This is a genomic window from Shewanella sp. MBTL60-112-B2 (assembly GCF_019655055.1).
Taxonomy (GTDB): Bacteria; Pseudomonadota; Gammaproteobacteria; order Enterobacterales; family Shewanellaceae; genus Shewanella.
Genome location: NZ_BPFA01000003.1, coordinates 1 through 57,671, shown reverse-complemented (window position 1 = coordinate 57,671; position 57,671 = coordinate 1). Strand labels below are relative to the sequence as shown.

At 45.8% G+C, this 57,671-nt stretch carries 43 protein-coding genes and 2 riboswitches (1 of these 45 running past the window's edge); of the genes, 24 read left to right on the top strand and 19 right to left on the bottom strand.

Translation table 11 applies throughout. The features are described from left to right. Positions 1-572, bottom strand: the 5' portion of a protein-coding gene (sfsA, locus tag K5Q73_RS02650; protein WP_220759073.1) for a DNA/RNA nuclease SfsA. The gene continues 133 nt to the left of window position 1, outside the view; the window shows 572 of its 705 coding nt (coding positions 1-572); it begins with the start codon at positions 570-572; the stop codon falls past the left edge of the window. Between the two features lie 307 nt (positions 573-879). Here sfsA and pepB point away from each other — a divergent pair, with 307 nt between their 5' ends. Further along, the gene (gene pepB / locus K5Q73_RS02645; RefSeq protein WP_220759074.1) at positions 880-2,157 is read left to right on the top strand and encodes an aminopeptidase PepB; all 1,278 of its coding nucleotides are present in this window, start codon (positions 880-882) and stop codon (positions 2,155-2,157) included. A 305-nt stretch (positions 2,158-2,462) separates the two neighbouring features. Continuing rightward, a complete protein-coding gene (locus tag K5Q73_RS02640; protein ID WP_220759075.1) occupies positions 2,463-3,476 on the top strand; it encodes a winged helix-turn-helix domain-containing protein in 1,014 nt (337 codons plus the stop codon). Positions 3,477-3,762: 286 nt separating this feature from the next. On the opposite strand, the gene K5Q73_RS02635 is transcribed toward K5Q73_RS02640, so the two are convergent. Then, positions 3,763-4,074 carry a hypothetical protein gene (locus K5Q73_RS02635; protein ID WP_220759076.1) on the bottom strand — a complete coding sequence of 104 codons (312 nt, stop codon included), beginning with the start codon at positions 4,072-4,074 and terminating at the stop codon, positions 3,763-3,765. Positions 4,075-4,224: 150 nt separating this feature from the next. Continuing rightward, the gene (thpR, locus tag K5Q73_RS02630) at positions 4,225-4,746 is read right to left on the bottom strand and encodes an RNA 2',3'-cyclic phosphodiesterase (RefSeq protein ID WP_220759077.1); all 522 of its coding nucleotides are present in this window, start codon (positions 4,744-4,746) and stop codon (positions 4,225-4,227) included. 179 nt (positions 4,747-4,925) lie between these two features. Here thpR and hrpB point away from each other — a divergent pair, with 179 nt between their 5' ends. The 3 genes from hrpB to K5Q73_RS02615 all read left to right on the top strand — a co-directional run bounded on the left by hrpB (position 4,926) and on the right by K5Q73_RS02615 (position 10,484). Then, positions 4,926-7,466 carry an ATP-dependent helicase HrpB gene (gene hrpB, locus K5Q73_RS02625; RefSeq protein ID WP_220759078.1) on the top strand — a complete coding sequence of 847 codons (2,541 nt, stop codon included), beginning with the start codon at positions 4,926-4,928 and terminating at the stop codon, positions 7,464-7,466. A 24-nt stretch (positions 7,467-7,490) separates the two neighbouring features. Continuing rightward, positions 7,491-9,851, top strand: coding sequence for a penicillin-binding protein 1B (gene mrcB / locus K5Q73_RS02620; RefSeq protein ID WP_220759079.1), 2,361 nt, complete (start codon positions 7,491-7,493; stop codon positions 9,849-9,851). A 177-nt stretch (positions 9,852-10,028) separates the two neighbouring features. Next, entirely contained in the window at positions 10,029-10,484 is a 456-nt protein-coding gene (locus K5Q73_RS02615) for a hypothetical protein (RefSeq protein ID WP_220759080.1), read from the top strand. A 138-nt stretch (positions 10,485-10,622) separates the two neighbouring features. Here K5Q73_RS02615 and K5Q73_RS02610 read toward each other — a convergent pair whose 3' ends face one another. The 6 genes from K5Q73_RS02610 to K5Q73_RS02585 form a co-directional block, all read right to left on the bottom strand. Continuing rightward, entirely contained in the window at positions 10,623-11,819 is a 1,197-nt protein-coding gene (locus K5Q73_RS02610) for a sugar transporter (protein ID WP_259650684.1), read from the bottom strand. A 365-nt stretch (positions 11,820-12,184) separates the two neighbouring features. Next, entirely contained in the window at positions 12,185-12,613 is a 429-nt protein-coding gene (locus K5Q73_RS02605) for a GNAT family N-acetyltransferase (protein WP_220759081.1), read from the bottom strand. A gap of 369 nt (positions 12,614-12,982) precedes the next feature. Then, positions 12,983-13,756, bottom strand: a complete 774-nt coding sequence (locus tag K5Q73_RS02600) for a PepSY-associated TM helix domain-containing protein (protein WP_220759082.1) — start codon at positions 13,754-13,756, stop codon at positions 12,983-12,985. A gap of 493 nt (positions 13,757-14,249) precedes the next feature. After that, positions 14,250-15,005 carry a hypothetical protein gene (locus K5Q73_RS02595; protein WP_220759083.1) on the bottom strand — a complete coding sequence of 252 codons (756 nt, stop codon included), beginning with the start codon at positions 15,003-15,005 and terminating at the stop codon, positions 14,250-14,252. A gap of 237 nt (positions 15,006-15,242) precedes the next feature. Continuing rightward, complete coding sequence (locus K5Q73_RS02590) at positions 15,243-15,764, bottom strand: FMN-binding protein (RefSeq protein WP_220759084.1); 522 nt, start codon at positions 15,762-15,764, stop codon at positions 15,243-15,245. 207 nt (positions 15,765-15,971) lie between these two features. Next, on the bottom strand, positions 15,972-17,144 hold the full coding sequence (locus tag K5Q73_RS02585) for a porin (RefSeq protein ID WP_220759085.1): 1,173 nt from the start codon (positions 17,142-17,144) through the stop codon (positions 15,972-15,974). A gap of 340 nt (positions 17,145-17,484) precedes the next feature. On the opposite strand from K5Q73_RS02585, the gene K5Q73_RS02580 reads away from it, so the two are divergent. From K5Q73_RS02580 to K5Q73_RS02555, 6 genes are all read left to right on the top strand, one after another. Next, positions 17,485-18,189 (top strand): DUF3581 domain-containing protein, encoded by a 705-nt coding sequence (locus K5Q73_RS02580; RefSeq protein WP_220759086.1) that lies wholly within the window; start codon positions 17,485-17,487, stop codon positions 18,187-18,189. 408 nt (positions 18,190-18,597) lie between these two features. Then, positions 18,598-18,742: riboswitch (glycine riboswitch) on the top strand. A gap of 211 nt (positions 18,743-18,953) precedes the next feature. Further along, positions 18,954-20,324: a sodium:alanine symporter family protein gene (locus K5Q73_RS02575; protein WP_220759087.1), complete on the top strand. Its 1,371-nt coding sequence runs from the start codon at positions 18,954-18,956 to the stop codon at positions 20,322-20,324. A gap of 431 nt (positions 20,325-20,755) precedes the next feature. Further along, positions 20,756-24,430 carry an ATP-binding protein gene (locus K5Q73_RS02570; RefSeq protein ID WP_220759088.1) on the top strand — a complete coding sequence of 1,225 codons (3,675 nt, stop codon included), beginning with the start codon at positions 20,756-20,758 and terminating at the stop codon, positions 24,428-24,430. Then, a complete protein-coding gene (locus K5Q73_RS02565; RefSeq protein WP_220759089.1) occupies positions 24,430-25,083 on the top strand; it encodes a hypothetical protein in 654 nt (217 codons plus the stop codon). Before K5Q73_RS02570 ends, K5Q73_RS02565 begins: the two co-directional genes overlap by 1 nt. A gap of 1 nt (position 25,084) precedes the next feature. Beyond that, on the top strand, positions 25,085-26,305 hold the full coding sequence (locus K5Q73_RS02560; RefSeq protein WP_220759090.1) for a phosphoenolpyruvate carboxylase: 1,221 nt from the start codon (positions 25,085-25,087) through the stop codon (positions 26,303-26,305). Positions 26,306-27,045: 740 nt separating this feature from the next. Continuing rightward, positions 27,046-28,302, top strand: coding sequence for a dicarboxylate/amino acid:cation symporter (locus K5Q73_RS02555; RefSeq protein WP_220759091.1), 1,257 nt, complete (start codon positions 27,046-27,048; stop codon positions 28,300-28,302). 105 nt (positions 28,303-28,407) lie between these two features. On the opposite strand, the gene K5Q73_RS02550 is transcribed toward K5Q73_RS02555, so the two are convergent. Then, the gene (locus tag K5Q73_RS02550; RefSeq protein ID WP_220759092.1) at positions 28,408-29,790 is read right to left on the bottom strand and encodes a sigma-54 dependent transcriptional regulator; all 1,383 of its coding nucleotides are present in this window, start codon (positions 29,788-29,790) and stop codon (positions 28,408-28,410) included. Then, on the bottom strand, positions 29,790-31,817 hold the full coding sequence (locus tag K5Q73_RS02545) for an ATP-binding protein (protein WP_220759093.1): 2,028 nt from the start codon (positions 31,815-31,817) through the stop codon (positions 29,790-29,792). The genes K5Q73_RS02550 and K5Q73_RS02545 overlap by 1 nt, the downstream gene beginning before the upstream one ends. A gap of 404 nt (positions 31,818-32,221) precedes the next feature. On the opposite strand from K5Q73_RS02545, the gene K5Q73_RS02540 reads away from it, so the two are divergent. The 6 genes from K5Q73_RS02540 (at position 32,222) to K5Q73_RS02515 (ending at position 41,457) form a co-directional block, all read left to right on the top strand. Then, positions 32,222-34,012 (top strand): flavocytochrome c, encoded by a 1,791-nt coding sequence (locus K5Q73_RS02540; protein ID WP_220759094.1) that lies wholly within the window; start codon positions 32,222-32,224, stop codon positions 34,010-34,012. Between the two features lie 1,283 nt (positions 34,013-35,295). Then, complete coding sequence (locus K5Q73_RS02535; protein WP_220759095.1) at positions 35,296-36,300, top strand: BMP family protein; 1,005 nt, start codon at positions 35,296-35,298, stop codon at positions 36,298-36,300. 146 nt (positions 36,301-36,446) lie between these two features. After that, entirely contained in the window at positions 36,447-38,036 is a 1,590-nt protein-coding gene (locus K5Q73_RS02530; RefSeq protein WP_220759096.1) for an ABC transporter ATP-binding protein, read from the top strand. Continuing rightward, positions 38,033-39,163, top strand: a complete 1,131-nt coding sequence (locus K5Q73_RS02525; RefSeq protein WP_220759097.1) for an ABC transporter permease — start codon at positions 38,033-38,035, stop codon at positions 39,161-39,163. Before K5Q73_RS02530 ends, K5Q73_RS02525 begins: the two co-directional genes overlap by 4 nt. Positions 39,164-39,166: 3 nt before the next feature. Then, positions 39,167-40,132: an ABC transporter permease gene (locus K5Q73_RS02520; protein WP_220759098.1), complete on the top strand. Its 966-nt coding sequence runs from the start codon at positions 39,167-39,169 to the stop codon at positions 40,130-40,132. 563 nt (positions 40,133-40,695) lie between these two features. Continuing rightward, the gene (locus tag K5Q73_RS02515; protein WP_220759099.1) at positions 40,696-41,457 is read left to right on the top strand and encodes a hypothetical protein; all 762 of its coding nucleotides are present in this window, start codon (positions 40,696-40,698) and stop codon (positions 41,455-41,457) included. A gap of 522 nt (positions 41,458-41,979) precedes the next feature. Here the strand turns inward: K5Q73_RS02515 and K5Q73_RS02510 are convergent. Beyond that, entirely contained in the window at positions 41,980-42,969 is a 990-nt protein-coding gene (locus K5Q73_RS02510) for a class 1 fructose-bisphosphatase (protein WP_220759100.1), read from the bottom strand. A 275-nt stretch (positions 42,970-43,244) separates the two neighbouring features. Between K5Q73_RS02510 and K5Q73_RS02505 the strand changes: the two genes are divergently transcribed. Beyond that, a complete protein-coding gene (locus K5Q73_RS02505) occupies positions 43,245-45,491 on the top strand; it encodes a S9 family peptidase (protein ID WP_220759101.1) in 2,247 nt (748 codons plus the stop codon). Positions 45,492-45,926: 435 nt separating this feature from the next. Here the strand turns inward: K5Q73_RS02505 and arcA are convergent, their stop codons facing one another. Next, complete coding sequence (gene arcA, locus K5Q73_RS02500) at positions 45,927-46,643, bottom strand: two-component system response regulator ArcA (protein WP_220766125.1); 717 nt, start codon at positions 46,641-46,643, stop codon at positions 45,927-45,929. A 561-nt stretch (positions 46,644-47,204) separates the two neighbouring features. Between arcA and K5Q73_RS02495 the strand changes: the two genes are divergently transcribed. From K5Q73_RS02495 to K5Q73_RS02485, 3 genes are all read left to right on the top strand, one after another. Further along, complete coding sequence (locus tag K5Q73_RS02495) at positions 47,205-47,633, top strand: DUF3293 domain-containing protein (protein WP_220759103.1); 429 nt, start codon at positions 47,205-47,207, stop codon at positions 47,631-47,633. A 100-nt stretch (positions 47,634-47,733) separates the two neighbouring features. Beyond that, a riboswitch (Lysine riboswitch) is annotated at positions 47,734-47,915 on the top strand. 145 nt (positions 47,916-48,060) lie between these two features. Next, entirely contained in the window at positions 48,061-49,431 is a 1,371-nt protein-coding gene (lysC, locus tag K5Q73_RS02490; protein ID WP_220759104.1) for a lysine-sensitive aspartokinase 3, read from the top strand. A 35-nt stretch (positions 49,432-49,466) separates the two neighbouring features. After that, positions 49,467-50,573: a succinylglutamate desuccinylase/aspartoacylase family protein gene (locus K5Q73_RS02485; protein WP_220759105.1), complete on the top strand. Its 1,107-nt coding sequence runs from the start codon at positions 49,467-49,469 to the stop codon at positions 50,571-50,573. Positions 50,574-50,666: 93 nt separating this feature from the next. Here K5Q73_RS02485 and asnC read toward each other — a convergent pair whose 3' ends face one another. The 5 genes from asnC to K5Q73_RS02460 form a co-directional block, all read right to left on the bottom strand. Then, positions 50,667-51,128 carry a transcriptional regulator AsnC gene (gene asnC / locus K5Q73_RS02480; protein WP_012154000.1) on the bottom strand — a complete coding sequence of 154 codons (462 nt, stop codon included), beginning with the start codon at positions 51,126-51,128 and terminating at the stop codon, positions 50,667-50,669. 206 nt (positions 51,129-51,334) lie between these two features. Beyond that, complete coding sequence (gene rluA / locus K5Q73_RS02475; protein WP_220759106.1) at positions 51,335-52,012, bottom strand: bifunctional tRNA pseudouridine(32) synthase/23S rRNA pseudouridine(746) synthase RluA; 678 nt, start codon at positions 52,010-52,012, stop codon at positions 51,335-51,337. 107 nt (positions 52,013-52,119) lie between these two features. Next, on the bottom strand, positions 52,120-52,410 hold the full coding sequence (locus tag K5Q73_RS02470; RefSeq protein WP_220759107.1) for a hypothetical protein: 291 nt from the start codon (positions 52,408-52,410) through the stop codon (positions 52,120-52,122). Positions 52,411-52,454: 44 nt separating this feature from the next. Beyond that, the gene (locus tag K5Q73_RS02465; RefSeq protein ID WP_220759108.1) at positions 52,455-53,006 is read right to left on the bottom strand and encodes a methyltransferase domain-containing protein; all 552 of its coding nucleotides are present in this window, start codon (positions 53,004-53,006) and stop codon (positions 52,455-52,457) included. Continuing rightward, positions 52,966-53,376 carry a hypothetical protein gene (locus K5Q73_RS02460; protein ID WP_220759109.1) on the bottom strand — a complete coding sequence of 137 codons (411 nt, stop codon included), beginning with the start codon at positions 53,374-53,376 and terminating at the stop codon, positions 52,966-52,968. Before K5Q73_RS02460 ends, K5Q73_RS02465 begins: the two co-directional genes overlap by 41 nt. Positions 53,377-54,053: 677 nt before the next feature. Between K5Q73_RS02460 and K5Q73_RS02455 the strand changes: the two genes are divergently transcribed. Together K5Q73_RS02455 and K5Q73_RS02450 are read left to right on the top strand one after the other, a co-directional pair. Next, a complete protein-coding gene (locus K5Q73_RS02455; protein ID WP_220759110.1) occupies positions 54,054-55,043 on the top strand; it encodes a 2-hydroxyacid dehydrogenase in 990 nt (329 codons plus the stop codon). A gap of 70 nt (positions 55,044-55,113) precedes the next feature. Continuing rightward, complete coding sequence (locus K5Q73_RS02450) at positions 55,114-55,851, top strand: dienelactone hydrolase family protein (protein WP_220759194.1); 738 nt, start codon at positions 55,114-55,116, stop codon at positions 55,849-55,851. 75 nt (positions 55,852-55,926) lie between these two features. Here the strand turns inward: K5Q73_RS02450 and K5Q73_RS02445 are convergent, their stop codons facing one another. Beyond that, positions 55,927-56,451 (bottom strand): DUF3332 domain-containing protein, encoded by a 525-nt coding sequence (locus K5Q73_RS02445; RefSeq protein ID WP_220759111.1) that lies wholly within the window; start codon positions 56,449-56,451, stop codon positions 55,927-55,929. A gap of 305 nt (positions 56,452-56,756) precedes the next feature. Between K5Q73_RS02445 and K5Q73_RS02440 the strand changes: the two genes are divergently transcribed. Further along, the gene (locus tag K5Q73_RS02440) at positions 56,757-57,500 is read left to right on the top strand and encodes a spermidine synthase (RefSeq protein ID WP_220759112.1); all 744 of its coding nucleotides are present in this window, start codon (positions 56,757-56,759) and stop codon (positions 57,498-57,500) included. Positions 57,501-57,671 lie beyond the last annotated feature (171 nt).

Sequence of the window (57,671 nt, the reverse complement as noted above, 5' to 3'; positions counted from 1 at the left end):
GCAGCTTGAACACTGTTTATGCCCGAATGCTGAACAACAAATAGCAATACGGCGCGATGGCCTTGCTCTACCATTTCCATAAGTTCGCGAAGATGTTTTTGCCCTCGAGCTGTCACGGCGTCTGGGAAATAGCCTTGCCCTTCTTCTAATAAAGTACAACTTTTGACTTCTATATAGCAGTTAGGCTTTTTTGTATCCTCAAGCAATATATCGATACGACTGTTTTCACTGCCGTATTTCACTTCTCGGCGTAGAGAATCATAGCCTTGTAATTCGGTGATGACCCCTGCTTGAATGGCTTCTTCTGCCAGCGCATTGGCTCGACCGGTATTGATACCAACGATGTGGCCTTCAGGGGTTTGGGCTAACTCCCAGGTGCGGCTGTATTTACGTTTAGGATTATCAGAGGTAGAGAACCAGACTTTCTCACCGGGAAATAAGCAGTTTTTCATCGATCCAGTATTAGGGCAATGAATGGTGACCTGTTCGCCATTGTCTAAGGTGATATCAGTTAAAAAGCGTTTATAGCGTTGGATTAACACGCCAGTTTCGAAAGAGGGACTAAATTCCATATAAATGTCTGTGTTGACCTGCTTTGCGCCTAGGTTAGCAAAATTTGCCTCAGCTGTGGCAAGTGTTTGCTGCAGCTTTAATTAGCACAAGGCTGATGACATCGAGCAAAACAGAGCGATATCAAGGGGCGCTTAATTACCTGTCTCAAAATACTGCCACTATTATAGTCTTGCTGTTATGACTATCGTCTTTAGATATGGTCAGGGATCCAGTAGACTGCTTGCACTAAAAATAGGCTGGTTGTGGATAATAGCGGCGGTAAGCTGCGGTTATTGGCGACATCGATTTATATAATAAGGACCTAGCATGACGGATTTTATGAAAGTGACACTAACTAACGAACCTGCTGCAGCTCATTGGGGCAGAGCAGATGTGACCTTTCAAGGGGAGTTCGCCTCTATTCATATGATAGAGGGCGATGCTTTGCTGCATGTACAGCAAGCGGCACGTAAGTTAGAACTGCAAGGCGTGACTAAAGTAGCCCTTACTGGTGAGCTATGGAGCTTAGATCTGCAGTGGGCTTTTGCACAAGGGTTTGCCACAGCGCTTACCACACCAATTATTGAGTGGACTGGCGACGACGCAACTAAAGCGTTGTTAGCGAGCCGTCTTGAAAGCGCGACATTTGCCCGTCAGCTGATTAATGAAACCCCTGAAAACTTATCACCAGTAGCGCTTGCGACTCAAGCAGCTAAATGGCTTAGCGATATCGGCGGTGACAAGGTGAGCTATCGCATTATTGAAGGCGAAGCGCTATTAGCAGAGAAGTGGATTGGCATTCATGCTGTTGGCCGCGGCAGTGAGCGTCCACCTGCGCTGCTTGAGTTAGACTTTAACCCATTAGCGAGTGACGCCGATGTCTCTGTTGCCCTAGTAGGCAAAGGGATCACCTTTGACTCTGGCGGATATAGTATTAAAGGCTCAGAAGGCATGCTTGGGATGAAGTGTGACATGGGCGGCGCGGCTACAGTGACTGCGGCTTTAGGCCTTGCAATGAAGTCAGGCCTTAACAAGCGAGTTAAATTGTTCTTATGCTGTGCGGAAAACCTCATCAGTGGTCATGCTTACAAGCTTGGTGACATTCTGAAATATAAGAATGGCGTTACAGTAGAAGTGGTCAATACAGATGCCGAAGGTCGCTTGGTACTGGCCGATGGTTTACAAGCTGCCTCAGAAACAGGCGCGCCAGTGATTATCGACGCAGCGACCCTAACGGGCGCAGCAGTTATGGCTGTAGGTACTAACTACAACGCTATTTTCTCACCTAAGCCTGAGATGCTAGCGCTGGCGCAACAAAAAGCAATGGCAGTGGGTGAGCGTGTTTGGCCGCTACCACTGGATCCTTGGCATAAAGATAACTGCCCAAGTGCCTATGCCGATACGGCAAACAGTCGTCCGATGAAAGGCGGCGGAGCTGGCGGTGCATCTAATGCTGCAGGCTTCCTATGGCGTTTTGTTGCCCCACAGGCTAACTGGTTACATATTGATTTAGCCTCTGCGTTTTCAGATGCTGGAGATCATCTTTGGTCTCCAGGCGCGACGACTCACGGCGTATTAACTATCGCTGGTCTATTAGAAGACTAATAACAAGTGCTAATAACCAAGACTAAAGCCTGATATAAAAGCCTGAAATAGATGTTTAGTAAACAAAGCTAATACAAATGGCCAATATTTAAGTTTGGGCAAGCAGGCTAGAATAGTCTCAGTCCGCTTATAGCAATAAGCCTCGCGATAGCGGGGCTTTTTCTTGTCCACAGTTTGTCCCGTCCTGAGATAAGTTAAGGCGTGTATCGCTATCTAGACTGATTCGACCTCATCACTGTTTACTCAAAGGTGAGTTTTAATGCATTATACGTGCATGTTTCTTCGCCAATTAAGGGCTTGTGTACATGCAGCTAAGTTTTAGTGAATTCTCCATAGACAGTGAAACATTAGAACTGAACGTTGATGGGGATTGTCTTGCTATCGACGAGCGGAATATGACTCTGTTGGTTATGTTGGCAGAGCGCTACCCCGATCACTGCAGTAAACAAGAGTGTTTAGACCTCATCTGGCAAGACACGGTCGTATCTGATATGTCCTTATCTAAGCTAGTGTCTGATACACGTAAGCTTTTCTGTAAGGCAGGCTATCAAGGGCCGCTTATCCAGACCGTTCACGGTCGCGGTTATCGTTTAGAGCATCAACTTGGTAAGCAGCTTTTTGCTAAGACCGAAATAGAGCTAGAGCGACAAGCAAGCTCGGAACCTGAAAGCCATAGCCACAGTATTAGTAATGAAAGACGAAGTCAGGTTAGGCGTGAAACCGATAGAGATGTTATTGAGACGCTAAAAAATCAAGATTCGCATCAAGGCCTGGATACTTCACTAGACAAAAATGCCCCCAAAAAGCTCATTAGTCAGCCTACTGTTTGGGAGTTACTGGCTAAGGCGTTAATCGCATTGCTGCTGATATTGGGGTTATTTTTTCAGTTCTGGCTGGGAGAAGGCTCAAATTCAGAAGCCAAAAAACAATTGGCCTACAGTGAACCTCATAACGCAGTCGGTCGCGTATTGTGGGTCGATGATCACCCCGAAAATAATCTAGTCGAAAAAGCCTATTTAGAGCAGCAGAATATTGGCATCTATAACACGGTAACCTCAGAAGAGGCCTTAATGTTGTTGTCCATGTACCATTACCAAGCGGTGATCTCTGATATGGGGCGCCACGGGGACTCGTTAGCTGGATTAAAGTTATTACAGGCTATTCGCGCCAAGGGCAACAAGACGCCTTTTTACCTCTATACCTATGTGGAGTCGCCGGGACTCGTTGATGCTGTTTCTGAGAGTGGTGGCCAAGGCGTAGTGGTCGATTCAGAGTCTCTGTATCAATTGCTGTTAGCTGATATAGCCGCTGAGAATTAGTTAAATCATTAAAATTCAAAACTTTTCAAATAATTTCAAATTTTGTCTGTGGGTAATTGTGTGAGCTTGTGATACCAATAAGGTTCGCTGCTTAATTAACACTTTATCAGCTTAGTATTAGAAACTGGAGTCACTAGTTTGTCGCGACTCCAGTTGATCTCTATTAGCAACTCAGTCTGTAGATAAGTCGCAGTTTTCTGAATTGCTTAAACAGTTCTTCGATTAGCCACCTAGAGAGGTGGCCTTTTTTTGCCTGTTTTATGTTGATACTGATTGATATTAGGAGCTAATCACTAAAGCCATCTTGAATAAACAGATGCTTAGTTTGATTGAAGTTGCTTTCACTGCAGCTAACAAAATCAATTGCATACTGAGCATTATCGAGTCTGAACTTTTCAGTTTTGGCAATTTCATACTCATTCATCACGATATTCATGGCTTCTTGAGTCCATTCAGGCTCGCCGGTACCGATTTTAACTTCTGGTGGATCGTAATGGGTGACCATCCAGTTTTGCAGGGCTTCATTGTCAATTTCGCCTAGCTTCCAAGACGTCAGTAGGGTAAGCAGTTGTGCTTTGGTAATTTCGGTTGTTTCCATGGTTATCTCAAATAGCTAGAACTTAATGCTGCATAGGGTAGCTCAGATTTTATAAAGCACCTAGTTTCCACGAATGGAGTGTTGGTTATTCGACCCCAATGTAGCGATCTGGATAAGACTCGAACAGCTGCAATTGTGATGGCGCTAAACTTAAAGCAAATCCCATGAGTGAAGTGTTGGATATTCGACCCCATTAGGGCCGGGATAAGATTCAAATAGCTGTAACCGTTCAGGCTGCAGGAAAATGGCCTGATACTCAACGCCGCTTACTTCAGCTTTGGCCTTGCGCGACAAGGTGATGTGGGGATTATAGTCATGTTCACTGCAATGTAAGCCAAGTTCGCTTGCCAGACTTTGGCTATCGAGTGCGAGTTGGCGTAGGCGATTATCACAGGCAGCCCCTCTAAGGCAGAGAATTTTAGGTTTAGCCCAGTGGGCCAGCGTATCAAGAGTGACGCTAAATTTAGGTTTGTGTAGACGGTTAACCTTATCGATAAGTGCTGTAAGCTGAGCTGGAGTCGCAGCGCCTAAAAAGGCTAAGGTCATATGCAAATTGGCGCTAGGCACGAGGCGGACGTTTTTAGGAAGTTGCGCCTGAATCGCGGTTACCGCTTGAGTCTGGCTTTGATTCAGCGAAAAACCTAAGAAAACACGCTTGGTTTGAGTCGGCATATTAGGCTCCTGATGTTTGACGTAACGGCGTAAGCGCGAAGACTGCTTCAAGCAGTTTATACTGATTGGTATTAGTTTAGGCTCACTTTTAGAGTACACTAGTTGGCAATTGATTCACCTTTATTCATGCTTGCTTGAGCGTTTAATTGGGCGTAATTACCTCCCAAGGTTCTCAGCGCATGGCATGTTCGATAATAAGAGTAACAGACCCTCTCGTGACATCTTTACCTATACATGCACTGCTACAGCCGCTGCGTGACGCATTTACTTGTTGCCCGCAGGTGATCCTCGAAGCGCCGACCGGCGCGGGTAAGTCGACCGCTCTACCACTGGATATGCTTAACTGGCCTGAGATCAGCGGTAAAATCTTGATGCTAGAGCCTAGGCGAGTAGCTGCGCGTAACGTGGCGCAATATATTGCCAAACAGCGTGGTTGTGAGCTGGGCAGCGAGGTGGGTTACCGCGTTAAAGGCGACACCCGAGTCTCGGCGAATACTCGCTTAGAGATTGTTACCGAAGGGGTGTTAACCCGAATGATCCAGCAAGACCCAGAGTTGACGGGGATCGATATGGTGATTTTCGATGAAATTCATGAGCGTCATCTCACTACCGATCTCGGTCTGGCTCTAGCGCTTGAGATCCAAGCGAGCTTTCGTGAAGACTTAAAGATCCTCGCTATGTCGGCAACTCTGTCTGGTTTACCTCTGAGCGAGCTAATGCCGGAGGCTAAACTGCTTAAAAGTGAAGGCCGCAGCTTTCCTGTTGAACACGCTTATAGCGCGGTGCCCAATCAGAGTCATTGGTTAGAGCATATGGCGAAGGTGATTGTGGCGAGCCTGAGTGAGCATAGCCAAGGCTCCTTGCTGGCCTTTTTGCCAGGACAGGGCGAGATTAATAAGCTGCACGGCATACTCAGCTCACGCCTCGATTCCAATGCTTATGTTATTTGCCCGTTATATGGCAGCCTCAGTGCTAGGGCGCAAGATCTTGCGATAGCCCCCGCGGCCAAAGGAATGCGTAAGGTGGTACTTGCCACGAACGTCGCCGAGTCGAGTTTAACCATAGATGGCATCACTCAAGTTATCGATTCTGGTTATAAACGTCAGGCCAGATTCAATCCCAAAACCGGTGTGACCCGTTTATCGCTTAAACGAATTAGTCAGGCGTCGGCGGCGCAGCGTGCGGGTCGTGCAGGGCGCTTGATGGCAGGCTTTTGTACTCGACTATGGAGTCAAGAGGAGCATGGACGTTTACTCAAAGCCGATGAGCCAGAAATAGTCCATAGCGAGCTACTATCTATGGTGCTAGATGCCGCCTTTTGGGGCGTTAAATCACTCAATGAGCTACCTATGCTCACCGCGCCATCAGCAGCTAATGAGAATGTAAGTTGGCACTTACTTCAAGTTATGGGCATGGTTAATGAATCGCGCTTAATTACTCATCATGGCCGCGAGGCGCACAAGTTAGGTTGCAACCCTAGACTTGCGCATATGCTATTGATGGCGAAAAAAAGTGCTGAGGATAATCAAGATCTTAATCTTGGACTGTTAGCCTGTATCTTAGCGGGAACCCTTGAGGCTCGAAGTCGTAGCCGTCAGGGAGCTGATATCAGCCGATACCTGAACGAAGCGCTGCAGGGGGAGTCGCAAAAGCAGATCCGCAACTGGGTTAATACCTTAGGATTATCGGCTCTAGGGCAGCTTGATTTAAGCCAAGTGGCTCGCAATGCCGCTAGTGATGATATTGCCATGCTACTGGCACTTGCTTACCCAGACCGCATTGCTAAAGCCCGCGGAGTGAGTGGTTATCAACTGGCAAACGGTAGCGGCGTGGAACTGGCCAATGACGACGCATTAGCGGGTTCAGCTTGGCTAGTGGTTGCAGACCTGCAAGAAACTGAGGGGCGTAGCCAAGGTAAAGTGTATTTAGCTGCGCAGCTAAACCCACAGTTATTTGATTCTGAGTTGACGTCTTTGGTCATTAGCCAAGATTATGCTGGCTGGGATGAAGTAAAGGGGCGATTCTTCGCCGAGAAACAGCACAAAATAGGTGAGATCTTACTCACTAAGACTGCTATCAATAACCTAGATAAGCGGCTTATCAAGCAGGCACTCCTTGAGCAAATCAGGCTTAAAGGCTTGGCAATAATGAACTTTAATGAGGCTTGTCAGCAGCTGCAGCAGCGAGTGGCATTAGCCAGACAATATTGCCCAGAATACGGCTGGCCTGCACTCGATAATGACAGCTTGTTAAGTGAGTTAGATAGCTGGCTCGCGCCTTATTTAGATGAGGTGCGCAGTCTTGCACAATTGCAGCAATTAGATTGTTATACTCTGCTGCTCAATCTTTTACCTTGGGAGTTGCAGCAACAACTTGAAGGCTTACTTCCAAGAAAGTGGCCGATGGCCACAGGTTCTAGCGTTAAAATCGAGTATGATGCCACAGGCCGAGCATTACTAAGTGTGAGGCTACAAGAGGCGTTAGGAATGCAGCAGAGTCCAAGGCTTGCTCAAGGCAAGTTAGTGGTCACCATGGAGCTATTGTCTCCGGCCCATAGGCCGCTTGCGTTAACCGCCGATCTTGAAAGCTTTTGGCAAGGGCCTTACGAGCACGTGAAGAAAGAGATGAAAGGGCGCTACCCAAGGCATTTGTGGCCTGATGATCCGGCTAACACTCAACCGACCAAATTTACTAAAAAGAAGACGTTTAGCTCGCAATAAGCTTGAGCACGTCGCGGAAGTATAATGACAGATAAAGCTACACCTAAAGCGGCCACCAAAAAAGCGCCTGCGAAAAAGAGAGCCACGGCTAGAAAGCCGAGAGCAAAGAAGTCGACCCCGAAGAAAGCACCTTCAAGTTGGGGTAAGAAGATCTGGTCTATCAGCTGGAAGCTTGGCTTAGTGGTTGCTGTGGCTGTTGCGTCTTATGGCATCTATCTAGACCAGATAATTGCCCGCAAGTTTGAAGGTCAGAAATGGCATCTTCCAGCGCAGGTGTTTAGTCGCTCGATGGCGCTATATCCAGGAGCCGCGGTCAGCCACGGTCAACTGATGTCTGAGCTTAAGCTGCTTGGCTACCGCAAGGTTGCTAATCCACGTCAGGTGGGCGAGTTCTCAGCTTCGAAGACAAAGATTGACCTCTGGCGTCGACCATTTCTGCATCCTCAAGGGGATCAGGTTGAACAGAGAGTGATGATCACCTTCGACAGTAATGGTGTGGTGTCAGTAGCCCGTAACAGCGATAAGCGTCAGTTAGCGGTATTCCATCTTGAGCCTGTGCTGCTGGACAGAATTATCACAGGTGATGGCGAAGACAGGTTATTTGTACCGACTAAGGAGCTGCCAAAATCGATTGTTAACGCGCTTATCTTAGTTGAAGATCGCAGCTTCTATCAGCATCATGGAGTCAATCCGTTTGCTATTTTGCGTGCAGCCATGGTGAATATCTCCGCTGGGCGTACAGTGCAAGGCGGCTCGACCTTGACACAACAGTTAGCTAAGAACTTCTTCCTTTCCAGTGAGCGTTCGATTACCCGTAAGGTGCGCGAAGCACTGATGGCGATCATTATCGATTTTCGTTACGAGAAAGATGAGATCTTAGAGGCCTACCTCAACGAAGTATATATGGGGCAAGATAAGGCCCGTGGCGTACACGGTATGGGTTTGGCTTCACAGTTCTATTTTGGACGTCCGATCGCTGAATTAACTGTGCCGCAGCAGGCATTCTTGGTCGCCGTGATCAAGGGACCTTCTTACTACAATCCGTGGCGTTACCCAGAGCGTGCTCAAGAACGACGTGACTTGGTATTGCGCTTGCTTATGGAGGCGGGCGATCTAAATGTGGCTCAGTATCAAGCGGCAGTTGAGTCGCCACTAGGGCTGCGTAAAGCCAACAAACCAGTGCATCAAAAGTTGCCGGCATTCTTTTCGGTGGTAAAACATGAACTCGCCAGTCGCTACGGCGATGCCTTGCTGCAGCAATCAGGGGTTAAGGTTTACACCACGTTGGATCCTATGGCTCAAGAAGCGGCTGAGAAAGCCGTTGAAAAGACCTTAAAGCAGCTGGGTAAAAATGATGAAAGTTTACAGGTCGGCATGGTGCTAACCGATAAATACTCAGCCGGTATTGCTGCTATGGTAGGCGATAAAGTACCAAGCTATCAGGGCTTTAACCGTGCAGTAGAGATCCGCAGGCCCATAGGCTCGTTAATTAAGCCATTTGTCTATGCGACCGCGCTTAACCAAGGCGAACAGTACAATTTGGTGTCGCCATTAAAAGATCAGCCGATAACTCTTAAGAATGGTCAAGGCAAGACCTGGTCGCCACAGAACGTGGATAAGCAGTTCCGTGGTCAGGTGCCGCTGTTAACTGCATTTAAAAAGTCGATGAACGTGCCGACGGTAAATCTAGGTATGGCGATTGGGGTGAGTAGCGTGGCGACGACGCTGGACAAGGCAGGTTGGCGCGAGAAGATCCCTGAGTATCCATCTATGTTACTCGGAGCGGTCAATGGCTCACCTTTAATGGTTGCGCAGGTGTTCCAAACTATTGCCGATGATGGTCGCTATCGCCACTTGAATTCAGTGACTACGGTACTGGATTCGAATAATCAGCCGCTAACGGCATCACGGCCGCAAGCAAGTCAAGCCATCCCTAGTGCCAGTAATTACCTGGTTAAATATGCTATGACTCAAGTGGTTGAATCTGGCACGGCTAAACGCTTAGGTAGCTCATACCCATATGTTACATTGGCGGGCAAGACGGGTACCAGTAATGACTCGCGCGACTCGTGGTTTGCTGGTTTTGATGAGCGAAATGTAGCGGCCATCTGGGTAGGCCGTGATGATAACGGCAAGACGGGGCTCTATGGTAGCAGTGGCGCCATGGCCGTTTATCAGGCTTTCTTAAGTAACCGCGCTCCTTTAAGCCTGCGCATGGCACCAGTCGATGGCGTTGTACAGGGGTACTTTGAAGCTAATACGGGCAAGGCTGAAGAGCCGCAATGTGCCAATGTGGTTAAGGTGCCAGCCCTTAGAGAAAGCTATCAGCCGGCGGTTAACTGCGATGAGCCGCTGCCTTGGTGGAAAAAGCTGATTGGTGGTTAATCGAAACGCGAGAGCAGATAGCATTTTGTTCTCACGTTTGTTTTTATAGTGTCGATATAAGCCTTGGATTTATTGCTTGTGGGCCATTGAGTTTCCTCGTTTTAAGCGAATTCTGACGCTAATTTAGGCGCTAATTCGGACAATGGATGGGCCGTTTCAAGATGGAGCCTCACGTACATGGATAACCCCTTTATTGCCGATAACTTCGAACCGCCACGGTGTTTTGAGTCAAACCACTTTCATTTTAGAGTGCTAGAAGAACAAGTCGCAGAACAAGATTTTGAAGCGGTAACCTCTAGTCAAAAACGTCTGCAAGGCATTTTTGGTCCAAGTTCAGATTGGCCAAGAAGCGATCTCACGCTTGCTCAAAACAGATTGAGCCTACAGGTGCATAAACGCGAGTTTGACTCTCGCGAAGCATTTGCCTACTCGGTGTTTAACAAAGCGAAAGATAAGTGCCTAGGCTCGATATACATAGATCCTAGCTGCTCTGCTAACTATGATAGCGAAGTGCATTTATGGATCAGAGACGACTGCATCGAGTTAGATGCTGTACTTTATCAAACCGTTATAGAGTGGCTGGCCGATAGCTGGCCTTTCTCTAGAGTCGCATTTCCTGGAAGAGGGATCTAATAGAAACTGTGGCACACAGAGCTACATTCGCTGCGAAATTCTTAATAAAGAGTTTCGCAGCCAAGATTAATATACTTTAGCTTCATGCACTTTATCTTAATGCATAGCGGCTTAAAAAGTGGCCGCTATGTGAATAAGTTAAATGGTATTGGTGACCTTCAGTGCTGCTCGGCGCGCTCGAAGTAAAAAGAATAGTGGTACTAAAGCGAGCAGTATCAATAGGCTTGCCCAGTTGCCGTTTTGTTGAACTCCATATTGGGCGGCAACAATACTGCCTAGCAGCGCACCGCTGCCAATTCCCACATTAAATAATCCAGAATAGATAGCCATGGCCACATCGGTCGCTTCAGGTGCAAGCTTGAGTGCTTTGGATTGCAAAGAAAGGCACATCAACATCATGCCTGTACCCCATAAGATGCACAGTGGTACTAACAGCCAAAGTTGATTGGCGATAAACGGCAGCATAGCCATGCAGCTACCGAGCGTTGCTATCGCTAGCATCAGCAAGTGTTGAGCATAGCGCGCTTGATAACGGCTAAACAAAAGACTGCCAATTAAGCCGGCAGCGCCAAAGATCAGCAAGATCATGGTAGTGATATTGGCAGAATAGCCAAAATGCTCCTGAAGCAGAGGCTCAAGATAAGTGTAAACACTGTAATGCGCAGTTACGAGTGTCATTGTCAGCAGGTACAACCATAACAAGGCTTTGTTGCTTGCAAGTGCAGGTAGGCTTCGCCAGCTACCACCATGGGTTGCAGGTAAGTTTGGCAGACCGCGCCATAGCAGTAACATCATCGCCAAAGTGAGCAAGCCGATTAAGCCAAAAATGCTACGCCAACCGATTAATTGCCCGATAACGCGGCCCAGAGGAATACCTAATACTAAGGCCAGCACACAACCTGTGGCGAATATGCTCAGTGCCTTTGCGCCTTGTCCCTGTGGGGCTAAGCGCACCACTAATGCCGGAGCGATAGCCCAAAATAGCGCATGTGTTAAGGCGATACCGGTGCGGCCAGCGAGTAAGATCTCATAAGTCGGAGACCAAACGCAGATCCCATGGCTGATGATAAATACCGACATTAAGCCGAGCAGCAGCTTCTTTCGTTCAAAGTGAGCAAACAGCAGCACTGCAGGCAAAGAGGCCAGTGCCACCACGGCGGCATATACTGTGAGCATGGGGCCGATAGCAACTGCGCTCATATTAAAACTTTGGCCAAGAGCCGCTAAGAGGCCTACAGGTACAAACTCAGTAGAGACAAAAACGAAGGCAGTTAGAGCCAGTAACCACACTGGTGCCCATGCGATAAGGCGCTGTTTCATCAGGTCTGGTTTCATCGGGAATAAATCAAATTTAAAAGGGCGGCAAGTCTACGCCTAAATCGGATTTTTGGCGAGATAGGAAGTAATAGCTAGCATGAAAAATGTTTGATTTGTGAGCAGGGAAGCAGTTTTAAAAGAAGGGGCTAGACCCTAGGGCGCTTCGCTTCGAGGACGGGCTAAAGCCCTGCTAGAAAAAACAAAAGAAAAAACAAAGAATCACTACTTTATGCCGCTTTCCGCTTTATCTCTAAGCGCAGCGCTCGGTAAGTGACGCAGTCACGTTCCCTAGGCCTAGGCCGTTCGGCTCTGCTAGTACCGTCTCAGCTTATCCCGCCTTTGCTCTTCCTAGGACCTAAAACCTGCTTTCCTAGAACCTTATTTTAAAACCTCTTCAATAAAAAATAACGTTCGGGGCTTTTCGCAGTGCTAGGTACAGTGCCAATAATTTCAAAGCCTAGCTTTTGATAAAAAACGGGAGCCTGAAAGGAGAGGGTATCGACTTGCGCCATAGTACAGCCGCGGCTTTTAGCTTCTATTTCTGCAAGTTGCATTAATTCTCTACCTAGGCCGGTACCTCGCACGCTTTCATCGACCCACAGCACGTTAATCAAAAAGTTGTCGTAAATAGTGCGCCCTGCGACGCCACCAATCAGTTTGCCGCTGCCACTACTATCACTAGAGTCGTGGGCGACAACCGATAGAGGCTTAGAGGTTTCAACACCCATATGGGCAAAGTTGTGTTGTCTAACACCCTCGACCAAGGCATCAAACACGGACGGAGCTTCTTCGTGGATCACATCTATGTTCATCTTAGCTTCCATGTTTAATTGTTTTATTGTTTTATCGACCCATATCCGGCTTTACTCGGCCTTCTCGGTCTTGGCCTGCGTCGCCTTTACGTTTCCTCAGAGCTAAAAGCTAAAAGCTAAAAGCCTAGAGCACTCGTAACCTCGCTGCGAGGACGCTTCGCGGCTAGAGCGCTATACAATCAAAGGTGTGTAAGTGATGTAGGTTGGGCTTTAAACATCAGATCCTAGCTTCTAGGACGGGCTACGCCCTGCTAGGAAAAGCAAAAGCAAAAAATCACTACCTTTCTTGCTTTTCCGTCTCAGCTTTTCCGTCTTTGCTTTTCCTGCCTTTCCTAGAACCTAGGACCTGCTTTCCCTAAGACCTAACACCTAAGACCTAGGACCTTTCCTTGTTCTAGGCGGTTTTTGCTGTAACCAGATATAACATCCTGTAAACGCCATAATCAATAAACTCAATGCCACTAAATCCATCAGCCAAGGGCCTAGGGAGCCAAAGAAACGGCCGCTATGAAGATCGAGTAATACCCGCTCCCAAGTTAAATGACTCGCTCTCATTTGTTGAGCAAACTCTGCGGTTTTAGTGCTTTCTACAGGCTTAATCCAGTCTATGGCCACATAAGGTTGAGTGGCTGTCCATTCGATAAGATCGCTATCGGCGAGATATAAGCCCGTCGCGGTTTTAAGCCAAAGCTGGCCGGTTTGGCCAATGGCTTCTATGTCTTTCGGTAGGCCTGTGGCAAGGCTTTGAGTCTCGAACAGCTCTCCCTGAGGAGAGAGCAGGTAGAGATGCTGACTATCGATGGCGACTATCATCTCTTTATGTGTGGTGGCGGCTAAAATAGAACCGTTAGCCTCGAAGGCTAATTTATCATTTAGCCAAAGCTGGTTGGCTGTACTGAGCAGTGTCTGAGAATTGGTTTGATAAAGAGCTATATCGGTTGGCGCTTTAATACCATAGTAATCCAGTAACCACGCCTGCTTAACATGGGCAGTATCAAGAGACAGGTGATTACTGTGATTAATTAACACGCCAGTTATGGCGATAAAAATCACTAACAAGGTAGAGGCAATGCCGATGCGGCGGTGCCAAGGTCGTAGTTGACGCAGTAATTTTACTCTAAGGCTTGGGTGTTTACGGGTCATTTGGGGTCTATTGACCTTCTAGTTGTTTTAATCGGTTGTCATAGCGTTGCTTAACACTCATTGCTTAAGACGCATCGCTGAATTCATCGTTGAGGAATATCAGTTAAGACGTTAAATGCGAATGCAGCTCATTTACTTTACAGCAACAGATGCGACTACTGAATAGTTAAATGTTATTCCTAACGGGATTGTTTCGTTTTTGACGTGTTTTACTTCTCAAAAAACAGCATAAAGAGTGTGGGGCGTAGAACTGGATGGAGTTGAAGCGAATAGGCCAGGCTAAATGCGGCCTATTCAAAAGCTGAACTATAGAAATAATAAGCTAATACGTTATTCAGTCGGCTAGTTAAAACCAGCTTTCTTCTATCGCGGTTGCGAAAGTTGTAGAGTAATTAGCAAAAATCATAGCACTATGACCTGCAGTAAACATCGTAATTGCTGTACCAGCAGGCTCGGTCAAATGGCATAGCGCTGTGTCTTCTATGCCTGCAAGTTAAAACCAGCTTTCTTCTATCGCGGTTGCGAAAGTTGTAGAGTAATTAGCAAAGATTGCGCTATGGCCTGCAGTAAACATAGCAAATGATGCATCTGTAGGCTCGGTTAAATCACTACTGGTGACACTAACGATTAACTCCGGGAATAGCATGGTGCTGGCAGCATTTATTAGATCTTGTGCGCCTGTTAACGAGTAATCATTATTACTCATTGATGCGGTAGATATATTTGATAGCTTGGAGTCAGATAAACGCGTGGTTACAGATACATTTTCCAGTTTGGAAATTGACTCCTCAGCGTCATTGGCAATGTCTGCAGTGGTAAAATCGCCAGGCTCTTGCCAAGTGTATTGAAAGCCATCGTTGAACTGATAAGTTCGGCTGTTTTCAAAGCTAATCGTGGCGGTGGCGTTGTCTGCTGGTAGCTTAAAAATAACCCGGCTTGCGCTAGTGCTTTTGGCGTAGTTATTTTTTTGGATCACATCATTGAAAGTATATTCAACTCTCACTTCTTGCTGATTGGTTATTTCGTTAAATTTGCTAATGCAGTTTGCGCGGATTTTATCTGTAGCTGTACATAAACGTATGATGCTAGCTTCAGATAAACCCAGTTGTAGAGCGTGAGCCCTGAAGTTATCGTCAACGATTACCTCACCGCTACCATCATCTGGGTGTAAAATATTGTCGATATATTCACAACCACTGACATTGAGGCATAACAAGCCTGCTACTACGAGTTTGATTTTTGCATTCATTAATCGACGACCCTGACAACAAACGATAACGACAATCTAGCATTGTTTATCTTGGTGCTAATAGTGATATTTTCATTGATGTGGTATTAGCGTGACTATGATGTTTTTCTGGGCTGTAAGATGATAAATATCAGTAAGCATTAATGTAAACTAGCAAGGCTAAAACTGTAAAACCTGTGGCTGTCGGCAGATTCTGTGCTTAGTAATTCGTGGTTAGTCATCCCTTGTCATTAGTGCTTAGTTGCTCGCAGTGACCTGCTGATCTAAATACAGAGCGATGCGTGACAGTTTTGTCAGCGCCCTAACTGAAAGTGTGGCACCTGTAATACCGTCGATATGGGTATCGAGTTTGAGTTCTGGGGTGAGCTTGGCTGATTTAAACTGGTCGGTAAAAAAGTCGTGTCTAACTTCATCGCCGCGACTTTCTCTATAAACCAATACCTTAGTCTGAGAGATTGCCTTATCTTTTACGTGGATCCCTACAGTTATAGGGGCTTCTTTACCGATCTCATCCATGATCCATATGCTTTCATTCTCTTGTTGCCAATAACGTAGACGCATCTTCCTGAAGCTATGGGCGAGTATCGACTCTATAACATCCTTGGTTTCGTCATTAATCCATAAAACCTTAGATTTAGGCGGAGGGGTGTTAAAAGCCTGAGTGATAAATTCCTCGGGAGTTTGATAAGTACCACGGGCATTCGCCACGCTAGTAAATAGCGATAAGCTAAGGGTGATGATGGCAATGGCTAGCTTCATAGCGGTAGTTTCATAGTGTTAATGTGACAGTGTTAATGTGACAGTGTTAATGTGACAGTGTTAATGTCATGACTAGAGCCTTGCTGGCTCGGGAAATAAATGAGTGCCCTTAGGGCACTCATCTTAATGCTAAGTGCGTACTAAACTCATACGATACTCATGCATATACTCTTAGCTCTAACGTAAAGCTCTGATTTAAAGCTTGTCTTAGAACTGGTAACCCACGCCTAAGTTAAAGCCGTCAGCGTCTTTAGCACCGCCCACTTTTTCATAGTCAGCTTTAAATACCACGTTCTCGTGCAACCAGTAGTTGATACCTACATTGGTTTGCTCAACTTTAGTGTCATCGCTGTTACCAGCATTGTTGTCGTACTCATTGTAGCGAGCAAATACACCAAAGCTTTCGTTGATGCGGTAAGACGGCTCAATATACCAACCGTTTTGCTCATCACGACCTAGTGCTTCAGCTTCTTTACCGTCAATATCCCACTGAGCGTAAAGCGCTTTAACCGTGAAGCTTTGGATAGAGTAGATTGCGTGTGCAGTTAGCAAGGTTGCAGAAGCCGTATCGACACCCGCTTTGCTTTGAGTTAAATCTGACTGATATTGTGCTGTTGCCGCTAGCTCTAACCCTGTTACGCCTGTGTATTTAACACGAGCAGTGTAAGCAAGATCTGACGCGTCAGCTTTAGCCACTTTTTGACGACCGCCGCGAATGTTATAAGTCTCATCTACCTTAAGACCTGACGTGATTGCACCGTCGAAAGCCAAACCTGGAGAGGCTTTAACATTAAGTGCCGCACCGGCTTCCCACCAAGTGGCAGGTAAGATGTTTTTCTCAACAGGGTTGCGCTCTACACCGTAGAAAGTTGGTGGCTCGTGAGTTTCGTTAATAATACCGACTGGTACTAGGAAGAGACCCGCTTTACCGGTAAACATCTCATTGAAATCGTGTTCGATATAAGCTTGTTCTAGCTCGACTTCACCTGGCTTATCGTCACCTGAAAGTGCGTGCTCAATTTCAACCTCAGAGAAGAAACGAGTGTTTTCGGTAAACTCATGGCCGAAGAACAATACAAAACGGTGAAAATCGATGGCTTTCTTATCTTTGCCTGTCTTGTTATCAGTGATGTTGTTGTAGTGAAGTTCACCATAACCACCGATAGTCGTCGAACTCTTAGACTCACTTGCCGATTCTTCAACAACGTCAGCAGTCTTCTCAACGCGCATTTCTGTTTCATCTAGACGCTTTTCTAGATCTTGAAGCACTTTCTGTTGTTGCTCAATAATTTTACGTAATTCGGCAGAATCATCAGCGGCGACAGCACCTTGAGATGCGAACATGCCAACTAGCGCCGTGGCAAGTAAGGTTTTTTTCATGAATTCATTCCCTAATGTTAAATCAATGCGTTTTATTTGTGGCGGATTGTATCAATCGCTTATCATAATGCAAATTATTCTCATTTAAATTTAGATTAAGATCAAGGTTTGTAAGTTTTTTGTGGCTACTATTTTGCAATTTATGAGTGGTTTTATCTTTGTTTTACTTCTAATTCATATGTTTAGCGTGATTATTTAAAGGTGGAGATTAGATGCGGCTTTATTTACATGAGACGTTAAATTGGTTATAGGGCTGGCCTAAGTCATCGGGTGAGTCAAAACTGAATCTTGGTATACACTGTCGGGTCATTTTTATGGTTAACAAGATGTTTGAGTGAATATGTTTCTAAGTTCTTATTTTAAAAAAGAAAACCAATCTGTATCCATCACTCCTCAGCAGGCGAGTGATTTTGCCAAAGTCGTCGCCCATGACTTCAACCCTATTCACGATGTGGCAGCCAAGCGCTTTTGTGTGCCTGGAGATCTACTTTTTGCCCTCGTTCTTAACGAGTATGGCTTAAGCCAGAAAATGACTTTTAACTTCGCAGGCATGGTCGGCGATGGTGTTAAATTGCAGTTTCCTGATTCTGTTGCGGAAGATTTTGATATCCGTGATGACAAAGATAAGTGTTATCTTCAGGTGCACCGCAGCGGTGATGTGCGTCATTGTGAGACTCAAATCGAATCATTTATTCGTAAGTATGTGGCTTTCTCTGGCTTAAACTTCATGCACATTTTAGTGCCTATGATGAAGCAGCGTCAGATGATGATTAATCCAGCGCGTCCTTTAGTGATCTACGAGAGCATGTCGTTTGATTTAACTACCTTGGATTTTAACGAGGTGAGCTTGTCTCTGGTTAAGCAAGAACTAGAAATCGAAGGTAAACGTGGTGATGTGATCTTAACCTTCGAGCTACTGAGTGGTGATACGGTTGTTGGTACTGGGGTCAAAACCTTGGTCATGAGTGGTCTGCGCCCCTATGAAGATGAGCCTGCACAGCAGATGTTCGATGCCTATGAAAGTCGTAGAATCGCATTTAGTTAGTCAATAAGTTTTATTTGACGAAATAAAGCCGTTTGAGCAGTTTGCTTGAGCGGTTTTTTGTTTTCAGCTCTAAGCCAGTTTCTCCAGAAGGTGGATTCTTTACTTTAAGTGGCTGATTTTGAGTTTTGTGATTTAGAACAAAATTACACCAACTTGAGATAAAAGTGTTCGAATGAACGGTTAACGTTAAAAATGTGACTGAGTTCACTTGCTGCAAGCGCGTTGAGAGCGCATTCTATCTGTCCCTATCACTTGCTAGCCCTAATGGTTAGATAAGGATTGGGGATCCGTTCGGATGAAGGTAGCAGGAGAGTGGGGAGTAACCCCACACCGACGAGGCAACTTTGTTAGGCTTTAAGCCAAGCAAAGCACTCTTTCAGGTGCCACTTAGTGGTGAGGACTGTTACTGGACGAGCCTCTGGAGAGACTGTGAGCAATTAAGTGTTCGAAGCTTAATCGTCACACAGCGCCGAAGGCGAAAGTGTAAACTCAGCGATTAAACCCAGCTATGAGATTACGCGAAACGCTCAGGCAAAAGGACAGAGGAGAGGATGACTGTGTCAGTTATTTTAACGATAACTGCATAAAGTCACTGTCGTTTGTCGCTGCGCCTTTTTTCTACCTAAGTTACGTTTAGTTACGTGATAGGTCGACTCAATTGCTCGTTGCACACGTCAGTGATCTGCAACAGCCATTTCTTTTCCTCCTCCGATTATTAATAACTCTTATTAGAGAGTTTTGTTGTTTAATACTCGAGGAATACCATGAATTTTCACGCGCTTTTAGCCGATATCAATGCCATTGTTTGGGGACCAATCACCCTATGCTTATTGGTTGGAACCGGCCTATATCTCACTGTTCGACTAAAACTTATTCAAGTCTTTAAGCTGCCTATGGCGCTGGGTTTACTGTTTAAACCTGCGAGCGGTAAGGGCGACTTATCATCATTTGCGGCGCTTTGTACTGCGTTGTCGGCCACTATTGGTACCGGTAACATTGTCGGTGTGGCTACCGCAATTAAAATAGGTGGCCCAGGGGCACTATTTTGGATGTGGTTAGCGGCCTTTTTTGGTATGGCGACTAAGTACGCTGAATGTATGCTGGCGGTAAAGTATCGCACCACAGATGCCAAAGGTAATATTGCCGGTGGCCCTATGTATTACATCGAGCGCGGCTTAGGCCTTAAGTGGTTGGCTAAAATCTTTGCAGTGTTTGGCGTCGGTGTCGCATTTTTCGGTATTGGTACCTTTGCTCAGGTTAACGCCATTAGCGATGCCATGACTATTGCCTTTGAGATCCCATCTTGGGTGACCGCAGTCGTACTGACCTTGATGGTAGCCGCAGTGACATTAGGCGGCGTAAAGCGCATTGCTAACGTGGCGCAAAAACTAGTGCCAACCATGGCTTTGGGTTACGTGCTTGCCTGTATGTGGGTGTTATTTACCTTTAGCGATCAGATCCTGCCTGCATTTGAGTTGGTCATTCACTCAGCCTTTACGCCTATTTCTGCCGCTGGTGGCTTCCTTGGTGCAACCGTTGCTCAAGCATTGCAAATTGGTATTGCTCGCGGCGTATTCTCTAATGAGTCTGGCCTAGGTAGCGCGCCAATTGCCGCCGCAGCAGCTAAGACCAATGAGCCGGTTGAACAAGGTCTAGTGAGCATGACAGGCACCTTCTTCGATACGATTTTGATTTGTACCATGACAGGTTTGGTACTGATTATTACTGGCGTGTGGAGTGGTGATACTGCTGGTGCGGCTATGACTAGCGCGGCGTTTGCGGCTAGTGGTTCGGCGATTATTGGCCAATATGTAGTGACCATTGCGCTAGTGTGTTTTGCTTTCACTACCATTTTAGGCTGGCATTATTACGGTGAGCGTTGTTGGTATTACCTAACGGGTAATCGTTTGGGTGATAACGGCATTAGAGTTTATCAATTTATCTTCTTAGGGTTAATTGCCGGCGGCGCATTTATTCACCTAGATCTAATCTGGATGTTGGCCGATACCGTTAACGGCTTGATGGCAATTCCTAACCTGATTGCGATTATTGGTCTTAGACACGTGATATTGAAAGAGACCCGCAAGTATTTTGCTAAGCAACAAGCCTTAGCGACTCGAAGCTCGTTGGCTTAAGCTCTCATGCTTATGCATGCAAGCGTGGAGCGTAAATGGTTTGCTTTTATTTAACATCGGCTAGATGAAAAATAAGCCCGCCCATCATTTTTGAGGCGGGCTTTTTATTAGGTTATTACCGCAAGAGGTTTAAGTTTTCTTTCAACAGAGTCGCTTGTTAACTGCCGATTGATTGAGCATCTATCTGTCTAAAAATGGCGTATGATCTCGCTTCTGATATTTGGTCACAGAAACCGCCGCTTTAGTCACTTAGGCATAATTGCCAAGCGCTGTGCTTTCCTTTAATTTAGTGACCATCAAAATTTTTTATAGCTCTAATATTAGGCCTGACATTAGACCTAACACTAGACCTAAAATTAGACCTGACATTTTTAGCTTAATGTAAGCTCAATGCGCTTACCGTTACGGCTCTGTTTGGATTAAGGAATGCAATGCCAAGCTTAAATCGCATCATACTTATCGATACTCATCTACCTGGCGTGGTAGAACTGGCCCTGGATGGCCACACCAATATTTGTGGTACTAACGCATCGGGTAAAACCACATTGCAGCGTTTGGTACCGGTTTTTTATGGTGAATATCCAAGCCGAGTGGTGCCATCAACCCGTGACAGTTTTGAGCGCTGGTATCTGCCCCATGATTCAAGCTATATCATCTATGAATACATCAAGTCTGATGGCTTAGCCTATCAAGCGGTACTCGCATCGGCAGGCGACGGTAAAGGCGTTAACTACCGCTTTATCGCCAAAGGCTTTGAGCTAGAGGATTACATTAAGACTAAGCAGGGCGATAGCATTCAGTGTTTCACCATGGCAGAACTTGGCCGTGAGATGAAACGCGCGGGCGTAGCGGTAACTAACCTGCTTAACACTCGTGAATATCGCGCCATTATCCAAAATGACCGCGCACTATTGAGCACGGGCAGCAATCGTAACGAGCTGCGTAACTATGCGCGTCAGTTCTCCTTGTGTGAAGCTGAGCATTCATTGCGTCATATCGAAAAACTCGCCAAAGCCGTGCACTCGAAAGAGGGCAAGATGGAAACCATCAAGTCGATGATCGCCGCGATTTTGGAAGAAGATGGTGTTAACCCGCCAAGTTCACGCCTTAATCCGCAGCGCGTTGAAGCATGGATCCGTGAGAGTCAGCTTATTCAAGGCTTCGAGCAAATTCGCCCTGAGTTTGAAAAGCTAGAGCAGGAGTTTGATCAACTGCTGAGCACTGAGCAGCGCCTAGCAAGTTTGCGCCGTGGTTACAGCAAAGATGAAACCACCGAAATTGAACGTCAAGAGCATCATCAAGATCTGTCTAAGGCACTTAACGCTCAGCTTCGCCAACTCGATGAAGAGTGGAAGGAGCAGCGTGACGAGCTTAACCTAGACCTGTCTGCAGCCAAGGGGGACGTGGCTAAGTGCGAGCATGAGCTAGATTCGATTGAAGACCAGCATGCTAACTTCCAAGATGCCGATATCGAGCAGGCTAAGTTAGATTTAGAGCAGCTACCAAGCTGGCGTGGCAGCTTAGAAAACCTAAGCGAGCGCCATAAGCTACAAACCGAAAAGCATCAAGATATTGAAGCGGCTTATAACGCCCGCCGTAGCAAGATTGGCGAAGGCCTTAACCGTGAGCTGGAAAACTTGCATCAAGAGCAAGATAGCCTGCGTGAATCCCGCGATAAGCAAAGAGAAGTCGGCCGCGGTGAGCTTGCAGAGCTTGAGCAACAGTGGCGCGAGTCGACCGAAAAAGGCCAAGCGCAGTTTAGCGAGCAAGCTTATCAGCTAAAAGTTACCGCAGCTGAGCTAAAAGTGCGCGTCGATAGCGTGACTTACTCAGAAGAAGAAAAGCTAGCCTTAGCGGTATTCGATGAGCGCATCTCTCGCGCCGATGAAGACCAAGAAGCCTGTAACGCTAAGGTTGACCGCTTAACCAGTGAAGAGCGCAAGCTTAGAGCCAAGCGCGATCAAGCTAACGAGAGCCTGCGTGTTGCCGGTATTCGCGTGACTGAGCGCCAAAGTGAGCTTGAAGAGCTGACTCATATGCTGTTCCCACAGTCTCATACCTTGCTAGAATTTTTACGTAAAGAAGCCAGCGGCTGGGAAAACACCTTAGGTAAGGTGATTAACTCTGAACTGCTGCACCGCAGCGATCTGCATCCAAGTATCAGTAGTCAGAACTTAGAGGCCCTATACGGTATCGCGCTGGACTTAAAAGCCATCGACGCGCCAGAATATGCCGCCTCAGAGCAAGAGTTACGAGTCAAGCATGCGGCCGCTGAAGAGGCATTGTCTAGCGCGAAAGAGCTACAAGCCGAAGCGGAAGATATTTTAGTCGCCAGCAATACCGAGCTAGATAAGTTACTGCGTGAGCTGACGTTCGCTCGTACTGCGTATAAGAATAGCCGTGACGATCTGCGCCGCCTATTTGATGACAAACGCGCCGAGCAAGAAAAGATCAATCTAGCGCTGAACGATCGTAAATCAGCCTCGCAGAAGCAGCTTGCCCGTATCGACAGCGATATCAAGCAGCTACAAGGCCAGCAACAAGAGTGGCTCGAAGAGCAAAAAGAGCAAGCACTCGAAGCACGCATGGAAAAGAATGCCTACTGGCAGGAAGTAGTTGGTGCCCTAGACAACCAGCTAAACCAAGTTAAGGTCAATATCCAAAGTCGTCGTGATCATGCTAAGAGCGAGCAAAAGGCCTGTGAGCAGTGGTACAAGGACGAGCTTAAATCTCGTGGTGTCGACGAAGCTAAAATTGTCGCTCTTAAGGCTGAAATTCGCACATTAGAAAGCAACATCTCTAAGGCGGAGCAACGCCGTAGCGAAGTGCTGCGTTTTGAAGATTGGTACCAGCACACTTGGCTGCAACGTAAGCCTAAGCTGCAATCAGAACTCAGTAAGGTAAAACACGCAAGTCTTGATTTAGAGCAGCAGCTTAAGAGTAAGGCTAACGAAATTAAGGCCAAGCGTAACGAGCTAGATGGCGAGCGTAAGCAATCTGATGCGGTGCAAATTGAAGCCTCTGAAAACTTAACTAAGCTGCGTAGCGTAATGCGTAAACTCAGTGAGCTTAAACTGCCAGCCAGTAATGATGACGCCCAAGGCAGCTTAACTGAGCGTTTGCGCCAAGGTGAAGATCAGCTGCTGAAACGCGATTCAATGATGGGCTCGGTTAAGCAGTATGTTGAACACTTCGATTCTGTTATTGCCAGCAAATCAGGTTCAGGTTTATCTGAGACTTGGGAGCGTGCCCGTGAAGAATCAAGCTTTGTAAACGACAAAGGCATTCGCATTCTTGATTACCGCAAACTTGTGCCACAGCTTGAGCAGTTGTTAAACGTGATGGTGCCGCAATCTATTATGGCGCTGCGAGAACAAGGGCGTATTTTTGGCGTCGATTTGACTGCATTCTACGATGTACTCGCCGATATTGACCGCCGCATCGCTTCGCAAAGTGCGCGTATAACCCGTGAAGTGGGTGAAGAGCTGTTCCTTGATGGCGTGTCAGAATCAGCGGTTAAAATTCGCTCGCGCATTAGCGAACTAGAGTTCTGGCCTGAGCTTGAGCAGTTTGTAAAAGCCTTTAAACGTTGGAAGGCTGACGGCTTTAACGACTTGCCGGGTGAGGATTACACCAACAGCATGCGCCGTGCGTTAGACATTATCGGCCGTGCAGCATTGTCTGGCGGTATCGCTAAGTTGCTTGAGATTGAGCTGCGCCTAAAAGAAGGCAATAGCGACTTAGTTATTCGCACTGACAGACAGCTAAACGAATCATCGAGTCACGGTATGGCTTATCTGATCTTATGTAAGTTCCTGCTGGCATTTACTCGTTTATTACGTGGCCGCGCAGAAGTCACCATTCATTGGCCGATTGATGAGCTAGGTACTTTGCACCACGGTAACGTGAAGAAGATTTTTGATGCCTGTGAAAACAACAATATCTCAGTACTCGGCGCGTTCCCGAACCCTGAATCTGAGGTACTGAACCTGTTCTCAAACCGTTACATCATCAATAAACAAACTAAAAAACTGCAGGTGGTTAAGCCTCAAGTTAATCCTATCGCCGATAAACTCAATCAGCGACGTGCACAGGAGGCCGTGTAATGAGCCAAGCAACCGAAACAGCCATCTTAGGCACCAGTGCCCTAATCGAACGTTTGTTAAAAGGTCAGTTTATCTGTCGCACTACCGATGAAGACGGCTGGCGTGCACTGAAAAGCCCGTCGACTCGTGATCATGTTGAGCAGTACTTAAATCAGATTAACCGCACCATAGGCTCAGCCGGTGAAGGCGAAGTGTTTTTCTGTGGTTATCAGCAGCTAGGCGATGGTGAGCGCAAGGTTATTTCATCGCAGTTTAAAGACATCTGTAATGCACTTATTCCGCTGGTTGAGTGGTTAGTGTTGGTGCAAGAGGGCAGCGGTCAAGATGCGCCATTGTCTGAAGGCGTAGCGGTACGTTTAACTGAGCTGCAAACCCGTATTGAAGATACGCCAGCGTTTCGTGAGCAGTTAGCTAAGATCAGCCATTACCGCTTATTTGGCTCAACCAGTACTAACGTCGATGCGCAAATCAAATTGGTGTTTAAGCGTTTGGTGGAGCTGGGCTATTTGACTCGCCCTAATAGCGAGAAGCAGATTTATATTGCCACCGGTAAGTTAGATTACCTTTATGAGGTGATCCGCTTTATCGATGAGACCGAAGGCTTAAGCCTTGAAGCCCAAGCTGAAACCGCTACCCAAAGGGATTTGATCTAATATGAGCAGTAACTTACACCAAGCTGGTGTTAAGCTGCTAAAACAGCTTGGACGCCATGCAGAGCTGGTGATGGACGTTTACTTGTCGGGCTCAGTATCGGTCGATGAGAGTAACGCTCAAGCCATCGATAAGCTGCAAAAGAGCGATATTCTGTGGCGACCAGAGCCTGAGCAGGAGCTGCGCCTTAAGCGCTCCGTGCGTGCTTTGCTAGAGGAAGCTCTGAGCGATGAGCGTAACCGTCAAATCGACTCTAATGTCGGCTCGTCATTGGCCACCATTAAGACCTTAGCGGATCACTATAAAGAAGCGCGCCACAATGTGGATTTCAGTGCGTCAGAGGCTTACCTTGCCGATTTAAGCGAGCATGTTTACAGCTTTGCCGATGGCCTGCGTTATTCGATTCGTGTGTTGTGGAGTCGCATTAACAACGAGTTTGGCTATGTGGGCAGCATCAACGCTAAAATTCGTGAAAACGAGTTAGCGCAGTCCCAAGTAACAGAACTGCTAAATGGCCTAGAGATGTTCCAGTTTAGTGAACTCGGTGAGATAGCTGGCGATATTCGAGAGCTGAGGAAGCTGCTGGTCACCACACTGCAAGAAACTTTGAGTGATTGTACTCAGGAACTCAGTGTCGTGCAGGCGCGCTTACTCGAACTATTGGGGCGTTTCCGTCAAATTCGTGGACGTACTCGTTTGCTAAAAGGTTGGTTGCTGTATACCGACTTGCACCCAGACTATAAGCCTGCGGATCATGTCAGTCACAAGCAGTTACCTGCGCTATTTAATATCGCTGAGCCACTGTTGGCACCGGCGGCGGTGGATGTTCATAATCATAGCTTAGAGCCAGAGCTACTGGAGTTAGTCTCAAATATTAAGCGTATCGACCGCTTGAGTGAGACAGGTGTACAGCGAGAGCAAGATGTTTCGGTTGATCTGACTCAAGCTGAAGACTTCGATATTCCTGACAATCCGCTCAAGTTAGCGGTAGATGGCTACTTCTGTGCCGTGATTGACTCGGGTAAGAGTCAGTCTGCATTGGATTATCTGGATGAGCATGCTCTTCCTTGGGATAGAGAGTCATGGCTGTATCAGGTGATTTGTGGCTATGAAGGGCTTCCAGAGGAGCATCGTAGTTACTTCGAATTAGAACATATTGGTGAGCCCGACCCTGTTTATAGCGGTAACTTCATCATTAAAGACGTAGAGCTGTGGTTGGCGTAAGGTTATATGTGGCTATGAAGGTTTTTCTGAGCCGAAGAGCACCGTAGCTACTTTGAGCTTGAGTATATCGGTGAGCCAGATCCGGTATATACGTATAGCGGTAACTTCATCATCAAAGACGTAGAGCTGTGGTTGGCGTAAGGTTTATATGTGGCTATGAAGGTTATTCTGAACCGAAGAGCACCGTAGCCACTTTGAGCTTGAGTATATCGGTGAGCCAGATCCGGTATATACGTATAGCGGTAACTTCATCATTAAAGACGTAGAGTTATGGCTGGCGTAATCTGGCTATAATGGAGCGATAAACGGCTAAGAAAAAGCACCTTTAAAGGTGCTTTTTTTATGAGCATTAATCGGTGTTTTTTGGCTTGAGTAGTTCACGGCTCTTGTTGTGAGTGGTTTCGTGGTGTTTTACTCTGCTATGATGGTTTGCGCTAGAGGTTTTAACTAGTTTGTTTTTGAGTTTTTGTGCTTAAAATGATACTGATATGTTGCAGGTGTAAAAGTTGCGTTTGGCATTGGCTGGATCGCGTTTTGCGTTTTCCCTTTAAAAACAGGTGCTTGGTGGTTTTATTTGACTGGGGTTATCAAGCTGTTTCAAAAACTAATTGTCCCTTTTAGATTGAAATTCTTGCCAGCATGTTTCACTATCCTTGCCACAACGAGATGGAAATCAAGTTTTCATCAACATTGAAGGCAATAGAAGGCATGCGTTAAGACATGTCCAATAAGGCAAGCAAATGACAAAATCACTTTCTACACGGATCTTTATCGGTCTGTTTTCAGGGCTAATCTTTGGCTCTATTATCCAATACTTCCTCGCTGACATTAGCTTATTCTCTGGCACAGTTGTCGATTTAGCCTCAGGCGCAGGCACCATGTTCGTTAATATGATCATGATGCTGGTAGTGCCGTTGGTATTCGTTAGCATCGTCTGCGGTGTGTGTGAGCTTAAAGATCTCAACAGCTTCGGTCGCTTAGGCGGCAAAACTTTCGGCTTTTACATCATCAATACCTTAGTGGCTATCTTTGCTGCATTAGGCGTAGCGCTACTGCTAACCCCAGGCAAGGGCGTGGATATGTCGAGCAACGGCGGCGTCGATATCGTAGCCACTGAACTACCTAATCTCGTCGACTTAGTGGTCAGTATTGTACCGAGTAACCCGGTAGCGGCATTCAGCTCGGGTAACATGCTACAGGTTATCTTTATGGCGCTGTTGCTTGGCGGCGTAATCAAATCTCTTGGTGAAGCGGCGCAAAGCGCAGTTAACGGCTTCCAAGTAGCCAACAAAATCATGATGAAGCTGATTAGCGTGGTGATGCAGCTTGCGCCTATTGGTGTATTCGCACTTATGCTTAAGCTAGGCGCAACACTAGAGGCGGCAATCTTTGGCAGCGTGGTTGAATATCTGGCACTGATCTTAGGCTTATTGCTGCTATGGATTTTTGTGGTGTATCCATTTGCCGTCGGCCTATTTACTCAGACTTCGGCAAAAGAGTTCCGCGCTAAGACTCGTGAGCAAATTCTGTTTTCATTGTCGACAGCAAGTTCAAACGCAACGATCCCGGTAACCATGCGTACCCTTACCGATAAGTTAGGGGTTAGCCGCGCCGTAGCAGGTTTTGGTGTGCCGCTCGGCGCAACCATGAATATGGGTGGCGTGTCGATTTATATCACTATCGCTATCTTCTTCGTGGCTAACGCATTCGGCGCCCCAATCCCTATGGAGCAGCTGCCAGCATTAATGTTCAGCATCTTCTTACTGTCTGTTGGCGCCGGTGGTGTACCTGGCGGCGGTATGGTGATGATTGGTGTGCTTATCCATCAGATGGGCTTACCGGTTGAAGCGTTCGCGATTGTGGCGGCCCTTGACCGATTAATCGACATGGTACTGACCTCGTGTAACGTAGTGGGTGACACAGCAGTACTGACAATCGTTAATGAAACAGAGAAGAGCGGCGAAGCTAAATTAGCCGCGGCGCCTGCTCAGGCTTAAACCGCTAGAGCCTTTTTAGCTCGCTGTTTTAAAGAGGAAAATGCCAGCAATTTGCTGGCATTTTTGTTTTTAGATTAAACCGCCGAAGCTGCTTATTTTTCTTTACTATTTTTCTTTAGTGATGCGTCGGCTTAGCGCACTTTGGCTGATGCCTAACATCTGCGCCGCTGCAGTTTGACTATTGGCGGTGCGGTTCATCGCCTCTTGAATGAGTGCATCACTCATCTGCGCTAATGTGGGCAGATTCTTAGGGAAGATAAGCTGGTCGCTGTCAGTAGTCACGTTAGACTTGCTTAGGTTTATCGCCTCCATAAACGGAGTGATATTCAGCGCGATACCGTCGCTACGGCTCACTGCGTCAAACACCATGCCTTTTAGCTCGTGCAAGTTGCCGGGAAAGTCATATTCGGCTAACTGCTGGGCAAGGGAGGCTGGCTGTTGCGGCTCACTCAGCCCCATCTCTTTGGCGGCTAGAGTAATAAAGTGGTTTATCAGCATAGATAAGTCGAGCTTACGCTGTCTAAGCGGTGGCAACTTGATGGTGTGTGAGCGCAGGCGATATAACAAGTCACTCCTGAATTTTCCGACTTGATTCAACGCCAATAAGTCGTGCTGGGTTGAGGTGATGATTTTACACAATACCGGATAAGCCCTGTCGCTGCCGATAGGGTAATACTGCTTATGCTCAATCACATCCACAAGCTTTGCCTGAGCTTCAATGGGGAGGTCACCAATCTCGTTGAGATAGAGTAAGCCATTTTTAACTTGGTGTAGCACGCCTGCTTGAGCACTAACCTTGCCGTCATCATCGGTATGCAGCTGGCCAAATAACTGCAGCTCGAACGCAGAGGTGCTAATACCCGCCAAGTTGACGTTGATAAAGGGCGCGTCGGCACAAATTAGCTGGTGGCAAGATTTAGCAAACTCATCCTTACCTGTGCCACTTTCTCCCTGAATAAGGATAGGTTCTGGACTAAGGGCCACGGCCTCTAAATAGCGAAACTGATCCAGCAGCGCAGGCTCACAGGTGAGGATATTATTGAATACTTCTGGGCGGCTTAGAGTGCGACTTAAGAAGCTTTCTTTAATGCGAAGATAGTTGCGCTCAAGACCAACTACTTCAAGTGCACGGCGAACGGTGCGAGCTAGATCGTCGACCTTGTCGGTTTTAATAAAGTAATCATAGGCACCATTTTTAATGCAGCGCACCGCGGTGTCGACCTCGTTAACGCCTGTCACTATGATGACGCGGGTCTTAGGAAACTCACTGCGGATCATCTCAAGCAGATCTTCGCCGGAATGAAACGGCATAGTAAGATCAAGCAGCACTAGCGCGTAGTCGCCAGTCTGCAGCCGGCTCATCACCTGACGGCTATCAACACAGGTATCGATAGTCGCTTCCGGGACCAGACGATTAAGGGTGATGGAAAGTGTTCTAAGCCAAGAGGCTTCATCATCGACAAGGAGAATATTTCTAGCGAGTTTCATTAGTACTCCAATGGAAAGCGTATTTTTATCACTGTGCCTTTGCCAAGGCGTGAAGTAATTTGCATGTCGGCCTTGTGCTCTTTAATGATGCGACTGCATACAGATAATCCCAGTCCCGTGCCGCCACTTGAGCGGCGCGTAGTAAAGAAAGGTTCGGTAATACGTTGTAGTGTGGCTCTATCCATTCCAGCGCCATTATCACTGACAATTAAGCAGATATGCTTATCTTCGACACAGGTCTTGATATCGATATGTTCCAGGCTCTGATGACTCTCGGCATCTTGCTTAATGGCATGGCAGGCATTTTGGATAAGATTAATCAGTACTTGATGAAGCTGCTGGGCATCTCCCATAACAATTGGGCTTGGGGCCAGTAAATCGGTAGTCACGTTAAATATCTTGGTCTGGTTAGCAGTGAGGCGCAGCGAAACTTCTACCACTTCATTAAGGCTAATTGGCTGATATTCATTGACTATGGTCGGCAAGGCGTAGCGCTTTAAGTCGTTAACGATACGGCTAATGCGCTCGGCGCCCTCATTTATCGACTGGCTACTTAAGTCCAGCTCGTTGATAGCATGCTCAGGTTCAAGCCCCGCCACAGTCCAGAATGGGTTTTGCCTTTGATAGTTATCGCTAGCTTCCGATAAATCTTTAAGGGCGTCGCTGATAAAGGCTATCGAGTGAACGATAATTCCTGTGGGGTTATTGATCTCATGAGCAATACCCGCCGATAGCTCACCTAGCGAGGCGAGGCGACTGGCTTCGTCGTTGGCTTGGCGTAATCTATGTTGTTCGGTGGCTTCTTCAAGCAAAATAACCACCTGTTTGTCACTAATAGGGTGTAACTGTAACTGCCAGTATTGGTCGTTAATCTGCATATCCGCAGTTTGCGATTTCTGCTCTGTTAGCGCACCGGATAGTGCTTGAGTTAAGTTGAAGGTCACGCCATCAGTATAGTGAAACTCAGGACTCGTCAGCAGGTCGTTATTGTTGTCGTTACTCCATAGGCACTCACCGTCTTGATTGAACAGAGTGACACCGTGAGGAATACCGTCGAGTACCGATTGGAACTGTTTCGATAAGCTAGATATCGCTTCTTCGGCCTTTTTACGCTGGAGTAACTCTATTTTCAGTGCTTTAGATCGTCTACGTAGACTCAGGCTAATATAGCCGGTCAATAGCATACCGACGGCAGAAATCAGGCTGACAAAGATGGCTAGGGAGAGCATCTTCTTCTGCGCCGAATTTAAGTCGACTTTCTCGCGGCCGGTACCAAACCACTTATTGACTAAGTGATCGTACTCGCCAGATAGCTTTAGTTGTCTAAGTGCATCGTTAATCTGCGTCATCATTTCAGCATTTTTAAAGTTACTGACGAAGTTAAATGCACCGTAAATAAGCGGGTCACTAGAGCTTCTAATTGATGGATACAGCGGCATTAATCGCCTAGCGACAAAGTTTTCGGCAATCACTACATCGACTTCGCCTTTAATTAGCTGCTGGAAGCCAGTCTCATAGAGGTCGACATCGACGCGGGTAAAGTCTTGTTTTTTACCTGAGATATAGACATCAACGAAAGCGCCTTTCTTAATCGCCACGCGTTTGCCTTCAAGATCATTCCAGCCATTGATAAAAGACTTACCTTGCAGCGTGTAGGCTTTTGCGTGAGTGGCATAAATGGGATCTGACTGGCTCAGCTCTCTATCTATAGTAATCGGGCTGACTACAGCGATGACATCAATGAGTGAGTCGCGATCGTGCACATCTTTAAGCAGCTGCTGGAAGCTCTTACGGCGGATGATGATGCGCTTACCCATTAGCTGGCCAATGCGATCCATTAACTCGAGATTGAAACCTTGGTCTACGCCATTATTGCGCCACTCTAGTGGGGCGGTCTTTGAGTGAACGCCAAAGACGATGCTTTGACTCTGGTAAGGATCTGCAGCGTGCGCGGGGAGCGATAACCCCGCTAAGCCAAGTGCATAAAGAGTACAGACCGCGCAAACTAAGTTAACAAATATTTTCATAATCAAATCTTAGCATGAGCTTATGCAAGATAACTGTGCGGGGTTTCTCGCTTTGAAAAGGAATAGCTTAGGCGGCAAAAGGCTTTGAATCATAGGCTTGGCGGCTTTTCTTATTAGCTTGTTGTTGTCAGCCTTCTTAATTGAGATATGTGATCTTGCTAACTCATGGCTATGCATTTTTGCATAACTGGCTATGAGGTTATGCATGTTTGCATGGCCAGATTTATAAGCTGTGATCGAGTGTTCAGTTTCTTGAGTCATTCGAGTTAACGGGTTGAGGGCTGGCGGTTTCAGGTAGAGAATTACCTCAAAGTGAGTATTTAAGACGGCGTTTACGACCGTTAAATATAACGTGATAGCTTTTTCAGCTGCTGCAGGGCGTTGATAAAAGGCGAGGAAATGAGATGAAAAACTTTAAAAAAGCAGTGTGTATTGCAACGCTTCTAGGTTCAGCAGGCTTTATGTCTAACGCTATGGCGGCTGATAACTTGGCAGAATTCCACGGTGAAAACCAAGAGTGTGACAGCTGCCATATGCCAGACGGTGAGCTATCAAACGACAGCCTAACCTACGAGAACGAGCAGTGTGTAGCTTGTCACGGCACGCTAGCTGAAGTTGCTGAAGAAACTAAACATGAGCACTACAATGCCCATGAATCTCATTTCCCTGGCGATGTGTCTTGTACTTCTTGTCACAGCGCTCACGAAAAATCTATGGTTTACTGTGATTCTTGCCATAGCTTCGACTTTGACATGCCTTACACTAAGAAGTGGGAACGTCACGAGCCAAGCATCGATGAGCTATTAAAAGATCAGTCTGACCGTGCAGCTGCGCTAGCCGAAGCGCCACGTGACACAGTTGATGTTGTCGTTGTTGGTTCTGGTGGTGCTGGTTTCTCTGCTGCAGTATCAGCACATGATCACGGCGCTAAAGTCATTCTTATTGAAAAAGAGCCTGTTATTGGTGGTAACGCTAAGCTTGCAGCCGGTGGTATGAACGCCGCTTGGACTGATCAGCAAAAAGCCAAAGGCATTAAAGATAGTGTTGAGTCTATGTACAAAGACACTATGAAAGGTGGTCGTGACCTAAACGAGCCAGAGTTAGTTGAAGTATTAACTTCACACTCTAAAGGTTCAGTTGACTGGTTAACTGCTATGGGTGCAGACCTTAACGACGTAGGTCGTATGGGTGGTGCTTCAGCTAACCGTTCACACCGCCCAACGGGTGGTGCTGGTGTTGGTGCGCACGTAATCCAAGTGCTTTACGATAACGCGGTTAAGCGTGACGTTGATATGCGCATGAACACCCGTGGTATTGAAATTCTTAAAGACGACAAAGGCAACGTTAAAGGCCTACTCGTTAAAGGCATGTACAAAGGTTACTACTGGATTAAAGCTGACGCAGTTATCCTAGCAACAGGTGGTTTTGCTAAGAATAACGAGCGCGTATCAAAACTTGATCCTAAGCTAAAAGGTTTTATCTCTACTAACCAACCAGGTGCAACAGGTGACGGTATCGACGTTGCAAGCAATGCTGGCGCGGCGATGACAGACCTACAGTACATTCAGGCTCACCCAACATTATCTGTTAAAGGTGGTGTGATGGTAACTGAAGCGGTTCGTGGTAACGGTGCAATCTTAGTTAACCGTGAAGGTAAGCGCTTCGTCAACGAAATCACTACACGTGATAAGGCTTCTGCAGCGATTCTGAATCAAACTGGTAAGTCAGCATTCCTAATCTTTGATGACTCAGTACGTAAGTCTCTAAGTAAGATTGATAAGTATATCGGTCTAGGTGTTGCTCCAAGTGCTGACACGCTAGTTAAACTAGGTGAGATGGAACAGATTGATGGTAAAGCTCTAACTGAAACTGTTGCGCGCTATAACAGCCTAGTGAAGAGCGGTAAGGACACAGACTTTGGTCGTCCTAACCTACCTCGTGCCCTTAACGAAGGTAACTACTACGCAATCGAAGTGACTCCAGGTGTTCACCACACTATGGGCGGCGTGAAGATTGACTCTAAAGCTGAAATCATGGACGCTAAAAAGCAAGTTATCCCAGGTCTATACGGCGCAGGTGAAGTAACTGGTGGTGTTCACGGTGCTAACCGTCTAGGTGGTAACGCTATCTCTGATATCGTCACCTTCGGTAGAATGGCTGGTGAAAACGCAGCGGCTTACTCTAAGAAGAACTAATCCCTTTTTAGACAATCTTGGAAGTGTTAGTCGGAGTTGAGATTTGAGTTAAGTTTCAGCTTCAGACTAAAAAAATAAAAGCCTTCATCTTATAGATGGAGGCTTTTTTGTATCTGTAATTTCAGTTGATAGATTGATACCAAAGGCTTGAAGCAATCAAACTTCGTTTGATAAAGGTCGTGAGCTTCCAGCTCACATACGGCTTCAAGTTAGACTACGTCTAACTATTAACGTAGCGGCGCTTCGCCCGCACCCGAGCCAAGGGGAACAAGTAAACTTTATTTGCTCACATACATTTCCTAAAACTGCGACCTATTTTTATGCACTTTGCGGCAACAGGTTTATATCCACTAATGTGTAAGACCTTAGTCATAACCCTAAATGCCAAAGGTTGTGCTGTTCTAACCTAGTGTAGATACAGCTGAGGCCTTTGATGGCATGGTGAGAGGTAACGAAGTTACCAAGCTTTCAAACGAGGGGTAGGATGCCGAACTGGCTTTTTAGCAGGGATGCTATTCGCCATCGCAGAGCATACAGGGACCCTTTCTTTCATAAAGCAGTGCAGCGTGCCTCAGAAGTGTCTGCACATACGCCGGCCGCAGGCCATTGGAACCACTTTTGTTAGGTGGCAACTCATTGCCTAAAAATAAATCGAGCTTTTTATGGCTTGATTGCGAATAAAACTCGGTGAAAGAGTCGCCACCTTAGCGACGCAAATCCTGATATAGCTCAAACAAACGAAAAATTAGTAAAAATATTTTATGTTTTTAATCTTGGTTTAACTGTTGTTTCTCATGTAAAAAAATTACCAGTTAGCTATGTTGATGCTTGAAAATAGCTATTTTAACTTTAAGTTTAGTAATTTTTATTCACCGGTTAGATTGTTCAGAATGCAGAACAGTGTGGTTATTACTTATTCCCCTCCTCGATTTCTATTATTTCATCCATCTGTATTTTAGTGATAATTCACCTTCAACCCCTTTGGTTACCGTTCTATTTTAAAGATAATGTATTCTATATTTGTGTTTCGTTATTTGCTCGAGGTTTCGTGCGATTTAAAGTGTGATTTTGCGCAACTTAAGGTGATTTTTTGTATTAAAAGTACAAGTAGCTACTTGGCATCTTTGGTTGATTTATGGGCTCTAGGGGCACTAGTAATCCTATTCCTAGCTGCTGTAAGCTCTGGTTTCTTGATCTTAAATGATGGCTTCTAGCTTGGGGTTTTCACTGCTTAGAGCTGTCAATAATACCAAAAATAATACCTATACCTTATAAGGACGAGAATGATGAAAATCCTGAGCGCTACTGCTGCCGCAGTCACTCTAGCAATGTGTTCGTTTGCTGCTTCTGCTGCAGACTTTAAACCTGCTGTTGCTTTTGATACCACAGGTAAGTTCGATAAATCTTTTAACCAAGCTGTTTACCAAAACGGTGTATTGAAGTTTAACGAAAGCTCAGATGTTGAAGTACGTGAATTCGTACCATCAAACGATGCTCAACGTGAACAGGGTCTTGAGCGTCTAGCGCGTCGTGGCTTTAGCCCAATCGTTGTTGTTGGCTTTATGTATGGCTCTGCACTTGAAAAAGTCGCTAAGAAATACCCTGAAACTGAATTTGTAATTATCGACTCAGTGGTTGATTTGCCAAATGTTAAATCACTTGTGTTCAAAGAACACGAAGGTTCATTCCTCGTAGGTGCACTTGCTGCAATGAAGTCTGAAACCAACAAGATTGGTTTTGTTGGCGGCATGGATATTCCGCTAATTCGTAAGTTTGCTTGTGGTTACGAGCAAGGTGCTAAGTTCATCAGTCAAGATGCTGAAATCTTCCAAAACATGACTGGTTCTACTATTGCTGCATGGAATGACCCTGCACGTGGTGCTGAACTTTCTAAGAGCCAGTTCACTAAAGGCGCTGACGTAGTATTCGCAGCTGCGGGTGGTACGGGTGTTGGTGTTTACCAAGCGGCTAAAGACGAAGGTAAGTACGCGATTGGTGTTGACTCAAACCAAAACTATATCCACCCAGGCGTGATGCTAACCTCTATGGTTAAGCTGGTTGGTGTTGCCACATTTGAAGTATTTACAGATGCACAGAAAGGCGAGTTTGTAGCTGGTATCGATAGCCGTGGACTAGAAGAAAATGGTGTTAACTGGGCACTTGATGAGCATAACCGCGCATTGGTTACTCCTGAGATGGAAGCAAAGCTTGCTGATATCACTAAGAAAATTATTGCAGGTGAAATTGTTGTTCATGACTACATGAAAGACAACAGCTGTAAATATTAAGCCGTATTAAGATTGATTAAGCTCCCTAGTTGCTGACTGGGGAGCTTTATTATGAGTGGCAATTTTTAAGAGCTAATTTTCTATTTGATCAATGTTTATTTATCAATGTCTATTCATCAATGTCGAACAAGGCATTTGAGATAATTATGACCATGTCTACACACGCAAAAGAAAAATCAAATGAGCGTCCCGTAGCCCTAGAGCTTCGTGGTATCGACAAACGATTCGGCGCTGTTCACGCCAACAAAGATATCTGCTTAAAAATTCCTGCTGGCACCATTCACGGTATTATCGGTGAGAACGGTGCAGGTAAATCCACCTTGATGAATATCATTTATGGTTTCTACACCGCTGATAAAGGTGAGATCCTGATTGATGGTATCGAGCGCAAGCTAGCTAATTCAAAAGAAGCCATTAGTTATGGCATCGGTATGGTGCACCAGCATTTTATGTTGGTTGATAATTTCACCGTGCTTGAGAACGTGATTTTAGGTGCTGAAGAGGGCGGTTTACTTAAGCCGAGTCTTAGAAAAGCGCGTAAAGAGCTCGAGCGTTTAGCTAAGGAGTATCAACTTGATGTGCCACTCGATAGCCTAATTGAAGAGCTTTCAGTCGGACTACAGCAGCGGGTTGAGATCTTAAAAGCGCTATATCGCGGCGCAAAAATCCTGATTCTAGACGAGCCTACAGGCGTACTGACACCGCAAGAAACTGAGCACCTATTCCATATTTTTGATGCCCTGCGAGCGCAAGGGGTCACAATTTTACTTATCACCCATAAGCTGAAAGAGATCCTCTCGGCGACTGACAATGTGTCAGTAATGCGCCAAGGTGAAATGGTTGCTCACAGAGAAACCGCTCACACCAATAAAGAAGAACTCGCTGAGTTGATGGTTGGCCGCAAGGTTCGCCTACAAGCTGAAAAAAGCGATGCTAATCCAACTGAAGTATTGCTTTCAACCCATAACCTTACCTATACCGATTCAATGGGTGTTGATCGCCTTAAAGATGTGTCGATTGAAATTAAGGCCGGTGAAGTCGTAGGTGTTGCTGGTGTCTCTGGTAATGGTCAATCAGAGCTATTAAGTGCACTCGCCGGGCTTATCACGCCAACCCGCGGTTCAATTAAGATTGCCGATAAGGTGATTGATGCCAACAACCCAACTTGCGCCGATGGTATGCGTCAATTAAAGGTTGGTCACATACCAGAAGATAGATTGGTCATGGGCTTAATCAAGACTTTCAGCGCTGAAGAGTCTGCCATTCTTGGCCATCACAATCAGTCGCAGTACAACGGCCATTTATTTAACAAGCCAAAATTCATTACCTCTGAATGTAAGCGCTTAATGGATGAGTGGGACGTTAGACCGCGTGATCCTAAGCTGAAAAGCTCACTGTTTTCAGGTGGTAACCAACAGAAGCTGATTATTGCCCGTGAAGTGGATCAAGACCCAGATATTTTGCTGATTGGTCAGCCGACTCGTGGTGTCGATATCGGTGCGATTGAGTTTATCCATAAACGCATTATCGAGTTAAGAGAGCAAGGTAAGGGGATCTTACTGGTATCTGTTGAGCTAGATGAAGTGATGTCGCTTGCAGACCGAATAATCGTGATGTTCGACGGTCATATTGTGGGCGAGATTGATGCCAGCAAGGCTGATGAGAAAACCTTAGGAATGATGATGGCAAATATTCTGCCTGATGAGCTAGCTGCGGATAACGGAGGTCAGTTATGAACGACTCTAAAATCCCATCTTGGGTAAACATTTTTGTTTTGCCTCTGATTAATATCATGTTTGCGTTTGCGTTTGCCGCAGGTATTTTTATTGCGGTTGATGTCAACCCGATAGAAGCCGCTGGGGTGATGGTACGAGGCGCACTCGGTTACCAAGAGGGCATTGGTTACACGCTTTATTACGCGACTAACTTTATCTTTACCGGTTTGGCTGTAGCAATGGCATTCTCTGCCGGCCTATTTAACATTGGTGGTGAAGGCCAAGCCTATATGGGCGGCTTAGGTGTCGGACTGGCTTGTTTAGCACTCGATAGTACCTTGCCTTTCTGGGCGCTACTGCCTATTACCATGCTAGCCAGTATGTTGTTTGGCGCACTGTTTGCGCTTATCCCTGCATACTTACAGGCGTACCGTGGTAGCCATATCGTTATTACCACCATCATGTTTAACTTTATCGCGTCAGCGTTAATGGTTTACCTACTGGTAAACGTACTTAAGCTTGAAGGACAAATGGCGCCGGTATCACGCGTATTTGATGAAAACGCAGGTTTGCCCATGTTCCATGAGATCGCAGCATGGTTTGGTTTCTCGTTTTCACAATCTCCAATGAACCTAAGTTTCTTTATTGCGCTTATCTGCTGTGTACTTGTATGGGCATTACTGTGGCGCACTCGCTGGGGTTATGCCATCCGTGCAATGGGCGCGAGTCCAAGTGCAGCTGAATACGGCGGCATTAGCTACAAGAAGCTGATCATTGTGGTGATGCTTATCTCTGGTGCGCTATCAGGCATGATGGGCTTGAACGAAGTGCAAGGGTACAGCCAGCAGCTCAAACTCGACTTTGTTGCCGGTTATGGCTTCACTGGTATTGCAGTGTGTTTGATTGGCCGTAGTCATCCGATAGGGATTATTTTAGCGAGTATTTTATTCGGTGTGCTGTATCAAGGTGGCGCTGAGCTGTCGTTTGATTACCCAAATATCGACCGTGAAATGATCCAAGTGGTGCAAGCGTTAGTTGTACTGTTTAGCGGCGCATTAGCATTAATGCTAGTGAAACCGACTGAGAAGCTATTTGTGTTTCTTAATCAAAAGAAAGCAGCCATCGGCAGCGTTAAGGCGGAGGCATAAATTATGTTTGAGAATATCATTCTAATCTTAGATGCAACGCTACGTGTATCGGCGCCGCTAATCTTAGCTGCACTGGCCGGACTTTTCTCTGAGCGCTCAGGCATCGTTAACATCGCGCTAGAAGGCAAGATGTTATCTGCGGCCTTTGCTGCAGCGGCAACGGCTTCTATAACAGGCTCTGTTTGGCTTGGTCTGCTAGCGGGCATAGGTGTTTCAGTGATGCTGTCGTTAGTGCATGGTTTTGCGACCATTACCCACCGCGGCGACCAAATCGTTTCTGGTGTAGCCATCAACATGCTAGCGGTTGGCTTAACCGTTACCTTGGGTCGTTTCTGGTTCGGTTTAGGTGGGCAAACGCCAGCGCTAACTGATGATTCACGCTTTACTGCTATCACCTTACCGTTTGCAGACGCATTAGCCGATGTACCGGTTATTGGCATGGTTTATAGTCAGCTAATATCAGGTCATAACTTCTTAGTGTACCTGTCGTTGTTTGCGGTACCAGCCGTTTACTGGGTCGTTTATAAAACCCGTTTTGGTCTGCGATTACGTGCAGCTGGTGAAAACCCACATGCGGTAGATACAGCGGGTATCTCAGTTGCGTGGATCCGTTATCGCGCATTGATTATTGCCGGTGTATTAGCGGGTATGGCAGGGGCTTACTTATCGACTGCACACAGCGCAGGCTTTGTACCTAACATGAGTGCGGGTAAAGGCTTTATCGCCTTAGCGGCACTGATTTTCGGTAAGTGGAAGCCTGTACCAGTATTGTTTGGCTGTCTACTGTTTGGTTTCTTAGACGCGATTGCAATTCGTCTGCAAGGTGTTGAGTTACCGCTAGTTGGCGAAATTCCAGTACAAGCGATTGAGGTGTTACCTTATATCCTGACGGTATTGCTACTAGCGGGCTTTATTGGCCGCGCAGTAGGACCAAAGGCGATTGGTAAACCATATGTGAAATCACGTTAGGTTTCGCTAATAACGCACTTTTCGATTGAGATTAAAGAGTTTACTTGAGCCGATATTTGTAATGTTTGGCTCAGTAAACTCTTTTGTTTTCTAGCCCAAAACTAGGGCTTAGTAGGTGTTTCCTGTGAGTGTGGTTTGTATTGATGCTTCATCGTTATCAATCGCCTCCAGCGAGGGATGTGCAGACACTGCTGCGAGACGCTGTAAATATATCCCTATACGCTCTGCGGTTTCATCCCTGAAACCGAAGCCCGCAGCCGTATCTACACCTGGTAATTGGTGTACTCATTAGATCGTAGTTGTTTGGTGTCTAATTCAAGTCAACAGTGTTTCTATACAGTTGTATCGCAGAAACGAGAAGTTTATTGCTCACTTTGTTATGAGTGATGTGCATGTGCGCTTTTACCCAAGATGTATTGGATACAATTCTCGGTTATGTTATTTAATATATTGTTATTAATATAATTTTAAGAAACAATGCTATGCGCGTTTTCCCTGCAGGTATCGACAAAACGCGCGAGTGTCATATTAAAATGTTAAGAGCCTGAGTTAATAAGGAAGTTATGAGTACAAAAATCAACCTCACATTAATTGTCTATGGGCTAGCTTTATTCTCAGGAATTTCTTATCTGTGGGGATTTTGGATAAAGTTTGATATCAATATCCTTTCATATGTAGCTTTAACTGAGATTGTAAAAGCTTCTGTTTATCCAGCTCTCCCTGCTATAGGCATCCTTGCTGCTTATTCAGCAATGGATGGAGTCAATTCTATGTCAAAAAAGCCGCATGATGAGTACATGGAGGCTGGGGGCATCTTCAAAGGTTTTACTTATTTGCTTAAGTTCTACTGTGTTTCAATGATTTTATTTAGCTTAGGCAGCTCGGCTTATACTGCAATGACAGAAACTGGGTACATGCGGTTAAGAGGGCTTTATCCATTGCTGTCTCTGATCTTGTTTTTATACATCATCTTCAGTAATAAATATTTACTAAAACTACCGGTAAATTTAAGGGTCTTTGTTGTTTCAATATTTTGCTTCTTACCTACAGTGTCATTCGATAAAGGGTATGCAAATGGCGAAGTGGCAATGGATCACAAATCACTAGGTTATTATGTGGTTAGCAATGGTTACTGCTCATCAGCAAGCGAAGAAAAATTTAGGTACATAGGTGTTTTAGGTAGTAGGCTATTTAGCCTATCTTCAAAGGACAATAGCATCTGCATTTCAAAATCCGAAGATTTCAAATTAATAAGCTACAATGAACCAGCTCCTAATAAGCAGCTCAACAAGGACGTAGCAAAAAACGCTGGGCCTGTTAACTGAGCATTAGTAGATATGTGGTGCCAGTAAACATTTTAATACCTAGTCTGACGTTTCTAATTAAGCCTAGAGAAAACACCCAATCCCCATCGAAGTTGCCGAAGGACGGTGAGGAAATAACCGTAATGCCCACACGGATGTGGGCATAGCTTTCGCGGGACAGGATGTCCCATCGGAAGCGTTAGGTTATTTTGAATAAGTGCGAGGAAAACAACTTCGTCGGGGCGGCAGGGGTGATGCAAGAGGGGATTGCTGTTGATCCCCTCTTGCCCGTGTGTGAGCTGGAAGCTCACGACTTTAGTTGTTAGACGCAGTCTAACTTAAAAGTCAGGCGTAGCCTGATAACAACAAGCTCCCTGCGCCAAAAAGTTCGGCGCAAAAAAAAGCACAACCCTAACTATCATAGGATTGTGCTTTTCTTTTAGATTTTCTTTTCCGGCTTTTACCGTCTTGGCCGACACCGACTAAGCTTTCACGGCTCCTGTCGTCTCAGCCTTGCCTAGGACCTATCTCAACCCCTAGAACCTATAAAGAAGGCTCTTCACTGTAATCCTGAGCATGATACTCAAGACACGCATCCACTTCATTGGCAGAGCCAAGAATAACCGCTACACGTTGGTGGATTTCAGTTGGCTGAATATCCATAATGGTTTCATAGCCAGTTGACGCTTTACCGCCTGCTTGCTCAACCAAGAATGCCATTGGGTTAGCTTCGTACATTAAACGTAACTTGTATGGCTTCTCTGGGTTCTTGTTGTCTGTTGGGTAAGTGAAGATACCGCCGCGGCAAAGTACGCGGTGTACGTCGCCCACCATGGCGGCAATCCAGCGCATGTTGAATGACTTTTCACGTGGGCCAATCTTACCTAGCAATAAATCGCTGATGTAAGTCTGCATTGGCGCTTCCCAGAAGCGTTGGTTTGACATATTAATCGCAAACTCGCCTGTGTCTTTGCTAATCGCCATCGCGTCGTTGGTTAGCAAGAACTCGTTAGTCTCAGGATTTAGAGTAAATAGCTGTACGCCTTGACCAGTCGTTAATGCCAACATGGTTGATGGGCCATATAGCACATAACCCGCTGCCACTTGGTTACGACCTGCTTGTAAGAAACTTTTTTCTGTTAGCTCGCCTGCAGGTGCTGGTAATACTGAGAAGATAGTACCCACTAGTGAGTTAATGTCGATGTTAGATGAACCGTCTAGTGGGTCAAAACATACTAGGAACTCGCCGTTAGCATCGGCTTCTACCACGTAGTCTTCTTCTTCCGATGCGATACCACGCACTGTGCCGTCGGCCTTTAGGGCATCTTTGAGCATATCATTGGTGATGATATCGAGTTTCTTCTGAGTCTCGCCTTGAACGTTTTCTTGTTCTGTTGCGCCTAATACGCCTGCTAGTGCGCCGTGGCGTACTGCGTGGCTAATCTCTTTAGAGGTGTTAGCTAGGGTAAGGATAAGTTTTTCAAGAGTAGGAGAAATTGCTTGTGATGTCAGGTTTTCAGCCAGAGTTTGCATCTTGTTTCCTATACAATTTTACGTGAGTAAATTGAGTTTGAGGTCAGGACAAAAGTGTATTCTTTATTATTGTGGCGATGATACCTCAGTGCGCTAGTTTTTTCAGCCGTAAAGATTGGCTTTCTGCTTGATTGCTCTCAAGTAGGACTAAAGCAGGGTTTGAGTGCATAGTTTTTGTTTTGCTAATGATTAAGGCACAATGTAGGCGAATTTTCAGTCTAACTGTCAATTAGGAACGACTGAATAAGATTTCGCGATTAATCCAGGGAATAATAATGAAAAAGAATTGGATGAGTTTACTGCTAGCCTCTTTGCCTTTGGTGCTGAGCTCTACAGCAACTGCTCAAGCATCATCACTCCCCGGTGGCACCGAGCCACTCACTATCGAGCGTATGTACGCATCTCCTGCGCTTGCTGGCAGCAGCCCACGCGGGCTAAAGCTGTCACCAGATGGTAAGCGTGTTACCTATCTTGCTGGACGCAAAGACAATCAACATTTGTATGACTTGTGGCAGATGGATGTGGCAAGTGGTAAGCAAAGCCTGCTAATTGATGCTGATAAGCTTGAAGCGGGTGAATTGTCTGACGAAGAAAAGGCGCGCCGTGAGCGTCAGCGTATTTATGGTCAGGGGATCATGGAATACTTTTGGTCTGACGATGGTGAGGCGATTTTAATTCCCGCTGCGGGCTTGCTGTACTACTACTCGGTCAATGACAACAAGGTAAAACTGCTTGAAACGGGTGTGGGCTTTGCGACTGATGCGAGACTCTCGCCTAAAGGGCATTTTGTGTCGTTTGTGCGTGAGCAAAACTTGTATGTGTTGGACTTAAAAACGCAAAAGATCACCGCGCTGACTACCGATGGCGGCGGCGCGATTAAAAATGCCATGGCCGAATTTGTAGCTCAAGAAGAGATGGGCAGAATGACGGGTTACTGGTGGGCGCCGGATGAGTCGGCGATAGCCTATACTCGCATCGATGAATCGGGCGTGGAATTGGTTACCCGCAATGAAATTTATGCCGACGGAATTAAGCTGACCGAGCAGCGTTATCCCTACGCTGGCGAGAATAACGTCAAGGTCGAGCTTGGCGTAGTGACCCTTAAAGATAAACGAGTCGCTTGGGTGGGTTTAGGTAAAGATACCGATATCTACTTGCCGCGAGTTAAGTGGCTGCCTGATAGTAAGCATTTGTCATATCAGTGGCAGAGCCGAGATCAGCAAGCGCTAGACTTACGTGTTGTGGCAATTGATGATATTAAAAACGATAAAGACTTGGTGCAAGAGCGCAGCAAAGCTTGGATAAATCTTAATGACGATTTGCACTTTTTAAAGCAGCAAAAGGCATTTATCTGGGCGTCAGAGCGCGATGGCTTTAATCACCTGTATTTGATTGGCTTAGATGGCAAGGTTATTCGCCAGCTTACCTCAGGTGATTGGGCGGTAGATGCGGTTGAATATATCGATGAAAAGGCGGGCGAAGTTTACTTCATCGGTCGTAAAACCAAAGTCACTGAGAAGCAGCTTTATAAAGTTGCATTGGCTGGTGGCAAGGTTGAAAACATTAGCCAGCGTAGCGGCATGCACTCAACGGTATTTGCCGACAACAAACCGGTATATCTAGATTACTTCAGTAGTTTGTCACAACCACCACAGGTGAGCTTGCATGATCAAAATGGCGAGCGTTTAGCTTGGGTTGAGCAAAATGAGGTAAAGAAAGGTCATCCACTTTATGACTACTTTGGCTTATGGCAGCTACCTGAGTTTGGTGAACTAAAGGCTGAAGACGGCCAAATGCTGCAATATCGCATGTTCAAGCCTACTAACTTTGATGCTAATAAGCAGTATCCAGTTGTGGTACGCGTCTATGGCGGCCCACATGCGCAGCTGGTGGTTAACAGCTGGAGTCATCAAGACTACTTTACTCAGCACCTTTTGCAGCAAGGCTACATCGTTTATCAGCTAGATAATCGCGGCTCAGCTCATCGCGGCACCAAGTTTGAGTATGTAATTTACAAGCAGCTTGGTGAAATTGAGGTAAATGACCAAAAGGCTGGAGTGGATTACCTGCGCACCTTACCTTATGTCGATTCTAACAACATCGCCATCTATGGTCACAGCTATGGCGGCTATATGGCACTAATGAGCATCTTTAAAGCGCCAGACTATTTTAAGGCGGCGATTTCAGGTGCACCAGTATCAGACTGGTCGCTTTATGACACTCACTATACCGAGCGTTATATGGGTAACCCTAACACCAATGCCAAAGGTTACGAGGCAAGCAGTGTACTGCCGTATGTCGGCGGTTATCAGTCTGGATTGCTGATGTATCACGGTATGGCAGATGATAACGTGTTGTTTGAAAACAGTACCCGTGTTTACAAAGCACTGCAGGATGAAGGTAAATTGTTTCAGATGATAGATTATCCTGGTTCGAAGCACTCAATGCGTGGCGAGAAGGTGAGAATACATTTATATCGCTCACTAGCAGACTTTTTAAATAGAGAGCTTAAGCAGCAATAACCCAAAGGCTAGTGTGATATCAATCAGGCGTTGGTACTGTTAATTGTGATTTATATAAAGCAATTAGTAGACCACGCCTTTTTTATTAAGGTTAATTTGAAATTAAATATCATTAATAGCAATGGAGCAGGCTCGAATCGAGATCTGTATATATTTACTGGCAGGAGCTGAGCTATAGCGCAGAGTTAATACTTATTCTCTACCACCTATTACTTTATGATTACTCGCTTGAATGGAATAGCATTACTCAATGGCAGACAGTTAAGTTTCTTGCAGAGTAAATTTCACTACTATTTAAGTTTATACTCTAATTTAAGCGCCATTTAATATGCATGTTCGCTCAAGGTGTCTAATTGCAGACATAAAAAAAGCCAGTCAATTGACTGGCTTTTTATTTATATGTACTGCAGGCAGTGCATATAACGGGGCTTAGAATTAATCTTCTAAGCTACCGCAAAAACGGTAACCTTCACCGTGGATTGTTGCGATGATTTCTGGCGTATCAGGCAAGCTTTCGAAGTGCTTACGGATACGACGGATTGTTACGTCAACAGTACGGACATGTGGCTTAAGCTCACGGCCAGTCATCTTCATTAGAAGGTCTGCGCGGCTTAGGATTTTACCTGGGTTTTCAACAAAGTGAAGCATCGCGCGGAATTCGCTGCGTGGTAGCTTGTATGACTCACCTTGTGGGCTAACTAGAGAGCGGCTGTTGATTTCAAGGCTCCAACCGTTGAAACGGTAGAACTCAACTGCACTTTTCTCTTCTGAATCAGTACCAGTGCTATTAACGCGAGTTAATAGGTTACGAGCACGGATAGTCAATTCACGTGGGTTGAATGGCTTAGTGATATAGTCATCAGCACCAATTTCAAGACCCAAGATCTTATCAACTTCGTTATCACGGCCTGTTAGGAAGATTAGACCGATATTATTTATTTCACGAAGTTCACGAGCGAGTAAAAGACCGTTCTTACCTGGTAAGTTAATATCCATAACCACCAAGTTAACTTTGTTGTCTTGCATAGCCTTATGCATTTCAGCGCCGTCATTGGCTTCAGTTACCACATATCCTTCTGCTTCAAAAATACTTCTAAGTGTGTTTCTTCTTACTGCTTCATCTTCAACAATCAGAATGTGCGGGTTTTGCATATTAATTACCTAATTTCTGTCAATTCTAACCATGAGTATAAAAAGTTTATACTCCATCTAGTTATGCTGATAATTCACTGATACACGTAGGTGCTTTCAAATTTGGTTTGAAACAGCAACACACTGCATGCGCTAGCAAAGTATGGGTATCTCACATATGGAAAACGTGAACTGCTTAAACTTTGATTAACAATAGTAGAAAAAGTTTCCTTAGCTACCGTTTTATATGAAGTTTAAATGTTAAATCAAACATAGTTCACATTTGATACAGTTGTGTGGATTACGCTTCTGTCTGTTTCTCGTATGTGTAACAAAATGTTTTCGTTACATGTATCAGGGTGAGCTAATCAACAAGCGCTATTGTACTCGTTTTAGGCATTTGTTAACAAATGAAATGTTAACAAAATTCCTCGACGATATGATTTAGATCACTATTTAATTTCTATCTGATTGATTTTATTTGTTTTGGCTATAATGTTAATTGTGATTAATGTCACGCTACTGGGAAGGGCTAACGAGTTTGCTATAATAATTACACCTAAATTGGAGAAATTGTTAGCAATGAGCAACTCAGTAGATAGCCTTTGGCACTATTATCAACAAACCGAATTCCTGTTTTCTCAAACATTATCTGCTCAATTATCCTTCGCAATTATCACCGCATACAACCCAAAAGGAGAGGTTCTCTCCCCCTGTCAAAATGGCCTTCTAGACCGAAAACTGCAGCATGAAATACAGCAACTGGGCCTACCTTACCGATCTATGGTCGGTGCTTCTCAAGATAGAAGGCATATGGAGAAGAGTTGGGCGGTCTCTACCGATAAGGCATCGGCGATACAGCTTGGCCGCTTGTTTAATCAAAATGCCATCTATTATGTTGAAGGTGACCGTTTGCAGTTAGTTCCCTGTTTAATGCCAAGGGAAGAAGCCTTTCTCGGTGCGTTCTCGCCACGAGTGCGCAGGGTGATAGAGTTGCCTGATATTGAGTAAAATTAAATCATCTTAGATTTCCGTTGACTTAATTGGCTATTTTTTGATATTTTTTAACCTGTTATTTTGTATACAAAGCAACGGATGCTGTCATACAAATAACTACAGAAGAGGAGCGCTAACTAGGTAGTAAGTTGGAGGGGGCCAAACCCCAAAGATGGCTTATGAGGGAGATTAGCGCCGAGATATTCATAGCCGTTTGGTCGGGCTTGAATGTTGGTTGTTCAGGCTGAATCCTGTCGATTGTCACCTATGTTTTTTTGGTGGAGAGCTTCTGGTGACGATCGCTGTTTCTCCATTCTATGGGGCGCATATCATAGCACCAGGCTCTTCGAACGAAGTTAGTTCGGAGCTTATTCATGTTAGTTAATAAAAATACCCATTCTCGTCAATGTCAGCCGTGTCTATTTTGCGTGGAGGCTGCATTATGTCTATAGAATCAATTGTTCGCTTAAATGTTGCCAAGTTCGGTGGAACCTCTGTTGCCGATTATGACGCTATGCAGCGCTGCGCCGATATCATTATTGCTAATCCGCAAACTCGGGTGGTGGTGGTGAGTGCTTCGAGTGGGGTGACCAACCAGCTCGTCGCGTTGACTCAGGCCGAAACCAGCGTTGAAGAGTCTAAGGCTCTGATCAAGAAAATTGCTTCGATTCAATATCAAATCCTCGATAAGCTGGGGAACCCAAGCGATGTAGCGGCCAAAATTGATGGCATTCTTAGCCATATCTCGACTCTAAGTGAGCGCTTAAAGCTGACTCGCAGTAAGGCGGTGATGGATGAGATTTTATCTCAAGGTGAGATGTGTTCTTCAGTATTCTTTGCCGCGGTACTGCGAGAAAAAGGCGCTAGCGCATTGGCATTTGATGTGCGCCAAGTGCTTAGAACAGACAGCCATCATGGACGCGCCGAGCCGCAGATTGACATTATTGCCGAGTTGGCTAAGCAGCATTTAGAGCCTTTATTATGCGATCAAGTTATCGTAACTCAAGGGTTTGTGGGCGCAGATAGTGAAGGGCACACCACAACTCTTGGCCGCGGTGGCAGCGACTACTCAGCAGCACTGTTAGCTGAAGCACTGCAAGCCGATGCGGTTGAGATCTGGACCGATGTTGCCGGGATCTATACTACCGACCCTCGTCTGGCTCCTAACGCTCGACCTATCCCAGAAATAAGCTTTAACGAAGCGGCCGAGATGGCAACGTTTGGCGCTAAGGTGCTGCATCCGGCAACCATTTTACCGGCAGTGAGGCAGAAGATTCAGGTTTTTGTTGGCTCAAGTTGGGCACCGGAGCAAGGTGGAACTTGGATCCGTCATCAGGTTAAAAGTGAGCCTGTCTACCGCGCCGTTGCAGTGCGCCGAGACCAAACTCTATTAAATCTTCATAGCCTGCAGATGCTTCATGCTCAAGGTTTCCTTGCCGAAACGTTCGCAACACTGGCACGACATAAGATAAGTGTCGACTTGATCACCACATCTGAGGTGAACGTGGCACTGACACTCGACAAAACAGGCTCAGACTCGAGTGGCCAAGGTTTGTTGAGTGAGGCGCTGCTGCAAGAGCTATCGCAGCATTGCCGAGTTAGAGTCGAAGACGGTTTAGCGCTTGTTGCTGTGATTGGTAACAATATTGCGTCAACAGCTGGTGTGTGTCGCCGAGTGTTTGAAGTGCTTGAAACCTACAATGTTCGTATGATCTGCCAAGGAGCTAGCCCGCACAACTTATGTATTTTGGTGGACGAAGCAGAGGCGGCTAACGTTATTGGTGCCTTACATGAAAACTTGTTTGAAGCCTAGTTAACAGTCGACGCGAACAGGAAATAGAGTCTTTTATGAAATTTACCCAATCGAACCTGAGAGTAGGCGAGTTGGCTACGGGACAGGAACTGAGCGTTCCTGTTTACCGGATCCCAGCACAAGATCTCGACGCGCCAAGCGTGTTTATTCAAGCTAATGTTCATGGCGCAGAGGTGCAGGGCAACGCGGTGATTTTTCAGTTAATGAAGCAACTGGAAAAGCTGGATGTTAAGGGCGAAGTCACTTTACTGCCCTTGGCTAATCCTTTAGGGATTAATCAAAAAAGCGGTGAGTTTACCCTTGGCCGTTTTGACCCTATCACTGGGGTTAACTGGAACCGGGAATATCTGGATCATAAACTTGATGTAGCCAGTTGGTATCAAGAGCATGCGCATCTAGATGATAAGGCACTGATCCAGGCATATCGTTTGTTGTTGATTAAGTCATGTCATTCTCACTTAAATAGTGAGTGGGGAGTGACTACGGGTAAACGCCTCGCGGTAACGCTGCAGACCATGGCTCACGAGGCTGATATTGTTATCGATCTGCATACCGGGCCTAAGTCGTGTAAGCATATGTATTGTCCTGAATACGATGTGGCGTCGGCCTCTTTATTCTCGATTCCTTTTAGTCTGGTGATCCCCAATGATTTTGGCGGCGCCATGGATGAAGCGGCATTTTGCCCTTGGTGGCAACTGACACAATATGTGCAATCTCAGGGGCGCGATTTTAAGGTTCCGGTAGCGGCATTTACCTTGGAGTTAGCCAGCCAGGAGCGTATCGATATGGATGATGCGCTAATTGATGCTAAGGGGATTTTGGCTTATTTAAGCCATCGTGGTGTGGTTACAGATAAGGTTGCACCTGTCGAAATGGCTAGATATGGCTGCTACCTAAAAGATTATAAGAAGTTTCATGCGCCAACGGCCGGGCTTGTCGAGTACAAGGCTGAGCTAGGTGAACCACTCAAAGCTGGAATGCCACTGGCGAACATCTTAAGGCTAGATTTGTATGGATCAGATAAGGAGTTAACAAGCCTGAGTCTTGAGCAAGACTGCGTGCCGATTTTGCATTTTGCTTCGGCATCTGTGTATCAAGGAACTGAGCTTTATAAGGTGATGACCAATCTTTTTGAGTTGTAGGCGACGATTGCCGATAATGCTTGATAGGATAAAAAAGGCTAACTGATGTTAGCCTTTTTTAGTTGAGAGTTTAGTTCGTTATTTTTTAAAAGATTATGGCTTAACCGCGCGTACGATAGGATTTTGTAGACTGATTAGGGTTTCGGTCGACTGGATCTCATCGATAGATTGAATACGATTGATCAATACATGCTGCAGTCCATCAATCGATTGGCACATGACTTTTACAAACACGCTGTAGTTACCTGTGGTGTAGTAGGCCTCAACGACCTCTTCTAATTCGTTGAGTTTAGAGATGGCGGCAGGGTAGTCACCGGCACTCTTCAAATTAATACCAATAAAACAGCAGACATCGTAACCTAAAGCCTTAGGGTTTACGGTAATTTGCGCCCCGGTGATGATCCCCGCCTGTTTCATTTTCTCAACGCGCACATGTATGGTGCCTGCGCTTACGCCGAAGCGTTTGGCTAATTCTGCGAAGGGGGTTCTGGCTTCTTTCATCAATGCCGATAAGATTTGATTATCGAGCGAGTCTCTTTGAAATGGGACTTCCATAATAAATAGGTCAATTGCTTATTAGTTAGCTAACTAATTTACGTATTTTTTGATGAATATACTACTGATTTATCAAAGAAGTGCTGCAGGTAACACATCTTCCATTTTACATAGGCTTAGTATTAGCGCCAATAACTGACCATGGTTGTTGGCGCCATGCTTGGAAGCAATATCAATTCGTTAGAGAGAACTGATGATGAAAGCGACTACTGTTCTCCCTCTGCTTCCATAAAGGGGGCGTCACAGCTAAAAGTTATTGGCTCTTTAGTGTAAGGATGGGTGATCGTCAGCGATTGTGCATGTAGCAGTAATCGAGGTGCGAGTCGCTTGGCTAACGGGTCGGCGTAGAAGTTATCACCTAAAATAGGATGGCCTAGCGCCATCATATGTACTCGCAGCTGATGAGAGCGGCCGGTGATCGGCGTTAGCTTCACTAAGGTTGAGCGTTTGCCATAACTGATCACGTCATAATGAGTCAGTGAAGCCTTGCCTATCTTATGATCCACTTTCTGTTTTGGACGGTTTGGCCAGTCACAAATAAGCGGTAGGTTAACCGTACCCTGGCTCTCTTTGACATGCCCAGCAACCCTTGCATAGTAGGTCTTTTGGGTTTCTCTTTCTCTGAATTGACGCTTAAGCTCTGACTCGGCGCTGCGCAGCAAGGCTACAACTATGACGCCAGAGGTCGCCATATCTAGGCGGTGGACGATTTTTGCATTTGGAAATTCGGCCAATACTCGAGTGTAAGTACTGTCAGCATGGGCTGGATCTCGCCCCGGAACAGATAACAGACCCGATGGCTTATTAACAACCATAATGTCTTTGTCTTGATGTAAGACTTCAAGCCAAGGCGTTGTAGGAGGGGAGTAGACGAAATCAGTCATGATTGAACCTTATTAAAAATGCGCGGCAAAGATACCTCTTAGGCCGTTCTTCATGCAAGCAGATTCGAGATAATCCATAACAACTTGTCTGTATCGAACACAAAAGACTATGAGAAGCCTTCTCCGTTAACGTGCATGATGGCAAAGGTCCAAACTACAAATGCTAGCGCACAGTGGATCAAGGCATAAAAAGATTGGTCTAGGCGGCCCATGCTTCTGGCATCCCAGATCAGGTAGAGATGTAGCAAGATAATGATGGGGAAAAGGGCTAATAACGGGTATAGGCTTAATACGCTGGCATCACCAAACACTAAGCGGCTGAGCAGAGCCCAAACAACCATAAACCCAGTGATCATAGGTGGCATCGCAATGCGATACTGTTCAGGGTATGGGAACATGCAGGCCTCCGTTGCTTGCAATTTTTTCTCGATGGATATTATTCCTAAGGCTTTTGAGCAATAAGCTGTGCCTTATAGCTAGCCTTGGGTAATTCTCCGAATAGATCTTCAGCGTACTGGAGAGTGTGCCAATTGGCAAATATTGCTCGTAATTCATCCGCTTTGAGTAAGAAGTTGGGATTTTTCGGCCGACCTATTTGTGCTTGCTGCTCGGTAAAGGTCTCATAAATAATCAGCCCTCCGGGCTTGATACAATTGATGATTTGCTCGAAGAGAGGGCGGTGCAGGTAGTTAAAAACCAGTACGATATCGTACTGCTCGGCGGGGAGCTTCGGCGCGCTGCCATCTTCGAGATCCCACTCGAGTAACTCGATACTGCTATCGTCTGCGGTGACATCTAAGCCAGCTAGATTGCGGTCTAGGTAGCTTACATGACAGCCTCTGTCGCTAAACCATTGGCCATTGCGACCGCTACCACAGGCTAGATCGAGTACCTTACAAGCGGGTGTTAGGTATTGAGTGAGTGCTGAATACTGAGTAATAAGCGCTGCGCTGTTAGCCTTTAACTTCTTTTCTTCCACCAATTCTGCGTCCATGTACTATTGAAAAGTGTCTTAGCCCAGCCGGGCCATGAGATACGACTACTGATAATAACACGATAGCGATCAGCAGCTCAGGCTTGTATGTGGCAAAGGGGATAAATAAACCGAGTAAGCCGAGCTTTACCAAGGTTAATACGCCCTTTAGTTGGATTAGCCAGCGCCAGTCACGCACGATTTCCCAAGCCATCATGGCTGCGCCTGTCGCCATGGCCATGATCCAGTAGACTAGCCATTGCTCTTGAGGAACGTGCAGTAAAATGCCACCGCCAGCTCCTGTGATCCCCAAAATATGCAAAGCGCGTAGGGCGGTCTTAGAAAGCCGTTGGACCATAAATTGTTTTTCGGTGAGTTCTTTTCTGGCCATATTTAAGGAGTCTTGAGCTACTAGGTTGGCGTAAATCTTATCAGGAAATGACCATTTGAAAAGCGTTGAGAGATCACAAGCTCAGCTTTATGGACAGTTTTGATTATTCTGAAGGCAATATTACTGGCTATACAGTAAATTTGTGAAGCAGATATCAATACCTATTTATAGATAGTGGTAGGCTAGTGAGCAGTAGCTTACTCCTTGCTATTATTGATATTTTCATGCTCAGTCAATAATTGCGTCGGTCTGAATGGCGGAGATAATTTATCCTTAACTCCCTAGCAAAGCCTTCAGAATAAGCTGGAAAGCGAGCTGTCAGGAGCTCGCTTTTTCTTTGCCTGTAATTTCTTGCCACATGCAATCATTCAAAGCTCAAGTCTCAAGTCTCAAGTCTCAAGCCTCAAGCCTAATCCTAACCTCATGCTTAATTGAAAATATATCACTCACAGCCGTCACAGCTCGGTACCGATTGCAGAAAAGCAGCAAGATAAGCCTTATTTGTATTCTGTAATTTAGTCGTTATTTTGGGAGGGAAATTGTGTCAAAAGCTATATCAATAGCAACTCAATATCCCTGAGTTAAACGGCAAAAAATAACCCCAAGATGACTACTTTCTAATAGCGATTGGTATACACTGTTCAAGTTTCCCTCCTCATTTAGATAAGGTTTCTACAATGAAAATAGGCTTCTTTAGCGCTAAACATTACGACACACAATATTTTGATCGCACCAATGCCGCATTCAGCGCCAAGATAGAATACTTCGATTATCGCCTTTGCATGCAAACGGTTAAGTTAGCTGAAGGCTTTGAAATAGTGTGCGCCTTCGTCAATGACTCACTGTGCGAAGAGGTGTTGGTAGAGCTAGCACAAGGTGGAACCAAGATTATTGCTATGCGCTGTGCAGGTTTTAATAATGTCGATCTAGAAGCTGCCGAGCGTTTAGGTATGAAGGTGGTCAATGTGCCAGCCTATTCACCTGAGTCTGTTGCCGAGCACACCGTGGCTCTGATGCTGACCCTCAACCGTAAAATTCATAAAGCGTATCAGCGCACCCGAGATGCCAACTTCTCATTAGAGGGCTTAGTCGGCTTTAACATGCATGGCCGCACGGTTGGCGTGATAGGTACGGGTAAGATTGGTCTAGCGACTATCAAGGTGCTGCAAGGCTTTGGTTGCAAAGTCGTAGCTCACGACCCATACCCGAGCCAAGCCGTTATCGATTTAGGTATTGAGTACTTATCGCTCGAGCAACTTTACCCCATCTGCGATGTGATTAGCCTGCATTGCCCATTAACCCAAGATAATCATCATTTACTCAGTGAGAACAGTTTTAGCCAAATGAAACCCGGCGTGATGGTGATTAACACTAGTCGTGGCGGTCTGCTAAACGCCCTCGATGCGATGGAAGCACTAAAATCGGGTCAGCTAGGTTCACTGGGCTTAGATGTTTACGAGAATGAGAAAGAGCTTTTCTTCGAAGATAAGTCGAGCGAGATCATTCAAGACGATGTGTTTAGACGTCTGTCGGCATGCCATAACGTGATTTTTACAGGCCATCAGGCATTCTTAACCGAAGAAGCTTTGAGCGCGATTGCTTATACGACACTTACCAACGTGACTCAACTATTGGCTGGAGAGCATTGCCCTAACGAGCTGTATTAACCTCATGTCACTTGTCGCTTTCTGCATTGCGGTAAGCGACAAATTGCCAGCATCTAAGGAAAGAGAGCCGATGATCATTACTCAAGAAGTTCATGATATTTCTACCGCCACAGGTACTATGCGAACCTATCTATACCGCCCCGACTCTGAAGGGCAGTTCGCGACTATTATTTTCTACTCTGAGATTTTTCAGCAAACGGCACCAATCGCTCGGGCGGCTGCGATTTTAGCAGGCCATGGCTTTGTCGTTCTGGTGCCTGAGGTGTTTCATGAATTAAACCCTATCGGCACTGTGCTTGAGTACGATGATATTGGTAAAGATAAGGGTAACGCAGATAAGTTTGCTAAGCCGCTTGAGCACCATGACAGCGACACCGAGGCGCTGGTGGATTTTGCTCGTAGCTTAAGTTTTTGCACCAGTAATATTGGTAGCATGGGTGTGTGTATTGGTGGTCATTTGGCCTATCGCGCCGCACTTAACCCTGATATTCAAGCAGCTTTCTGTTTATATCCAACCGATATCCATTCTAATACGCTACCTTGCAACAAAGGCAACGACTCCTTGAGCCGCACCGGCGATATAGCAGCCGAGTTAGTACTGGTGTTTGGTAAGCAAGACCCTCATGTTTCTAGTGAAGGGCGTAAAGCTATCTATAACAAACTTGAAGCCACTGAGCGCAAGTTTAATTGGTTAGAGGTGAATGCTCAGCATGCCTTTATGCGAGATGGAAGTGATAGGTATGACCCAGCGCTTGCTATTCAAATGTATCAGCAGGCGGTGGCATTTTTTCAGAGAACCTTAAAGTAGTTTTTACTGGTTTCAGCAGCAAAAGGGGCGAGTCATTACTGACTCGCCCCTTTTTCATTTTGTTCAAACTCGATATTAACCTTGCTGGTAAGCAGCTAGCTCTGCAGTGCTAACACGTGCAATAAAGGCATTATCTAGGTAGAAATCAACATGGTCGTTATCTTTAACGCCTGACATCACTTGCTGGCTGCCGTCTTCGTAAACAAGCGTCATCGCTAAAGTGTTTTCATCAGTCGCAACCATAGAAGCACTAGTCAACTTGATGTTTTTTAGCGGAGCAGTAGTTAGGTCGCCATCAATGTGCTTGTTTACTTTGAAAATAGCTTCAACTGGCATATCAACAACAGCAGGTGAACGGCCTGTGATTGGGTTAGTACCAGTCCAGAACTCGATGCTGTTAAGGATAAATAGATCGCCTGTTGCCGCGAAACCATAAATAGGGCTCATAAGAATGAATAGGCCAGCACGACCGTAACGGTTGTCTACTGCACTTAGGTTAGCTTTAGTTACCATGGCACTTAGGCCCATTTGGCCCATACAGCCGGTAAGTTGAGTGCTTAGGATTGCAGTTAGCGCGACTGCTGAAATTGTCTTTTTCATGGATATTTTCAAGTGATTTTAGAATTGCGCAGATTGTATGTATCGACAAAAAAGGAAATGAGAGCCAGGTCGCAACTCTGGGTTGGGAACTTGTTTTATTTGTGGTGGCATTGGTGGTGTTTGTTTGCTTGGTGTGGTGCTTGTATTTATATCTGGTTTGCTGCTGCTTTTTATCGGTAGCTGTGTGTAAATTGTTGTGGCGGGCAGGTAGCCATCTATGCGAGTGTTTTTAACCGCAGCATTTTATTGAAGCGGGTTTTTTCACGTTGTTTGAGTATAATAGCGCCTCAATTGTCGGAGCGCTCATGTCAGATTTTCAAACTTTACACCAAACCCAAGATGAATATGGTCCACTTATCGTACTCGAAGATAAGGAAACAAGGATCCTCGCCTTCGGCGAAAATGATGAGCAGAGTAAATTACTCAAAGCTACGCCACATATTCCACAGCACACCTATGTGCAAGCCATGTTATTAGTGCTGCTCTATAGCCAACCTAAGAGCGCTATCGTACTCGGTCTCGGCGGCGGCGGATTGATCCACGCGCTGCGTCACTTCGATGCCGGGATAAAACTCACCGCAGTTGAATTACGTGCCGATGTAATTGAGCTGGCTAAACGTTACTTTCAGTTGCCGCTAAGTAAAAAGCTTAAGGTGATTAATCAAGATGCGAAGCAGTTTCTTGAGTCTGGCGATCATAAGCGTGTTGATGTAATTTTTGCCGATATCTATAGCGCCGATGGCGTTGATGCGGCGCAAGTGTCTGAGACCTTTATTGCTCAATGCGCCGCTTTGATTAAGGCCGATGGCTATCTAGTATTGAACTGCTGGAAAGAGCACAGCCAGAACCGTGAATTACTCGGCTACCTTAATACGCATTTCGTCGAGGTTCGCGCCTGCCTTACAGGCAGTGGTAACTGGGTAGTGTTTGCGGGCAAGGCCAAGCGCGAGATCAGTGCCAGTGGTTTAAAAACTAAAGCTCAGGCTTTGTCGCAGCAACTTGATTTCCAGCTCGGTAGATCGCTGACGCGCTTCGATGTTTGGGAGTAGTTCTAGGCTAAAAGCTTTAGTTACAACTAAATAACTCTCTGTAAAGTTAAGCATTAATTACTTTTATCCCGCTGATGCTGTCAGTGTTAGCGGGCGTAGACTGTCATTGTTAATCGATTTTTCCTTCATTCGCAGCTAAAAGCAGAATTTTTCCTCTATTTTCCCCTGCAT

Excerpts from the sequence above, each read along its gene's own strand:
- pepB (WP_220759074.1), top strand. The coding sequence starts at position 880 with ATGACGGATTTTATGAAAGTGACACTAACTAACGAACCTGCTGCAGCT.
- K5Q73_RS02640 (WP_220759075.1), top strand. The coding sequence starts at position 2,463 with ATGCAGCTAAGTTTTAGTGAATTCTCCATAGACAGTGAAACATTAGAA.
- K5Q73_RS02635 (WP_220759076.1), bottom strand. The coding sequence starts at position 4,074 with ATGGAAACAACCGAAATTACCAAAGCACAACTGCTTACCCTACTGACG.
- thpR (WP_220759077.1), bottom strand. The coding sequence starts at position 4,746 with ATGCCGACTCAAACCAAGCGTGTTTTCTTAGGTTTTTCGCTGAATCAA.
- hrpB (WP_220759078.1), top strand. The coding sequence starts at position 4,926 with ATGGCATGTTCGATAATAAGAGTAACAGACCCTCTCGTGACATCTTTA.
- mrcB (WP_220759079.1), top strand. The coding sequence starts at position 7,491 with ATGACAGATAAAGCTACACCTAAAGCGGCCACCAAAAAAGCGCCTGCG.
- K5Q73_RS02615 (WP_220759080.1), top strand. The coding sequence starts at position 10,029 with ATGGATAACCCCTTTATTGCCGATAACTTCGAACCGCCACGGTGTTTT.
- K5Q73_RS02610 (WP_259650684.1), bottom strand. The coding sequence starts at position 11,819 with ATGAAACCAGACCTGATGAAACAGCGCCTTATCGCATGGGCACCAGTG.
- K5Q73_RS02605 (WP_220759081.1), bottom strand. The coding sequence starts at position 12,613 with ATGAACATAGATGTGATCCACGAAGAAGCTCCGTCCGTGTTTGATGCC.
- K5Q73_RS02600 (WP_220759082.1), bottom strand. The coding sequence starts at position 13,756 with ATGACCCGTAAACACCCAAGCCTTAGAGTAAAATTACTGCGTCAACTA.
- K5Q73_RS02595 (WP_220759083.1), bottom strand. The coding sequence starts at position 15,005 with ATGAATGCAAAAATCAAACTCGTAGTAGCAGGCTTGTTATGCCTCAAT.
- K5Q73_RS02590 (WP_220759084.1), bottom strand. The coding sequence starts at position 15,764 with ATGAAGCTAGCCATTGCCATCATCACCCTTAGCTTATCGCTATTTACT.
- K5Q73_RS02585 (WP_220759085.1), bottom strand. The coding sequence starts at position 17,144 with ATGAAAAAAACCTTACTTGCCACGGCGCTAGTTGGCATGTTCGCATCT.
- K5Q73_RS02580 (WP_220759086.1), top strand. The coding sequence starts at position 17,485 with ATGTTTCTAAGTTCTTATTTTAAAAAAGAAAACCAATCTGTATCCATC.
- K5Q73_RS02575 (WP_220759087.1), top strand. The coding sequence starts at position 18,954 with ATGAATTTTCACGCGCTTTTAGCCGATATCAATGCCATTGTTTGGGGA.
- K5Q73_RS02570 (WP_220759088.1), top strand. The coding sequence starts at position 20,756 with ATGCCAAGCTTAAATCGCATCATACTTATCGATACTCATCTACCTGGC.
- K5Q73_RS02565 (WP_220759089.1), top strand. The coding sequence starts at position 24,430 with ATGAGCCAAGCAACCGAAACAGCCATCTTAGGCACCAGTGCCCTAATC.
- K5Q73_RS02560 (WP_220759090.1), top strand. The coding sequence starts at position 25,085 with ATGAGCAGTAACTTACACCAAGCTGGTGTTAAGCTGCTAAAACAGCTT.
- K5Q73_RS02555 (WP_220759091.1), top strand. The coding sequence starts at position 27,046 with ATGACAAAATCACTTTCTACACGGATCTTTATCGGTCTGTTTTCAGGG.
- K5Q73_RS02550 (WP_220759092.1), bottom strand. The coding sequence starts at position 29,790 with ATGAAACTCGCTAGAAATATTCTCCTTGTCGATGATGAAGCCTCTTGG.
- K5Q73_RS02545 (WP_220759093.1), bottom strand. The coding sequence starts at position 31,817 with ATGAAAATATTTGTTAACTTAGTTTGCGCGGTCTGTACTCTTTATGCA.
- K5Q73_RS02540 (WP_220759094.1), top strand. The coding sequence starts at position 32,222 with ATGAAAAACTTTAAAAAAGCAGTGTGTATTGCAACGCTTCTAGGTTCA.
- K5Q73_RS02535 (WP_220759095.1), top strand. The coding sequence starts at position 35,296 with ATGATGAAAATCCTGAGCGCTACTGCTGCCGCAGTCACTCTAGCAATG.
- K5Q73_RS02530 (WP_220759096.1), top strand. The coding sequence starts at position 36,447 with ATGACCATGTCTACACACGCAAAAGAAAAATCAAATGAGCGTCCCGTA.
- K5Q73_RS02525 (WP_220759097.1), top strand. The coding sequence starts at position 38,033 with ATGAACGACTCTAAAATCCCATCTTGGGTAAACATTTTTGTTTTGCCT.
- K5Q73_RS02520 (WP_220759098.1), top strand. The coding sequence starts at position 39,167 with ATGTTTGAGAATATCATTCTAATCTTAGATGCAACGCTACGTGTATCG.
- K5Q73_RS02515 (WP_220759099.1), top strand. The coding sequence starts at position 40,696 with ATGAGTACAAAAATCAACCTCACATTAATTGTCTATGGGCTAGCTTTA.
- K5Q73_RS02510 (WP_220759100.1), bottom strand. The coding sequence starts at position 42,969 with ATGCAAACTCTGGCTGAAAACCTGACATCACAAGCAATTTCTCCTACT.
- K5Q73_RS02505 (WP_220759101.1), top strand. The coding sequence starts at position 43,245 with ATGAAAAAGAATTGGATGAGTTTACTGCTAGCCTCTTTGCCTTTGGTG.
- arcA (WP_220766125.1), bottom strand. The coding sequence starts at position 46,643 with ATGCAAAACCCGCACATTCTGATTGTTGAAGATGAAGCAGTAAGAAGA.
- K5Q73_RS02495 (WP_220759103.1), top strand. The coding sequence starts at position 47,205 with ATGAGCAACTCAGTAGATAGCCTTTGGCACTATTATCAACAAACCGAA.
- lysC (WP_220759104.1), top strand. The coding sequence starts at position 48,061 with ATGTCTATAGAATCAATTGTTCGCTTAAATGTTGCCAAGTTCGGTGGA.
- K5Q73_RS02485 (WP_220759105.1), top strand. The coding sequence starts at position 49,467 with ATGAAATTTACCCAATCGAACCTGAGAGTAGGCGAGTTGGCTACGGGA.
- asnC (WP_012154000.1), bottom strand. The coding sequence starts at position 51,128 with ATGGAAGTCCCATTTCAAAGAGACTCGCTCGATAATCAAATCTTATCG.
- rluA (WP_220759106.1), bottom strand. The coding sequence starts at position 52,012 with ATGACTGATTTCGTCTACTCCCCTCCTACAACGCCTTGGCTTGAAGTC.
- K5Q73_RS02470 (WP_220759107.1), bottom strand. The coding sequence starts at position 52,410 with ATGTTCCCATACCCTGAACAGTATCGCATTGCGATGCCACCTATGATC.
- K5Q73_RS02465 (WP_220759108.1), bottom strand. The coding sequence starts at position 53,006 with ATGGACGCAGAATTGGTGGAAGAAAAGAAGTTAAAGGCTAACAGCGCA.
- K5Q73_RS02460 (WP_220759109.1), bottom strand. The coding sequence starts at position 53,376 with ATGGCCAGAAAAGAACTCACCGAAAAACAATTTATGGTCCAACGGCTT.
- K5Q73_RS02455 (WP_220759110.1), top strand. The coding sequence starts at position 54,054 with ATGAAAATAGGCTTCTTTAGCGCTAAACATTACGACACACAATATTTT.
- K5Q73_RS02450 (WP_220759194.1), top strand. The coding sequence starts at position 55,114 with ATGATCATTACTCAAGAAGTTCATGATATTTCTACCGCCACAGGTACT.
- K5Q73_RS02445 (WP_220759111.1), bottom strand. The coding sequence starts at position 56,451 with ATGAAAAAGACAATTTCAGCAGTCGCGCTAACTGCAATCCTAAGCACT.
- K5Q73_RS02440 (WP_220759112.1), top strand. The coding sequence starts at position 56,757 with ATGTCAGATTTTCAAACTTTACACCAAACCCAAGATGAATATGGTCCA.